The sequence below is a fragment of the Taibaiella soli genome, assembly GCF_003236175.1.
Taxonomy (GTDB): Bacteria; Bacteroidota; Bacteroidia; order Chitinophagales; family Chitinophagaceae; genus QKTW01.
The window spans coordinates 127489-185159 of sequence record NZ_QKTW01000019.1; the positions used below are offsets into that span (position 1 = coordinate 127489).

At 44.2% G+C, this 57671-nt stretch carries 47 protein-coding genes (2 of these 47 only partly in view); 19 read left to right on the plus strand and 28 right to left on the minus strand.

The genetic code is table 11. The features are described 5' to 3' along the window. Positions 1-220, plus strand: partial view of a leucine-rich repeat domain-containing protein gene (locus DN068_RS14605; RefSeq protein ID WP_110999673.1) — the 3' end only. 635 nt of this gene lie to the left of the window's left edge; only the last 220 of its 855 coding nucleotides appear in the window; its start codon lies beyond the left edge, outside the window; it ends in the stop codon at positions 218-220. A gap of 3 nt (positions 221-223) precedes the next feature. Here the strand turns inward: DN068_RS14605 and DN068_RS14610 are convergent, their stop codons facing one another. Both DN068_RS14610 and DN068_RS14615 read right to left on the minus strand, forming a co-directional pair. After that, the gene (locus tag DN068_RS14610; protein WP_110999674.1) at positions 224-784 is read right to left on the minus strand and encodes a cob(I)yrinic acid a,c-diamide adenosyltransferase; all 561 of its coding nucleotides are present in this window, start codon (positions 782-784) and stop codon (positions 224-226) included. A 27-nt stretch (positions 785-811) separates the two neighbouring features. Beyond that, on the minus strand, positions 812-1534 hold the full coding sequence (locus DN068_RS14615; RefSeq protein WP_110999675.1) for an ABC transporter ATP-binding protein: 723 nt from the start codon (positions 1532-1534) through the stop codon (positions 812-814). Positions 1535-1584: 50 nt separating this feature from the next. On the opposite strand from DN068_RS14615, the gene ispE reads away from it, so the two are divergent. Next, positions 1585-2421, plus strand: a complete 837-nt coding sequence (gene ispE, locus DN068_RS14620) for a 4-(cytidine 5'-diphospho)-2-C-methyl-D-erythritol kinase (RefSeq protein ID WP_243630259.1) — start codon at positions 1585-1587, stop codon at positions 2419-2421. A gap of 211 nt (positions 2422-2632) precedes the next feature. After that, on the plus strand, positions 2633-3283 hold the full coding sequence (locus DN068_RS14625) for a hypothetical protein (protein WP_110999676.1): 651 nt from the start codon (positions 2633-2635) through the stop codon (positions 3281-3283). A 223-nt stretch (positions 3284-3506) separates the two neighbouring features. Here DN068_RS14625 and rplT read toward each other — a convergent pair whose 3' ends face one another. Both rplT and rpmI read right to left on the minus strand, forming a co-directional pair. Next, positions 3507-3851 carry a 50S ribosomal protein L20 gene (rplT, locus tag DN068_RS14630; protein ID WP_110999677.1) on the minus strand — a complete coding sequence of 115 codons (345 nt, stop codon included), beginning with the start codon at positions 3849-3851 and terminating at the stop codon, positions 3507-3509. A 52-nt stretch (positions 3852-3903) separates the two neighbouring features. Further along, positions 3904-4101: a 50S ribosomal protein L35 gene (rpmI, locus tag DN068_RS14635; protein ID WP_110999678.1), complete on the minus strand. Its 198-nt coding sequence runs from the start codon at positions 4099-4101 to the stop codon at positions 3904-3906. 276 nt (positions 4102-4377) lie between these two features. Between rpmI and DN068_RS14640 the strand changes: the two genes are divergently transcribed. Then, entirely contained in the window at positions 4378-4953 is a 576-nt protein-coding gene (locus tag DN068_RS14640; RefSeq protein ID WP_110999679.1) for an IS1096 element passenger TnpR family protein, read from the plus strand. A gap of 24 nt (positions 4954-4977) precedes the next feature. Continuing rightward, positions 4978-5868 carry a tRNA (adenosine(37)-N6)-dimethylallyltransferase MiaA gene (miaA, locus tag DN068_RS14645; RefSeq protein WP_110999774.1) on the plus strand — a complete coding sequence of 297 codons (891 nt, stop codon included), beginning with the start codon at positions 4978-4980 and terminating at the stop codon, positions 5866-5868. Positions 5869-6112: 244 nt separating this feature from the next. On the opposite strand, the gene DN068_RS14650 is transcribed toward miaA, so the two are convergent. From DN068_RS14650 to DN068_RS14665, 4 genes are read right to left on the minus strand one after another with little or no spacing between them, the layout of a single operon-like run. After that, the gene (locus DN068_RS14650) at positions 6113-6310 is read right to left on the minus strand and encodes a hypothetical protein (RefSeq protein ID WP_110999680.1); all 198 of its coding nucleotides are present in this window, start codon (positions 6308-6310) and stop codon (positions 6113-6115) included. Positions 6311-6358: 48 nt separating this feature from the next. Further along, entirely contained in the window at positions 6359-7015 is a 657-nt protein-coding gene (locus DN068_RS14655) for a phosphatidylserine decarboxylase family protein (RefSeq protein ID WP_110999681.1), read from the minus strand. 55 nt (positions 7016-7070) lie between these two features. Continuing rightward, the gene (locus DN068_RS14660) at positions 7071-7910 is read right to left on the minus strand and encodes a phosphatidate cytidylyltransferase (protein WP_110999682.1); all 840 of its coding nucleotides are present in this window, start codon (positions 7908-7910) and stop codon (positions 7071-7073) included. A 24-nt stretch (positions 7911-7934) separates the two neighbouring features. Beyond that, positions 7935-8945, minus strand: coding sequence for a CPBP family intramembrane glutamic endopeptidase (locus DN068_RS14665; protein ID WP_110999683.1), 1011 nt, complete (start codon positions 8943-8945; stop codon positions 7935-7937). 244 nt (positions 8946-9189) lie between these two features. Here DN068_RS14665 and dxs point away from each other — a divergent pair, with 244 nt between their 5' ends. The 6 genes from dxs to DN068_RS14695 all read left to right on the plus strand — a co-directional run bounded on the left by dxs (position 9190) and on the right by DN068_RS14695 (position 16729). Then, positions 9190-11124, plus strand: coding sequence for a 1-deoxy-D-xylulose-5-phosphate synthase (dxs, locus tag DN068_RS14670; RefSeq protein WP_110999684.1), 1935 nt, complete (start codon positions 9190-9192; stop codon positions 11122-11124). A gap of 196 nt (positions 11125-11320) precedes the next feature. Next, positions 11321-11875, plus strand: coding sequence for an RNA polymerase sigma factor (locus DN068_RS14675; RefSeq protein ID WP_110999685.1), 555 nt, complete (start codon positions 11321-11323; stop codon positions 11873-11875). Beyond that, the gene (locus tag DN068_RS14680) at positions 11853-12332 is read left to right on the plus strand and encodes a hypothetical protein (protein WP_110999686.1); all 480 of its coding nucleotides are present in this window, start codon (positions 11853-11855) and stop codon (positions 12330-12332) included. Before DN068_RS14675 ends, DN068_RS14680 begins: the two co-directional genes overlap by 23 nt. A 33-nt stretch (positions 12333-12365) precedes the next feature. Then, on the plus strand, positions 12366-12947 hold the full coding sequence (locus tag DN068_RS14685; protein WP_123985359.1) for a hypothetical protein: 582 nt from the start codon (positions 12366-12368) through the stop codon (positions 12945-12947). A gap of 232 nt (positions 12948-13179) precedes the next feature. Continuing rightward, positions 13180-14733, plus strand: a complete 1554-nt coding sequence (locus DN068_RS14690) for an esterase-like activity of phytase family protein (RefSeq protein ID WP_110999688.1) — start codon at positions 13180-13182, stop codon at positions 14731-14733. 217 nt (positions 14734-14950) lie between these two features. Continuing rightward, the gene (locus tag DN068_RS14695) at positions 14951-16729 is read left to right on the plus strand and encodes a glycoside hydrolase family 15 protein (RefSeq protein WP_110999689.1); all 1779 of its coding nucleotides are present in this window, start codon (positions 14951-14953) and stop codon (positions 16727-16729) included. Between the two features lie 260 nt (positions 16730-16989). Here the strand turns inward: DN068_RS14695 and DN068_RS14700 are convergent, their stop codons facing one another. The 3 genes from DN068_RS14700 to DN068_RS14710 all read right to left on the minus strand — a co-directional run bounded on the left by DN068_RS14700 (position 16990) and on the right by DN068_RS14710 (position 20974). Beyond that, a complete protein-coding gene (locus DN068_RS14700; protein WP_110999690.1) occupies positions 16990-19218 on the minus strand; it encodes a bifunctional alpha,alpha-trehalose-phosphate synthase (UDP-forming)/trehalose-phosphatase in 2229 nt (742 codons plus the stop codon). 68 nt (positions 19219-19286) lie between these two features. Then, entirely contained in the window at positions 19287-20000 is a 714-nt protein-coding gene (locus tag DN068_RS14705; RefSeq protein ID WP_110999691.1) for a ferredoxin--NADP reductase, read from the minus strand. A gap of 242 nt (positions 20001-20242) precedes the next feature. Further along, on the minus strand, positions 20243-20974 hold the full coding sequence (locus DN068_RS14710) for a carboxypeptidase-like regulatory domain-containing protein (protein ID WP_165836407.1): 732 nt from the start codon (positions 20972-20974) through the stop codon (positions 20243-20245). 192 nt (positions 20975-21166) lie between these two features. On the opposite strand from DN068_RS14710, the gene kbl reads away from it, so the two are divergent. The 3 genes from kbl to DN068_RS14725 all read left to right on the plus strand — a co-directional run bounded on the left by kbl (position 21167) and on the right by DN068_RS14725 (position 24620). After that, positions 21167-22357 (plus strand): glycine C-acetyltransferase, encoded by a 1191-nt coding sequence (gene kbl / locus DN068_RS14715; protein WP_110999693.1) that lies wholly within the window; start codon positions 21167-21169, stop codon positions 22355-22357. 203 nt (positions 22358-22560) lie between these two features. Then, entirely contained in the window at positions 22561-23559 is a 999-nt protein-coding gene (locus DN068_RS14720) for a sugar nucleotidyltransferase (protein ID WP_110999694.1), read from the plus strand. A 110-nt stretch (positions 23560-23669) separates the two neighbouring features. Then, the gene (locus DN068_RS14725; protein ID WP_110999695.1) at positions 23670-24620 is read left to right on the plus strand and encodes an NAD(P)H-dependent flavin oxidoreductase; all 951 of its coding nucleotides are present in this window, start codon (positions 23670-23672) and stop codon (positions 24618-24620) included. Positions 24621-24818: 198 nt separating this feature from the next. On the opposite strand, the gene DN068_RS14730 is transcribed toward DN068_RS14725, so the two are convergent. The 3 genes from DN068_RS14730 to DN068_RS14740 all read right to left on the minus strand — a co-directional run bounded on the left by DN068_RS14730 (position 24819) and on the right by DN068_RS14740 (position 27344). Further along, on the minus strand, positions 24819-26327 hold the full coding sequence (locus DN068_RS14730) for an FAD-binding protein (RefSeq protein WP_110999696.1): 1509 nt from the start codon (positions 26325-26327) through the stop codon (positions 24819-24821). Between the two features lie 33 nt (positions 26328-26360). Further along, positions 26361-26699, minus strand: a complete 339-nt coding sequence (locus DN068_RS14735; RefSeq protein ID WP_110999697.1) for a Bor/Iss family lipoprotein — start codon at positions 26697-26699, stop codon at positions 26361-26363. A 150-nt stretch (positions 26700-26849) separates the two neighbouring features. Beyond that, positions 26850-27344 (minus strand): DinB family protein, encoded by a 495-nt coding sequence (locus DN068_RS14740; protein WP_110999698.1) that lies wholly within the window; start codon positions 27342-27344, stop codon positions 26850-26852. Between the two features lie 385 nt (positions 27345-27729). Here DN068_RS14740 and DN068_RS14745 point away from each other — a divergent pair, with 385 nt between their 5' ends. Then, the gene (locus DN068_RS14745) at positions 27730-28419 is read left to right on the plus strand and encodes a DUF2461 domain-containing protein (RefSeq protein ID WP_110999699.1); all 690 of its coding nucleotides are present in this window, start codon (positions 27730-27732) and stop codon (positions 28417-28419) included. 176 nt (positions 28420-28595) lie between these two features. Here the strand turns inward: DN068_RS14745 and DN068_RS14750 are convergent, their stop codons facing one another. Then, on the minus strand, positions 28596-31043 hold the full coding sequence (locus DN068_RS14750) for a TonB-dependent receptor domain-containing protein (RefSeq protein ID WP_110999700.1): 2448 nt from the start codon (positions 31041-31043) through the stop codon (positions 28596-28598). A 145-nt stretch (positions 31044-31188) separates the two neighbouring features. Here DN068_RS14750 and DN068_RS14755 point away from each other — a divergent pair, with 145 nt between their 5' ends. Then, a complete protein-coding gene (locus DN068_RS14755) occupies positions 31189-32139 on the plus strand; it encodes a metallophosphoesterase (RefSeq protein WP_123985360.1) in 951 nt (316 codons plus the stop codon). A 162-nt stretch (positions 32140-32301) separates the two neighbouring features. Here the strand turns inward: DN068_RS14755 and DN068_RS14760 are convergent, their stop codons facing one another. From DN068_RS14760 to DN068_RS14790, 7 genes are all read right to left on the minus strand, one after another. After that, entirely contained in the window at positions 32302-35355 is a 3054-nt protein-coding gene (locus DN068_RS14760; RefSeq protein ID WP_123985361.1) for a S8/S53 family peptidase, read from the minus strand. A 131-nt stretch (positions 35356-35486) separates the two neighbouring features. Further along, the gene (locus DN068_RS14765; protein ID WP_165836408.1) at positions 35487-36953 is read right to left on the minus strand and encodes a T9SS type A sorting domain-containing protein; all 1467 of its coding nucleotides are present in this window, start codon (positions 36951-36953) and stop codon (positions 35487-35489) included. Positions 36954-37535: 582 nt separating this feature from the next. Continuing rightward, the gene (locus DN068_RS14770) at positions 37536-40415 is read right to left on the minus strand and encodes an NHL domain-containing protein (RefSeq protein WP_110999704.1); all 2880 of its coding nucleotides are present in this window, start codon (positions 40413-40415) and stop codon (positions 37536-37538) included. Between the two features lie 220 nt (positions 40416-40635). Continuing rightward, positions 40636-43473, minus strand: a complete 2838-nt coding sequence (locus tag DN068_RS14775; protein ID WP_110999705.1) for an NHL domain-containing protein — start codon at positions 43471-43473, stop codon at positions 40636-40638. Positions 43474-43684: 211 nt separating this feature from the next. After that, entirely contained in the window at positions 43685-46567 is a 2883-nt protein-coding gene (locus DN068_RS14780; RefSeq protein ID WP_110999706.1) for an NHL domain-containing protein, read from the minus strand. A gap of 138 nt (positions 46568-46705) precedes the next feature. Further along, a complete protein-coding gene (gene folE / locus DN068_RS14785; protein ID WP_449652498.1) occupies positions 46706-47341 on the minus strand; it encodes a GTP cyclohydrolase I FolE in 636 nt (211 codons plus the stop codon). A gap of 30 nt (positions 47342-47371) precedes the next feature. After that, positions 47372-47782: a 6-pyruvoyl trahydropterin synthase family protein gene (locus tag DN068_RS14790; protein ID WP_110999707.1), complete on the minus strand. Its 411-nt coding sequence runs from the start codon at positions 47780-47782 to the stop codon at positions 47372-47374. A gap of 68 nt (positions 47783-47850) precedes the next feature. Between DN068_RS14790 and mqnB the strand changes: the two genes are divergently transcribed. Together mqnB and DN068_RS14800 are read left to right on the plus strand one after the other, a co-directional pair. Next, entirely contained in the window at positions 47851-48525 is a 675-nt protein-coding gene (gene mqnB / locus DN068_RS14795) for a futalosine hydrolase (RefSeq protein ID WP_110999708.1), read from the plus strand. A gap of 115 nt (positions 48526-48640) precedes the next feature. Then, positions 48641-49468 (plus strand): 1,4-dihydroxy-6-naphthoate synthase, encoded by an 828-nt coding sequence (locus tag DN068_RS14800; protein ID WP_110999709.1) that lies wholly within the window; start codon positions 48641-48643, stop codon positions 49466-49468. A gap of 290 nt (positions 49469-49758) precedes the next feature. Here the strand turns inward: DN068_RS14800 and DN068_RS14805 are convergent, their stop codons facing one another. The 4 genes from DN068_RS14805 to DN068_RS14820 form a co-directional block, all read right to left on the minus strand. After that, the gene (locus tag DN068_RS14805; RefSeq protein ID WP_110999710.1) at positions 49759-50769 is read right to left on the minus strand and encodes a vWA domain-containing protein; all 1011 of its coding nucleotides are present in this window, start codon (positions 50767-50769) and stop codon (positions 49759-49761) included. A 3-nt stretch (positions 50770-50772) separates the two neighbouring features. Next, a complete protein-coding gene (locus DN068_RS14810) occupies positions 50773-51735 on the minus strand; it encodes a hypothetical protein (RefSeq protein WP_123985362.1) in 963 nt (320 codons plus the stop codon). Between the two features lie 8 nt (positions 51736-51743). After that, on the minus strand, positions 51744-52616 hold the full coding sequence (locus DN068_RS14815; protein ID WP_165836409.1) for a DUF58 domain-containing protein: 873 nt from the start codon (positions 52614-52616) through the stop codon (positions 51744-51746). A gap of 93 nt (positions 52617-52709) precedes the next feature. Next, positions 52710-53924: a DegT/DnrJ/EryC1/StrS family aminotransferase gene (locus DN068_RS14820; protein ID WP_110999712.1), complete on the minus strand. Its 1215-nt coding sequence runs from the start codon at positions 53922-53924 to the stop codon at positions 52710-52712. Between the two features lie 131 nt (positions 53925-54055). On the opposite strand from DN068_RS14820, the gene DN068_RS14825 reads away from it, so the two are divergent. Next, entirely contained in the window at positions 54056-54925 is an 870-nt protein-coding gene (locus DN068_RS14825; RefSeq protein ID WP_110999713.1) for a hypothetical protein, read from the plus strand. A 316-nt stretch (positions 54926-55241) separates the two neighbouring features. Here DN068_RS14825 and DN068_RS14830 read toward each other — a convergent pair whose 3' ends face one another. Both DN068_RS14830 and DN068_RS22390 read right to left on the minus strand, forming a co-directional pair. After that, on the minus strand, positions 55242-56399 hold the full coding sequence (locus DN068_RS14830; protein WP_110999714.1) for an amidohydrolase family protein: 1158 nt from the start codon (positions 56397-56399) through the stop codon (positions 55242-55244). A 66-nt stretch (positions 56400-56465) separates the two neighbouring features. Further along, positions 56466-57671, minus strand: the 3' portion of a protein-coding gene (locus tag DN068_RS22390; RefSeq protein ID WP_243630262.1) for a pseudouridine synthase. The gene runs 600 nt beyond the window's last position; only the last 1206 of its 1806 coding nucleotides appear in the window; the start codon falls outside the window, past its right edge — the gene reads right to left on this strand; its stop codon occupies positions 56466-56468.

The window sequence follows — 57671 nt, forward strand, 5'->3', positions numbered from 1 at the left end:
ACTGCCTGAATCGTTGGGCAATTGTACTTTATTGCAAGAGTTTGATGCCGTCTATTGCGGCGCTATCCGGCTGCCCTATTCCATGGCCGATCTTCGTCGCCTTGATATTGTCTGGATTGACGATCGCACGATTCCTTTCTACCAGGATATAACCATGGCAAGGAGACAAAAAATCATTGTCGTCAATCCAACTGCAGCGCCTTATCGTTCCACACAATAATACTTATATGCGCGGCCGCCATGGCAGTTCCGGCGCATTGTGAATATGACCGATATAGCGAGCCAGTACAAACAAAAAATCAGAAAGGCGATTCAGGTATTTTAAAATCAATTCCGGCACTACTTCTTCTTCATTGACCATACCTACGCACAGGCGCTCTGCGCGACGACACACGCAACGTGCCACATGACAGGTAGACGCCGCAAGGTTTCCACCAGGAATTATGAAAGAACGCATTTCCGGAAGAACTTCGTTCATTTTATCAATATGTTTTTCCAACCATTCTACATCGCTATCGTGCAGGTCAGGTAGTTTCATTTTTACTTCCTTCTCCGGATTAGTGGCCAACACGGCGCCTAATGTAAAAAGGCGGTCTTGTATTTCGCGCAACCATTCACCAATCTCAGCATTACCACACATATCATTTACCATCCCGAGATAGGAATTCAGTTCATCCACCGTTCCATAACTCTCGATGCGAATATGATTTTTAGGAACGCGCACGCCACCAATCAGACTCGTAGCGCCTTTATCACCCGTTTTGGTATATATCTTGAAAGCCATTGATTACTTCGTTGAAAATGAAAAATATTATCCTGCAGAAAGCATTTGTGGTTGAATCGGATCGGGATTGATGTGATCGGTCTCCACTACGCCATCACGCACGCGTACAATGCGATGCGTATGGTTTGCGATGTCTTCTTCGTGCGTTACCAACACAACAGTATTTCCGCTGTTATGTATCTGTCCGAAAAGATCCATGATCTCAATAGAGGTTTTTGTATCGAGGTTACCCGTAGGCTCATCGGCGAGGATAAGTGAAGGATTATTGATCAAAGCACGTGCAATTGCCACACGTTGACTCTGACCACCAGAAAGCTCATTTGGCTTGTGATGCGCCCGTTCGCCCAGACCTACTTTCTGGAGCATTTCCCGTGCACGTTCTTCTCTTTCTTTTTTGCCGACACCCGCGTAAATCAGTGGTACCCCAACATTTTCCCAGGCTGTAAGACGCGGCAATAAATTGAATTGCTGAAAAACGAAACCGATCTCTACATTACGTATACCAGCGAGTTCATCATCCCCCATGCTGCTCACATCTTTTCCGTTCAGGATGTAAGTGCCGCTGGTAGGCGTATCCAGACAACCGAGAATATTCATCAAGGTAGATTTACCAGAACCCGAAGGCCCCATCAGCGAGACGTATTCATTTCTGCCAATCGTCAGATTAATTCCTTTCAGAACAGGCACCGCCTGTTTCCCCATGAAATAGCTTTTTTGAATGTTTTCAAGATGAATAACGTCGTTCTTCATATACAATTTTGCGCACGCTATCGGCGTCCTCCAAAAATACACATAATTTTATGCCTTACTCACAGCGCATTAAAAACAGCATGATCCGTTTTCCCAATTGTAAGATCAATCTTGGCCTTTACATTACCAATCGCCGTGCCGACGGATATCACGATCTGGAGACTGTTTTTTATCCGGTACCATTGCAGGATGCCCTGGAAATGATTGCAGCCAAAGAATCGAGCATTCATCTTACCGGAAAAGCGGTTTCAGGAAACAATCAGGATAATCTCGTTTGGAAAGCTTTGCAATTGCTGAAGCAGGATTTCCCTGAAAAGACCGGCGACTTTGAAATCCATTTGCACAAAGCTATTCCGATGGGCGCAGGCATGGGTGGCGGTTCGGCCGATGGCGCGTTTGCATTGGCAATGCTCAATGATTTATGTTCGCTAAAATTGCCTAAAGAACAACTCGCCGTTTATGCCTTGCAGCTAGGCAGCGATTGTCCGTTTTTTATTTACAACACACCTCAATTTGCATCAGGCAGAGGAGAAAAGATGCAGCCGGTTACACTCGATTTATCTAAATATAGCTTGCAACTGGTTTGCCCCAATGTACATGTAGCCACGGGTAAGGCTTTTAGTATGATTACACCTCGTCCAGCACCATTTGATCTCCGCACGATTGGTGAATTGCCTGTTTCAAAATGGAAACATCATATCTCCAACGATTTTGAGACGCCAATTTTCGAACAACATCCGGTTTTAGCATCCATAAAACAACAACTGTATGCCGCTGGCGCTGTTTATGCCTCCATGAGCGGCAGCGGAAGTACTGTGTTTGGTATTTTCGAGAAAGGAAGGAAGGCGATTTTCGAGATCAGCTTAGAAACGTTCTACTTTGAATAAACTCGTGTAGCTTGAAAGGTTAATAGATTGATACGTCGCTACGACTTAGAACTCCCGCATATTAAATCTTAGTCAAATAAGCCTTGATCAAATTACTGCAGCGAAAAAAAATCGTATTTCTGCATGCTAAACCAAAGCCCTTGCTATCGGCATCATCTGCCTATTTACCACAGCCACATCATTTGCACAAAATACAGACGACCTTGAGCGTTTGTCACAAACGCCAAAAACCAACAAAACATTTCCTTTAGATTATAAGATTTCGCGGCCGTCATTGGAATTTGAAAACTGGGACCGGGACTTTGACCGTTTCTATGCTTACTTAACGCCCGCAATCAAAAAAACGCAGGCAACACTTACATCAAACGATCATGGAGTGGCGACCATGCTGAATCCAAATTCTGTTTTACCGCACGCACAACTTGACACGGCCACCATTGTAAAAGATGAAAAACAACTCAATGGCACCTGGCGCATGGTTGCATTCCGTTCCATGCGGTTCAACGATTCGGGTAGCTTATTGTCCAAACAATATTACCGGCTTCCAGATACTTTATTGGAAGACAAAAGTGCCGATGACGCGTTTGCGTTCATCAACAACGGGAAATATGAACTCTATGCGAAGGAGGAGGGAAAGTCTAAATTCAAGAAAAAAGCATCGGCAAAATACAGCATCGAAGGACAGCGATACCTGATGATGTACAAAGGTTTTAAAGCCAGCGGCGGGGTTTCGCAATTCGGTATCGATGAAAACGGTTATCTGATTATCAATTATCCCAGCGTCATCGAAAACGGAAAGAAAGGCTCTTACATTTCTTATTTCGCAGTCATCCAGCAATTCATCTTTGAGAAAGTACAGTAGTACGTTGAGAGGCTAAAAATATCAATCCCATCCTCACTGGCGCAAATGTTTCGGGGGATCATTTGTGTCTATAAAATTTCACCCGATTGTATCGGACCTAAGCTTCTCTGTTTGCGACAAAATAAAAACAGCCGGAGGACTCTAATCTTCCGACTGCTTAGAAGAAACTAAAAAACCTGCCGGTAAAACCGGCAGGTATATAAAATGTGTGTAGAGAAATCTCTTACTTTACTTTAGCAACAATAGCTTTGAAAGCTTCTGGCTCGTTCATTGCCAGATCAGCCAGAACTTTACGGTTCAGGGTGATGTTAGCTTGAGACAGTTTGTGCATGAAAACTGAATAGCTCAGACCTTCAGGACGAACTGCAGCGTTGATACGAGCAATCCACAGGCTGCGGTATTCGCGTTTTTTCAGTTTGCGGCCAACATATTTGTATTGAAGACCTTTCTCCAATACGTTTTTAGCAACGGTATAGACGTTTTTACGTTTACCGTAAAAACCTTTGGCCTGCTTCAGTATTTTCTTTCTTCTCGCGCGCGATGCAACAGCATTAACGGAACGTGGCATATCTTTACTTAATTAAGATCGTTAATAATTTAATAATTGATGCTTTACAGCATTAACGCATACCGAGCATGCGCTTAACCAGGTTCGCGTTCGAACGATGAACGTACGCGGCTTGACGCAAATGACGTTTGCGAGTTTTAGATTTTTTAGTCAGTAGGTGGCTTTTAAACGCTTTGTACCTACGGATCTTTCCGGTGCCTGTTACTTTAAATGTTTTTTTAGCACGGGAGTGAGTCTTCACCTTTGGCATGATCTCAATTTTGGGATGGCAAAAGTACGAGAAATTTTAGAATTCAGAAACTAAAAATCAAAATTATTCAGCCAAAATTCATTTATAAATTAATTTGAATATCTAACAATATGAAACCCTAGGTCTACTCTAGCTTTCCGAGCTAAAAATTTAATTCAAACAAATTTTAAAAATAACCGACTGTTGCAACAAATTAATTTTCAGTGGTAATTTCGCCCGGCTTGTAAACACAAAAAATAAACAACAAATCAGTCAAACTGTTATTTTTACACCATTATGGCACTACTGCGTTTCCGGATATATTGGGAAGAAGACGATCAGATCTACCGTGACATTGAGATTCAGCCCGGTCAGACTTTTCTGGCCTTTCATGAAGCAATTGTAAAAGCATTTGAGTTTGACGGCAAGCACGCTGCCTCTTTTTATGAGAGCAACGAACGCTGGACCAGAGGAAGAGAAATTTCTTCGGAAGTACTGATAAACAAGAAAGATGCACCGGCACTTTCTATGCTCAAAACACCTGTTTCTGCGCTGGTTTCGCAACCAGATCAGAAATTTATGTATGTGTATGACCGTGTTAAAAATTGGACGTTCCAAGTGGAACTGATTGGTGTGACCAAAGATGAAAATCCGAAGATCACTTACCCTTATTGCGTTCGCAAAGAAGGTGTTGCACCTGCCCAATACGGAATCAAAGGTGTTCATCCTGACAAGCTGATGGAGTTTGAAGAGAAATATGATCTCACTGGAGAGGATATGTCTGAAGGATTTGGAAATGAAGGTGAAGATGGTGAAGATAATGGCGAAGAAAGCGGCAGCGATGAATACGGCACAGACAGCTTCGAAGAATAGTTCTGAGATTTTTACATTTTGAATTTGCCTACAGCATACATTATTGCAGGTCCTACCGCGGTAGGAAAAACTGCTATTTCTATCCGTTTAGCGCAAATACTCGGCACGTCTGTTGTTTCAGCAGATTCCCGCCAGTGCTATAAGGGAATGGAAATTGGTACGGCACAGCCTACTGCAGTAGAAATGCAGGCTGTGCCGCACTATTTTATAGATGTTTTTCCTCCAGAAACAGCGCTTACAGCGGCAGATTACGAGCAGCTTTCCCTAGAGTACCTGCAAGAAATATTTAAGCAACGTAGCACTGCTGTCGTTTGTGGTGGCACAGGACTTTATATCAAAGCGCTCTGTGAAGGCCTAGATGAAATGCCAGAGATGAGCGAAGCTATTACTGCTGAGGTCAATCAGACATATCAGGAGAAAGGTACAAGCTGGCTGCAGGAAATGGTACAGGCAGAAGATCCCGCGTTTTTCGCAACAGGTGAAATACAAAATCCAGCGCGACTAATGCGCGCATTAATTTTTAAGCGTTCTACCGGAAAAAGCATTACTGAATTTCGCACCGGTGAAAGAAAAGCACGTCCGTTTAAAATCGTCAAAGCTGCGCTGGAATTGCCGCGTCCTGTACTTTACGACCGCATCAACCGGCGCGTGGATATTATGATGGAAGAAGGCTTACTTAAAGAAGCAGAAGCACTTTATCCAAAGCGCCATTTAAAAAACCTGCAGACTGTAGGCTACTCGGAACTCTTCGATTTTTTTGAAGGAAAATACAGCCTTGACGAAGCTGTTGACAAGATCAAACAACATACCCGCCATTACGCCAAACGTCAGATGACCTGGTTTAAGAAAGACCCGGAATTTAGGTGGTTTCAGGCGGATGATGAAGAGGTGGTGAAGAAGATTTGTGAATTGTGAGTGGTGAGTTGTCAGTCTTGTCAAACGTGAAAGGTGAAACGTCAACGATATAACCCACAGTTGCGCGAAGGATGTGAGGGGTAAGTAGTCAATTGTGAGTCCCGCAACACTGGCGCCGGAGTTCGCGTAGCGCTCCTGTGTCGAAGTTCCCTGTCAGTCTCTGACTGACTTTCGACCGCAGCACTAAAACACAAAAAAAGCGAACGTTTGAAACGTCCGCTTTTTATATAAGTTCAAATCCAGACTAGGATTTCTTTTCTGTAGTAGTGCTAGTTTTAGCGTCGTCTTTCTTTTCACCTTTCTTGCAACACTCTTTCTTTTCGCCTTTTTTGCAGCATTCTTTCTTCTCGCCTTTCTTGCAGCAATCTTTCTTAGCACCGTCTTGAGCGAATGTAGCACCAGCGATCATCAGGGCACCAATGAATAAAGTCAGTTTTTTCATGTCTTATTTATTTAATTGTTGAGTATTTACAAATTTGAAAATACAAAATTAGGACATACGAGCCAAAACTGTCATGCCACCTTGCACCGTATCCCCGATTTTAACATCAATTTTGGTACCTACCGGGAAATAAATATCAACGCGGGAACCGAAGCGAATAAAGCCGAATTCATCGTTCTGTTTCAGTTTATCGCCTTCTTTCACATACCAGCAGATACGGCGTGCCAATGCACCGGCAATCTGACGCATCAATAAGGTAGTTTTCTGATTACCAACCACAACGGTTGTACGCTCGTTTTCCGTAGAAGACTTCGGATGCCATGCTACGAGGTATTTACCCGGATGGTATTTAAAGTATTTTACCTCACCTTCAATCGGTGTACGGTTTACGTGTACATTCAACGGACTCATGAAAATCGAAACCTGGAGGCGTTGATCTTTAAAATATTCAGGCTCAAAAGTTTCTTCAATTACTACCACTTTACCATCCGCGGGCGCAATTACCAGATTATCTCCTTTGGTAAAAGTCCTGTTTGGAATACGGAAAAACCATACAATCCAGAACCATAAGGCGAAAAATACTACCTGAATCAGCCAATAAAGGATTGGAATTTCCATCAGGAATTTAGCATTTAACCATGCTACCAGGGCAAAAACGACGGTGGCTATGGCAATGTATTTATATCCTTCGCGATGAATTGTCATGTTATCTGAGCGTTTGATGTTCGTTTAAAAATGGAACTGAAGGCGCGAATTTAGCTTAAAATATGGTTATTGGTAAATCGTACATGAAAACATAGGCGTAAGCAAATGCAAATGGCGCCGCCACCAGCAACGAATCGAAGCGGTCAAGCGCACCGCCGTGGCCAGGCATCATGGTGCCCGAATCTTTTACTTCGGCCATTCTTTTCAGCTTTGACTCCAGCAGATCACCGGCTGTGCCCGCTACTGCTGCGCATAATGCAAGTGCCATCCAATCGATCATGTGATAGTAAGACGTGAAATGCCCCCAGATCGCGGCCCCCACAATCGTCAGAATAGCGCCCCCGGCAGTTCCTTCCCAGGTTTTCTTAGGAGAAATCGGCGAGAATGGCGTCTTCCCAATAAATGAACCTACGAGATAAGCCATCGTGTCATTCATCCAGATCATCAAGATCAACGCCAATGGAATGACCAGACTCATGGACCGCATTTCTATCAATAAAGAAATAGGCAACACGATGTAGAATAATCCGCCGAAAGCTGCAAACACGGCCATCAATGCGGTTTTCTTACGCAATGTACCAATCAGCAGCATTAATACTGGAATGAAGGCAATCACAAATGGGTAGGAGGTTTCCGAACGTGCAGCAAAAAAGAAACGTGCAGCAAACGCCAACAAACCTGCAATCTGTGTCACCCAGGGCATCCAGGACGGCCATTCCATATCCGGAAAAATCTTAGGAATCAGCCTTAAATATTCGCGCAGACAAAGCACCTGTATGATCAATGTCAGACCAAGAAAGCAATATATATTCCCGAGCAGGCCAAACATCATGATGATGCAAAAAACGATCGCGCTGCCAAGCCGCGTAAAAAAAGTGGGCCAGTTTAGAGCCATTTATAGAATGTTTTTGTGTATAGTTTATGATTTTTTCTCCGCCAGTTCTGCTACGGTAAAATCAGCTGACCAATTTTCCGGAAGCGGTGTACGGCTTCGCCAGAGCATGTAAAACCCGCCGACCATCACCAACCCACCCACAATCGGTACAAATGCAGGCAAAGAGCCGCCATCTACGATTGCCTTCCAGGTTGCGTTATCCCGGAAAACATACAGCAACACCACCTGCAATCCGTTATTCATCAAATGGGCGAGCATGCTGCACCAGATAGACCCTGTAAGATAATAGATCATTGCCAGCAAAACACCCGCCAGCAAGATCGATACAAACCCGTAAATATTAAAATGGATGAGTGCAAACAACAGAGATGTGACTGCTACAGAAAAGAACATGCCCGGTTTCTTATAAACCTTGCCCGCAGTGTTGTTCTCAAAATCCCAGTTCATCATCACCCCCTGATGAACGGTAAACTTGTGCGCGAAACGCATCAGGACACTTCTGAACAAAAGCTCTTCGCCAAATGCAGGTACGATCGCAAATACAAATAATGCCACCAGCATCTCGCCCAATGTTTTAAAGTTGAGATATGCACCCCAGAGCTGATCATTTTTTTCCTGCATTTCTTTCGCAAAATTGCCCAGCGGCAAAAAGCGCATCCATTGTTCAATGCCTACGAAAAAAGGAACAGCACCGAGCATTGTCAGAATCACCCAGAAATATTGAATGTTCTTGCCCGCTTTGCGAAAACCAAGATATGACGCCGGTTTCGGATGTGCGAGATAAGCGAAAATCAAACAAGGAACTGTAAATATGCCAATATGTGAAATACACTGTACCCATAAAGAAGCACGGACAACCAACGGAGAACTATGTTCATTGACACTAGCGGCTTCGTTAAGCGATACACCGAATCCTTTTTGCAGCACTATCGGCAAAAGCCCCGCTGTTACCAGCGAAAAGATCGCAGAAATCAAAACGATGAGAATCAATAACTGAAGGTACCAGGGGTAATTCCGCAAATATTGCTTGAGCATAAAACAGTTAGAAATTTTTTTCCGTGCAAAGGTAACAGAGTAAATGCCGTGATACGACAATTTCTACGAATGCCAGCAATGGTTGTTTGGATCCGAATGACCCAAAAAGCCTTTTAGGAAAAAGAAAGAACAATTATCAAAAGCAAACCAACCGCTTAGACATTAACATTGTTTTACTATTTTAAAAATGCGTCAACTAACAATCTTTAGTTAATTTTGACTGTTTTCCATAACCGTCTAGTGAATGCAAGAAATAGCCGCAGGCCCGCTTCTGAGCCAGATCGATACCCCAGCCGACCTGAAAAAACTAAATAAATCGCAGTTGCAGCAAGTCTGCAATGAACTGCGACAGTTTATCATTGACTGTGTCAGCGTACATGGCGGTCACTTTGGTGCGAGCCTTGGCGTAGTAGAATTGACGGTGGCTTTGCATTATATCATGAATACGCCAGACGACCAGCTGGTATGGGACGTAGGCCACCAGGCTTATGGACACAAAATCCTTACCGGTCGCCGCAAGGTATTTCATACCAACCGCAAATATGGCGGTATCAGCGGTTTTCCGAAACGCGACGAAAGCGACTATGATGCTTTCGGCGTCGGGCACTCTTCTACTTCTATCTCTGCTGCATTGGGCATGGCAATCGCCAGCAAATACAAAGGAGAACACCAACGTCAGCACGTAGCTGTAATCGGCGACGGCGCGATGACTGCGGGCTTGCCATTCGAAGCGCTCAACCATGCGGGTGTCAGCAATTCCAATATCCTCGTAATTCTGAACGACAATAACATGTCGATCGATCCGAACGTTGGTGCGCTGAAAGAATACCTTACAGATATTACCACTTCTCATACCTGGAATAAACTTCGCGACGATGTATGGAAACTGTTGGGCAAACTGCCTTACGGTGATCTGCAGCGCGAAATGGCTTCTAAAATGGAAGCCAGCCTGAAAGGAATGGTGTCTAAAAGCAGCAATCTTTTTGAAGCACTGGGCATGCGCTATTTTGGCCCGATTGACGGTCATAATATCCTGAAGCTGGTAGAAACATTAAAAGATCTCAAAGAAATTCCTGGTCCGAAGCTGTTGCACATTAAAACAGTAAAAGGGAAAGGCTACGAACTGGCAGAGAAAGATCAAACACTCTGGCATGCGCCGGGTACTTTTGACAAAATCACCGGGAAGATCAATAAAAAAGTAGCGGTGGTTCCTGAACCTCCGAAATACCAGGATGTTTTCGGTCATACAATTATTGAGCTGGCCGAAAAAAATCCGCTCATCATGGGTATCACGCCGGCAATGCCTTCCGGCTGCTCGCTGAAATTCATGATGGATAAAATGCCAGACCGCGCTATTGACGTTGGTATCGCAGAACAACACGCGGTAACACTCAGTGCGGGTATGGCTACGCAAGGGCTAAAGGTATTCTGTAATATCTACAGCTCGTTTATGCAGCGCGCTTATGATATGGTAATTCACGATGTTGCCATCCAGAAATTACCTGTTATTTTCTGCCTCGACCGTGCGGGCGTTGTAGGTGATGACGGTCCGACGCACCACGGCGCTTATGATATTGCCTTTATGCGCTGTGTACCGAATATGGTAGTAAGTGCACCGATGAACGAAGCTGAGCTGCGTAATCTGATGTACACTGCTCAACTTCCGGAAACAGACGTTCCATTTGTAATCCGCTACCCTCGCGGACAAGGTGTAATGCCTGAATGGCGCACACCAATGGAGAAAATTGAGATCGGTAAAGGTCGTAAGATTCAGGACGGACATGATATCGCTATTCTTACCATTGGCCATCCGGGAAATTTTGCGGTGAAAGCAGCAGCAACACTCGCGAAAGAAGGTATTGTACCGGGCATCTTTGATATGCGCTTTGCAAAACCTCTGGATGAAGCATTACTTCACGAGGTAGCTCAAAACTATAAACGTATTGTAACTGTCGAAGACGGAACTATTGTTGGCGGATTTGGCAGTGCGGTGCTTGAATTTATGGCTGCAAACAATTATGCACCTGAAATAAAAATGCTGGGTATTCCTGATCATATTGTGGAACACGGCAAACCTGAAGAACTGCATCGTGAATGTGGTTACGACGCGGAAGGCATTGTAGCAACGGTCCGTGAAATGCTGAATTCTGCGATTCTTGCGGAGGCTTTAGCTAAATAAGATTTTAAAGAGACAACGATAAAAGAACGGCTCGCCACTGGCGAGTCTTTTTTTTGCCCGTGCTATCGGGAGCCGTTGCATGCAACGGCTCCACAGAATACGCAAATCAGCGATAAAAATATTTTTCCTTCGCAGGCAACCTTCTCCTCCCATTAAGCATATATTTATTTACAACCACCATACAACCCAGTCTTTAATGGACGAATCCAAAGCCGTATTGAAGTGTAAACAAAACGACCGAAAGGCGCAGCGATTTCTGTTTGATGCTTATTCAAACGGGATGCTGATGATTTGTCTGCGTTATGTGAAGAATCAGGCGGATGCCGAAGAGGTGATGCTGAGTGGTTTTTATAAATTCTATGATAGCATAGACCGGTTTGTGTATGGTGGTACAGGAAGCATTGGCGGGTGGCTTAAGAAAATCATGATCAATGAAGCGTTGATGTTTCTGAGAAGGCAACAACAGTTTCATTTTGTTGAAGAAGGATATGCTGAAGAACTTCCAGTTGACAATCATACGTTGGATCATTTATCAGCGGGCGAGATCTTTAAGCTGATCAGGAATTTACCTTCGGGTTACCGCACTGTTTTCAATTTATTTGTGGTGGAAGGTTATAGCCACAAGGAAATTGCGGAAGCATTGTGCATTACAGAAGGAACATCAAAATCGCAATTGAATAAAGCACGCGGCATGCTGCAGAAAATGCTGCCTAAAGAATATTGTAGCTATGAAAGACAGACAGGAAGATAAGAGGATACGCGAAAAGCTGGCCTCGCTAGAGACCTTTCCTGAAAATATCCGACCCGGCAAGGAGGAGCTCTGGAATCGTCTGGACAAAGTTCTGGCACCGCCGAAAAAGAAAAACAAAACAGTTTTCTTATGGAGCGGCATAGCTGCCTGCATTGCCGGATTATTGTGTTTTTTTATGATGCATTCTTCAACTCCATCGCCGCAAGCTGAACCAGCAAAACGTCAGATGAGTGCTACCGTAAAACATCCATATATGCAGCCGGAAATGCAGGATTTGCAAACAATAAAAACACCACCATCTGCTAATCATAAAAAGAAGAAAATATTACAGCAACGTAATCCGATTCCACCAACACGAACTACTGCAAAGAAAAAATCCGTGAACGACTGTCTTATATCGATCGGCGGAACGCCACCCGGATTTGACGCAACTATCCAGGATTTAATTGCCTACTAACACTATCAGTTCATTCAGTCTAAAATGATTTTCATGACAACAAAATTCTTAAAGAGTATCGCAATTGCCAGTATCGCATTTGTTCTTTTCGCCTTTGAATTGCCGGATCATTGGCATGCAGCCGGAAGCGAACCTAAAAAATATGATATGGGAATAGAGAAAGGTGCGGGCCCCAACGGTAAAAATGCTGCAACCATCAAGTCGAAAGACAGACACCCGAACGGTTTTGGAACGCTGATGCAAACATCTGTCGCTGATAAATATCTTGGTAAAAGAGTACGCATGAGCGGCTATATGAAATCAGAAGATGTTGTAGACTGGGCTGGATTATGGTTGCGTGTGGATGGTGTAAACGGCACACGCGCAATGGCGTTTGACAACATGGCTAAACGCCCGGTAAAAGGCACTACAGACTGGCGCAAATATGAAATCGTACTCAACATACCGCTAACGGCCAGCAGCTTTTCTTATGGTGCGCTACTCTGCGAAACCGGCCAGATATGGTTTACTGATATAAATTTCGAAATAGTGGACAACACAGTTCCGACTACCGGAGAATGTGAAGTCTGTTCTTTACCAGAGCAACAGCCCGTAAACCTGAGCTTTGAAAACTAGATACGTTTATTAACCAAATGAACGCTATGAATGGCGAGCGGCGGCGCTCGCCATTTTTCTTCCAAACACTTCCGGCGCGAGTACATTGAAACGTTGACAAGTTGATACGTCGCGAAACCTAATTACGGACCACGAGCACTGTCAATTGTCCATTGTCAACTGTCAATTGTATAGGATAATAAGATTTAACGTATGGCTAATATTAGATCTCTTCTTTTGTCAAAACAATCAGATGAAGAAATTATACTTAGCACTTTCAGCCCTCGTAGCCGCTTTCTCGGCAAATGCCCAAATCACTTTATTGCAAACCTACACCAACAACACATCAGCACCAGTTGGTTCGTATCAAGGTATAACCATGCGTGAAGCGGGTTTCTCCAGCCTTTATTACATTCCGGGCACACAACTGGAATTTTTCACCATCTCAGACCGCGGGCCCAACATTGACGCAGGCAGCGCGAACTGTGCCACCACCGGCAATGAAAAAATTTTTCCGTTTCCTGGTTATGTACCAAAAATGCATCGCCTGAAACTGATGGGTGACAGCATCCAGATTTTACAGACCTGGAACATGCGCAAACCAGATAGCACAAACGTAAGCGGTTTACCAAACCCCGTGGGCTTCGGCAGCGCGGGTGAAGTGGCATGGTCTGACACATCAAATAATTGTCCGAACATGCACACCGTTGGCATTGACTCTCTGGGGCTCGATCCTGAAGGCGTTGTGATTGGTGCGAACAATACCTTTTGGGTTTCTGAAGAATACGGAACCAGCGTATTGCAAATGAGTAAAAATGGTGTAATCCTGAACAGACACACGCCATACGGCAGCGGCCCGAATAGAATCGGCATTGATACCGTACTGCGCAATCGTACGTCTAACCGCGGTTTTGAAGGTCTGGCTATTACACCAAATGGTAAGATCTACGCTTTTATGCAAAGCACCATGGATTTTCCGGTAAGCGCAAAAGATACAACACGCATCATGCGTATTCTGGAAATCAATCCAACAACGAATACGACACGCATGTTCGTGCATCTGAATCCCGGCACATCAAATGTGGGTGGTGATAAGATCAAACCAAAAGACTGGAAAATCGGTGACGCTTCTGCGATCAACGACAGTACTTTCCTGATTATTGAACATGGTGTAAAAAACGCAAACAATCAGAAAAGAATATACACACTGAGTTTGTCGGGGGCTACGCCAATTACACAAAACTGGATCAACGGCAAAACTGTTGAACAATATTATGACAGCACTGGCCTTGCGTCTGTAGGTATTACAGCTTGCAAAAAAACAGTGTTTTTGGATCTGATGGCAAATGGCTGGAATCCTGCGATGGACAAACCGGAAAACCTCGCCATCATCAATGATTCTACTATTGCTGTAGGTCAGGATAATGACTACGGCTTTGTTAGCGCCGATGCCGATGGCATCATTGCAGCAACCAATCTGAAATCGTCAATCTATGTTTACCGTCTTTCGGGAACGAATAAGATCACGAACTACGTAACACCGACGAATACGATTACGACCCCGATACCAACAGCGGTAACTTCAGTAAATGCACAACCGAAATCTGTAACTGTTTACCCGAATCCATTGCATCAGAGTGAAACACTTCATTTCTCTGCGCCTGTAACTGCGGTTGTATTCGACATCACAGGTCGTCAGATGGCTGCAATCAGCAACGCAACCGAATTGAACACAGCACATCTTTCTGCGGGTATGTACACCATTCGCACCAACGATGGAAACGCCACTCGCTTTGTAATTTATTAAGTTTAAAGCTTAAAGTCCAACGCTTAAAGCGCAAAGCTGATAACACAGCTTTGCGCTTTTTGTTTTCCCACGACGGACGCAAAAAACCAAACTCTACGGTTTTCTGACGTTTGACATTTGACGTTTCACCCGATTGACCATTGAAAAGCCTTCAGCTTTTTTGATGGCACTTTTTTTATCTAATTAGCGGTAACTTCATAGAGATAAACTCTGGCCTATGCAACGACACACGTATGAATCAGGGATTATAGGCAATTGTGCCTACCTGGCGCATGTTCATAAGGACACCAATATTTCATGGCTTTGCTGGCCGCGATTCGACAGTAGTTTTATTTTTGGCGGACTGCTTGACAAACAAAAAGGCGGTTCGTTTCAAATTCTTCCGCAAGGTGAATTCCATTCGAAACAGGCTTATGTAGAAAACACCAACATTCTTACCACAACCATAGAATGCAAGGAGGGTGCATACACCGTCACCGATTTTGCGCCGCGCTTTCCGCTCTACGACCGTTACTACCGGCCACTCATGCTGATACGGAAAATAGAACCGATTAAGAACAATCCAAAAATAAAAGTCTCCTGTAAACCAGTTGGCGATTATGGCGCAACACAACTCGTTCCTTACATGGGCAGCAATCATATTCAGTTTCATGGACTGGAGCGGCCGCTGCGACTTACAACGAATATCTCACTCAATAATATTCTCAACGAGGAGTATCTGGTACTTACAGAACCGAAGTATTTAGTGCTTACGTACGGTCTTCCACTGGAAGCGCCGCTCATCACAACTGCAGAAGATTTCTTAATGCAGACCCGTACGTACTGGCATCGCTGGATAAAGAATACAGGCATTGGCAATATGTACCAGGAACAGGTAATCCGTTCCTCACTTGCGTTAAAAATTCACCAGTACGAAGACACGGGTGCCATCATTGCAGCAAGCACTACGAGTCTGCCTGAATTTGACGGCAGTGGCCGTAATTGGGATTATCGCTTTTGCTGGCTGCGCGATGCTTATTATATCCTGAATGCATTCAATAACATTGGTCACTTCGAAGAAGCAGAACAATATTTTCACTTCATCGCTAATGTAACCGTGCAAGACAGCGGACGTTACAATCCGATGTACACGATTACGGGCAAAGCAGATTTTGTAGAAACAATTGTGGACCTGGATGGCTACATGGGCAACAAACCGGTGCGTATCGGCAATCAGGCAGTAGAGCATATTCAGAATGATATTTACGGCCAGGTGTTGCTTTCGTTACTGCCGCTTTATACTGACCGGCGATTTATTTATGAAGAGCGCCCCTACTCCGCCCGATGGATTAATAACATTCTCAAAAAAATCAACGATACCCTCGATGAGCCAGACGCGGGCATTTGGGAATTCAGAAACCTGACGCAAGAACATTGTTATACAAACTTGTTTCAGTGGGCGGGCTGCCGCGCTGCGATCAAAATGGCGAAGCATATAGGCGATCAGGAATTGCTGCAGACCGCACGTAAGCTCATGCAACGCGCAGCCAATAAAATCGAAGCCTGCTTTGACCCCGAACGTTATGTATATACACAGGCAATTGGCACCAAACATTTAGACGCCAGCACCCTGCAGTTGATTATGATGCATTATCTGGATCCCGAGTCTGAAAAAGCACGTGGGCATTTACGCGCATTGGAAAAAGAACTGAAAGCTGACAAAGGACTTTTCTATCGTTACCTGCATGCAGATGATTTTGGCAAACCACAAACGACCTTTCTCATTACTGCATTCTGGTATGTAGAAGCGCTGGCATGTGTTGGCAGAATCGAAGAAGCGATTGAGCAATTTAATCATCTGCTGCAATATTCAAACCATCTTGGATTATTTAGTGAAGATGTAGACGCAATCGATGGCAGTCAGTGGGGAAATTTCCCGCAGGCATATAGTCATGTGGGGTTAATGAACGCTGCGTATAGAATTTCGAAGAGACTGGATCGACCGAATTTTCTGTAGCGCGCTGATTTTTGTGAAACGTGAAAGGTCAATGGTCAATGGTGAATCGTCAATGCTCACGTCTTGTAAAACACTCTGCAGACGCACAAAATGAGGGTCATTGCGATGAGGAGGAACGACGAAGTGGCAATCTGATTTCCCGTTTAATGGTTACGAACAAATCAACAATCTCCAATTCTCCCATCAGCCATAAAAAAAATCCCTCTCAACAATATTGCCGGGAGGGATTTTTCATTCTTAGTTGTTGTGAACTTATTGGGTCAGCTTACTTCTTTGAGCGGCAGATTAAGCATCGTCTCCGAAGCAGTTGTATGGTACATTTCTGAAAGTAATCCTCTTACTTCTTTATACGAATTTAAGAAATAAGTTGCAGCTGAAACATTACTGCCCACTTTTATTGTAATCGCATCTTGCGGCATTGCTTTAAACATGTCTTCATCGGTATAATCATCGCCGATTGCCATGATAAAATCATAGAGCTCTTTTTCCAGCCAGCGCTTACTGGCGCGGCCTTTGTTGACGTTAAGATTTTTTATCTCAAGAACTTTATCTCCTTCCAATATCTGCAATCCGCGGTCTGCAACAAAATGACGAATATCATCTGCCAGTTCATGCGCGCGCAATTCGCCCAAACCCGCTTGCGCATTGCGATAGTGCCATGCAAGTGAATAACTCTTCTCTTCGATATACGCACCCGGTGTACGGTTTACATAAACTGAAAGAACGTTTTCAACTTCCTTCTTCCAATCAACGTTAAGATCACGACGATTCTTCCATGCCTTACCATGTTCTTTGTACCACGCACCATGTTCTGCAATAAAGTCAATCGGTAAATGACCCAGCCAGCCTTCTAATGTTTCGTAGTCTCTTCCGCTCACGATTACTACATGATTATGCGGATCGGCGCTGAGCGATTCTAAAATATGAATGAGCTGATCATCCGGCTTTGCATCTTTTGTTTGTTGCTGAAAAGGCACCAACGTACCATCATAATCCAACAGCAGCAAACGTTTCGCACTGTGCACATAGCTGATCGCGATTTTTTGCGCAATGGAAGGATTAATGACACGAGTAGCCAGAGACATCTGACGTAATTTTACCTCCGCCAGCTTATCAATAAAATTAGTTACCCAATTATTAATATCAAACCGGGAAACGGTTTGCTGCATTGCCGTCATCCGACGTTTCTGCTCATCTTCCGGCATATTCAGCGCCTGATAAATAGTTTCACAGAAATTCCAGATATCATTCGGATTTACCATCACCGCTTCAGAAAGCTCACGGGATGCGCCGGCCATTTCACTCAATACCAACACACCTTTTTGATCTGTTTTGCTTGCTACATATTCTTTACTTACAAGGTTCATACCATCACGCATCGGTGTTACCAATGCTACATCTGCTGCACGATACAATGCAGATAAAAGTGTTGGTGAGAAAGAACGGTAAAAATGCTGAATTGGTTGCCAGCCAAGCATTCCAAAGCGACCATTAATCTCGCTTACCATCCGGTTCATTTCTTCTTTAATCTCTTTGTACTTCGGCACATTATCACGGGAAGGCACGACTAATTGTATGTAAACAATTTTTCCGCGCAGCTCCGGATAACGTTCCAGCATCAGGCTGAATGCTTCGAGCCGGTGAATGATGCCTTTGCTGTAATCAAGTCGGTCAATGGAAATAATAAGTTTATTATTATTGGTGAGCTTGTGCAACTTTTTTTCATTCCTGCGCGTCATGCTCTGTTCGGCAAGCTGTCTGTATTTTTTATAATCGATACTTATCGGGAAAGCATCAACTGAAACGACTCTGTCTTTTACATTCAGTTCATTTACCGAACCGTTAATGCCAGCCAATCTGTTTGCTGCGCTGATAAAATGTCGCACATCGTCGTAAGTCTGAAAACCGATCACATCCGCACCTAATACACCACACAGCAATTCTTTGCGCCAGGGCAGCAAACGGAATATTTCGTACGACGGAAACGGAATGTGATTAAAGAAGCCAATGTTCACTTCCGGCAATTCATGACGCACCATTTGCGGCACCAGCATGAGTTGGTAATCATGCACCCATATAATGTCATCCTTGGTAGCAATCTTTAAAACCGCTTCCGCAAATTTTTTATTTACTGATTGATATACTTCCCACTGCTCGGGGTGATAACTGGCGTAAGTGGGGAAATAGTGAAACAGCGGCCAGAGTGTTTCGTTAGAAAAACCCTCATAAAAATCGTTAATCTCCTGCTGTGTAAGAAATATCGGGGAAAGATTCTGCAAGGCAAGGTCGGTCTTCACTTTACTCTGGTCTTCTTCTGCGACGGCACTTCCCGGCCATCCTATCCAAAGATTCTGATTCTGCTTGTAGATAGTAGACAGCCCTGTTGCAAGACCGCCTTCGCTGGTTTGATAAGTAATAGCTCCATCCTTCCACGTCAGTTTAACAGGTAAACGATTGGATACTATTATTATGCGTTTGTTCTGGTTCATATAAAGATCTCCTATCAGCCTATTCAGCTAAAAAAGTTGTGCCAACGCAGTAACGCATTATCAATCAATTATCCATAAAGCTCCAGATGTATATCCTTTTTATCGTATCCCATTCCTAAAATCCGCTCTTTTGCTTCGTCAATCATGGCGCGCCAGCCACATAACATAAACAACCCCGGATGCCGCTCTGATGCAAGTTCTTCGTAGATCGGGTGGACATATCCCTTTTTACCGTCCCAATCTTCGCGTGAAAGTGTAGGATGATATTGAAATCCAGGAATTAGTTTTTCCAGTTCTCTCATTTCGTGGGCATAAAGCAAGTCCTTGCGCGTACGGCAACCGAATATCAGATGCAATTTTTCATGCGGCACCTGATGCTTGTGAATATAATGGAGCATACTGCGAAACGGCGCAATACCTGTGCCAGTGCAGATTAGATAAAGATCACGGTCTAAGTGTTCCGGCAATACGAAAACACCCTGCGGACCGCGCATCGTAAAGTTACTGCCTTCTTGTATTTCTTTAAAAATATAATTGCTGCCGGCGCCGTCTTCTACCAGTGATATCAACAATTCAATTTCACTGCTGCCATCCGGCATTGAAGCGATACTGTAGCTGCGCCAGCGTTTGTTGCGCTGCTCATGTATCGGAAGATCAAGCGTTACAAACTGTCCGGCTTTAAACGGAAATGTTTCATCTTCTAAACGAATCCAATAACGACGTGTATTGTGCGTTTCCTGTTCGATACGAACGACGGTACCATTCTGCCATTGTGGGATCATAAGCGAAGATTTGGCTCAAAATTAAAAAGTCAAAAGTCAAAAGTCAAAACAAAAAAGCTGAATGCGTAAAGCCTAAAGCTGAAAGCTTGCTCGCTTTTGTCATCCTGAGCGGAGTCGAAGGATGTGAGTGGTGAAACGTCAATGATGAATAATCACAGGAAAGCGGCTTCGACTACGCTCAGCCTGACAAGAAAAGCCAAAATAACGGGGTCATTGACGTTTCACCACATTAACCATTGATGCTATTGTTTCACCGTCGGCATCATCTGCTTTCGTTGTGTCGAATCCTGCTGTTTGCGCATCCATTCTTTGAAATTGGTACGGATCCACATTTTAAACTCCAGCTCAGATGCAGTGCGGGCATAATCATACGGCACCGGATAGGCATTCATAAAATAGGCCAATGTATCACCGGTAAGATTTGTCAAAGCATTCACTAGCTCCGGCGTGTAACGGGAATCTATAAACCGCTGGTCTTCCCAGTAGCCGTAATTTTTCTGAAAACGGTAAATGTCTTTGCTTTTTTTGGAAAATTGTTCCGCAAGCAAAGTAAACGGACTAGTAACCGAACCGCCTTTTTCACGCGCCAGCGCCCGTGTGTAAGTAGACCGCCTTGTCAGAGAATCAATCTGATACTGTGTGTAATTTTTAGTACGGACTGTGTATTCTTTCAGCAAATAGCTGGTCACTTCCAGTTTAAATGATTCGTCAATTACGCCCACTGCGGGCGGCATTTTCCATTGCAATGTCTTATAACCTATAAACGTAAAAGCGATCTGATCTCCATTTTTTGCCGGCAGCGAAAATGTCCCATTATCTTCGGTATATACTGATTGCTGCGTCCGCACATTGATCACCACTACCGGTGCGAGAGGCTTACCTGTAGCGGCATCCGTCACAATACCTTTTAAAGTTTGCGCATCTGCTGTACCGAGGGTAAAAAGGGTAACAATTATGAGTAATAAGTATCTCAAATAAACGGGATTGAACGTGAAATTAAGTCGCCATAAATATTTCAGAAAATATAAGAATCGTTTTTGGGATTATTTTAACCGAATCTGCCTATTTGAACAGATTTTGCCCGTATTTTCCACAGAATCTGGTCATATTGCCGCGCATATTGCCCTTTTTTATACTTTTGACCCGTCAAAATTTCGATTCCAATCATGGCAAGTCCATCATTTTACAAACGTCTGCAAGATGAATTGCAGGATATCCAAAATGCAGGTTTATATAAATCAGAGCGCATCATCGAATCTGAGCAGGGCGCTGAAATCATTGTAGGTGGTAAAAAAGTATTGAACTTTTGTGCCAACAACTACCTTGGTCTTTCTTCTGCTCCGAGAGTGATTGAAGCTGCACATCAGACGATCGACAAACGCGGCTACGGTATGAGCTCCGTGCGTTTTATCTGCGGTACGCAAGACATCCACAAAGAACTTGAGGCAAAACTTTCTAAGTTTCTCGGTGCCGAAGATACTATTCTGTACGTGGCTTGTTTCGATGCAAACGGCGGTGTTTTCGAACCCTTGCTGGGCGAAAACGACATCATCATTTCCGATGAACTCAACCATGCGTCTATCATTGACGGTGTACGCCTGTGTAAATCACGTCGTGCACGTTACAAACACAATGATATGGCTGATCTGGAAGCACAGCTGCAAGCTTCTATGGATGCCCGCACACGCCTCATCGTTACCGATTCTGTATTCTCAATGGATGGCACGATCGCGCAACTGGATAAAATCTGTGATCTCGCAGATAAATACGATGCTATCATCATGATCGATGAAAGCCACTCTTCTGGTTTTATGGGTAAAACCGGCCGTGGCGTGCACGAACTGTGCAACGTAATGGACCGCATCGATATTATCACCGGTACATTGGGCAAAGCACTCGGTGGCGCATCTGGTGGTTTTACCAGCGGTAAAAAAGAAATCATTGAAATGCTGCGTCAGCGCAGTCGTCCATATCTGTTCTCCAACACTGTGGCACCTTCAGTAGTAGGCGCTTCTATCGCAGTACTGGACATGCTGAGCGAAACTACTGCCCTGCGTGACAAACTGGAAGATAACACATTGTATTTCCGCAATCAGATGACTGCTGCAGGTTTTGACATCAAGCCAGGCACGCACCCGATCTGTCCGGTAATGCTGTATGACGCAGTGCTGGCGCAAAAATTCGCTACACGCATGCTGGAAGAAGGCATTTACGTAGTTGGTTTCTTCTACCCTGTTGTGGCAAAAGGACAAGCTCGTATCCGCGTACAGATTTCTGCTGGTCACGAAAAACAACACCTGGATAAAGCAATTGAAGCATTTACCAAAGTAGGTAAAGAGCTGGGCGTAATTAAATAATCGCTCATCGCTGATTTTCTGTCGCTGATGTCTGATTTTTCAAGCATTGGTTTCGCCTGTATTATTTTTTATTGGTGAAATCAGGAAATCAGCCATCAGCGATCCAAACGCCATTCGATTTTAGTATTTTCACACATCAAAAAAAGTGATACGCGTTTTATAAGAAAACGCCGAAGAAGATTATCACACCAAAAAGAGATTTTGTGAAAGCAATTATACCGGTTGCCGGAGCAGGCACCAAATTAAGACCGCTCACATACACGCAGCCAAAAGCGCTGATTCCGATTGCAGGCAAAACTATTTTGAGTGTAATCGTAGACCAGTTGCTAGATGCAGGCGTTACTGAATTTGTATTTGTCATCGGTTATCTCGGTGAAAAGATTCAGCGCTATATCGCCAAAACTTATCCAAATCTTTCCTACACACTGGTCACTCAGAATGATCGTCGCGGAACGGGTCATGCCATTTGGCTGACGCGTGAAGCTATTGGCAATGATGAAGTACTCATCGTGCTGGGCGATACAATCTGTGACTACAATGTGCAGGAATTTTTAAATAAAGAAACATCTCAGATCGGCGTCCGTAAAGTAGATGACCCACGCAGTTTTGGTGTGGCAGAACTAGACGACAATGATCATGTACAGAAAGTGGTGGAAAAGCCATTGATCCCAAAATCAAACATGGCAATGGTGGGTATTTACTACATCAAAGAGACCAATGCAATGTTTGCCGCACTGGATAAACATCTGTACAAACGTGCTGATGACGATGGAGAATACCACCTCACCAATGCCTTACAGCAAATGATTGAAGTCGGCATCCGCTTTGATGCATACCGGGTAAACAACTGGTTTGACTGCGGTAAAAAAGAAACATTGCTTACCACCAATGCCACGCTGCTCAAGCAACTGGACGATGGCCGTAATGATTATACGCAGTACATTGAAAACGGAACGGTGATTATTCCGCCGGTAAATATTGCCGAAGGCTGCAACATTCAGCATTCCATCATCGGGCCGAATGTAACGATCGGTGAATACACGACGATTAACGCATCTATCATTAAAGATTCCATTATCGGCTCTTATGCGCAATTAGAAGAAGTGGTGCTCCACTCTTCAATTATCGGCAACGACGCCTTTGTGCGCGGTATGAGCCAAAGCCTCAATATCGGGGATAATACAGAGATCGATCTTGGATAAACTTCGAGCTCAATGTCTAAAGCAGAAAGCGTAAAGCAAAATAGCTTTGCACTTTCTGCTATTTTTTTACCGATCATTATTACCAATGATCAACTTCAACGAAAACTACAATGGACGGATTTAAAAACCGTATTACGGAATTATTCGGCATTCAATATCCGATTATACAAGCAGGCATGATCTGGGCTTCGGGCTGGAAGCTCGCATCTGCAGTAAGCAATGCCGGCGGACTCGGCATTATTGGTGCGGGCAGTATGTATCCTGAAATTTTACGGGAGCACATTCAGCAATGTAAACAAGCTACAGACAAGCCTTTTGCAGTAAATCTCCCGTTATTGTATCCAAACATTGAAGAACACGTTGGTATCATTCTCGAAGAAAAAGTTCCAATCGTTTTTACTTCTGCAGGCAATCCCAAAACATGGACTGCAAAGCTGAAAGAACACGGTATTGTAGTGGTACATGTAGTTTCCAGCGCAAAATTTGCACGTAAATGTGAAGAAGCCGGCGTTGATGCAGTTGTAGCAGAAGGTTTTGAAGCTGGTGGCCATAACGGCCGTGAAGAAACAACGACGCTTTGTTTGATTCCTGCTGTTCGCGAAGCGATTACAATTCCGCTGATTGCCGCGGGAGGTATTGCAACTGGTCGTGCGATGTTTGCCATGATGGCGTTAGGCGCTGAAGCTGTGCAAATGGGCAGTCGTTTTGTGTGTAGCCCGGAAGCATCAAGTCATCAGGCATTCAAAGAAACGATTGTTGCAGCGAATGAAGGAGATACGATGTTATCATTGAAAAGGCTCACGCCGGTTCGTCTCATCAAGAATGACTTTTTTAAACGTGTTCAGGAGGCTGAGGAACGTTGTGCTACTACAGATGAACTTCAGGAAATTCTAGGCCGTGCAAGAGCCAAGAAAGGCATGTTTGAAGGAGATCTGCATGAAGGCGAATTAGAAATCGGACAAGTAAGCAGCATCATTCACGATATTAAACCTGCCGGCCAGATTGTAGCGGATGTTTGGGAGGAATTTGTTGCGACGACGCAGCATCCCTTTAAGTATTAAGCCTAAAGCCTTTTTATCGCTGATGGCTGATTTGTGCGTCAAACGTGAAAGGTCAAACGTCAATGGTGAATGGTCAATCCAAAAATATTTTAAAGAAGGTTCGCAAGTTGCGAACCTTTTCTGTTTCATTTTTTATACACTGCACAAAAGAAACGAGCGCAGACAGCAAGAGCAATCACAAATCGCCAATATTCAATCTCAAATAGTATCGATTCCCCATTGCTTCATAGCATCATTGCTGAAAACCTTTATAGTAGCGGGATCCATGATTTTTGCGCGGGCTGCGAGGAAACGAGTAAGGTTATTGCCATACATTCTATTCATTCGTACGGGATTGAGCTCATTCATTTTTCCCCAGTGAAAAGTAAACGGAATATTGAGTTGCTCTAAACGATTCCAAACTGCTGTATAAAACTGTTGCGTGGCCTGCGATTGTACACCATCCAGCTCCAGCACGCAACTCACGGGATCGAAATGCGTGAATGCCATTGTTGCTTTGGAAGATTTCACAAAACGGAATGCAAACAATCCGGCAAATGGTCCGGCTGTTTTATTAATGTCAATAAGCACGGTCGCTACTGTCTGCACCTGCTGTACCGGAAGCCCAATCGCTGCACTGGACACCTTTCCCCAAATAGTAGTGTTATTGAAAATTTCGCCAAGGCGCCCAAATTGTTTTTCGTAAAGTGTCAGACTCAATGCCAATACTTTATTAGCAACAATTGGAATAGCACCTGGCAACATGTCGGAAATTTTGCCGATAAAAGCCGGCGCATCATCACCCGGCCCAATGCCTGCGCCATTTGGCTTTGGCGGTGTATAATCGCTGCGGTAAGGCCGTTTATACATGGTGGTTAAATAAGCACCTTTATCGAGATCATACGGATTCAGCATCGTCTGAAAATGGAAAGGCTTTTCGGTGGTATAAGGAAGCTTCGGATTTTTAAAATCTAGCGCGGTAACCATCTGCGTCCAGGAGGCGTCATAAGGCACACGACGTAAATACGCTTCCAGTAAATAATCGTCTTCTGTCTCCAACAACACGCCATGCACAAAACCAAATGAACCAAAACTTACTAAAGCTGCGTAGAAAACTTCATCATCACGTACGAGTGTTGCACCTAATTTATCGGCAAATGAATCAATCAAAACCGGGTAAGACGCGCGTTCCAACCAGATATGTTTATCTGGTCCTGTGATAATATGCAAACCAACTACCGCATCTTGCGTGGCGCCAAACCCAATGGCGGCGCCATGTGTACCCGTTGCAATCGCGCCTGCAATCGTCTGACCATTACTTGCACCACAAGCGGATAAAGACAATCCACGTTGATGCAAAAAATCATTCAGTTCCCAAATCCCGGTCCCACACTGCGCCAAACAAAGTTTTCGCGGATCTCCTTTATATGCCGGAGAAGCGCTGGCTGCCGTGATCGTAAAACGGATATTGAGCAGTTTTGTATTCAGCAGAATCCCTTTAGTTGCAGCAATAGGCGACAACGACCAGTTTCCTCCCAAAACACGCAGCGTTGTGTTTTTCGCAATCGCGTCTTTAATAATTTGTTGAATGCCTTTGGTGGTATCATTATAAATCTGCAATGGCGAGCCAACGGTTTCATTCGCGAGATCATAATAATCTGCAACGGGCTGTGTGATGTTTAAATGCTGGTTGCTCCAGGTAAGCGGACCGTGTTTCAGGATTTTCATAAACGGATGATGTGGCTTGTTGAAAAAATTGAATTACAGTGAATCAGTAATAGCGCAAGGTTTGGAGCACTTCCAATAAACGGTTGCAGGGCAATAAATACCTAATGTAACCACTGACAGCAGTGCGTTTCCGAAACCCACTTTAAATCGTACTTCCGAAACGCCTAATACACCCAGCGAGTCACAAACAGGCGTCTGTATAATCTGCGGGTTGTTGACATTCCCCCAAAACAGGCTATAGACTTTTTTATGGTTCGGATAAATATCGTCGGTGGATGGCTGTGCATGTGTTGCCACACGATAGGAATAGCAACTGCTCAGAAAAATACAACAGCCAAGGAACAATGTGGTGATGAGTCCGCGGGAATACATGGATTAATCTTTTATTAAATATAACAAAAGAATCGCTGATGTCTGCTTTTCTGATCGCTGATTTGGGTGTTATCCAAACGCGCGTAGAGACGTAGCATGCTACGTCTCTACAACATTCAATCAAAAACAAACAAATTATTGTGCTTTAAACTAAGAGCGATCCCAGAACATTGGTGGCTGAATACCCAATGCACGCAGATACACAAATGCCTGACCACGGTGATGGATTTCATTATCGATGAAGTACAGAATGGTTTTAAAGCCGGGATTTTCATACTGCCCAAATGCCATCTGTACCTCCTGGAAACGACCTTCAGGAATCTGTTCCCACAAATCATTGATCTGACGGGTGATTTCATCCCATTGTTTTAAAACTTCTTCTTTGGTAGTGCTTTTTGCTTGTCCTCCGAAGGTTTTCCATTCGTTTGTTACAATACCATAAATGCCAGGGCCACACATTTCCATCATTTCATTTACCAATTCTGAAAACGGACGCATACCACCGATGGAAAAGTTGAAGAATTCTTTTTCCGGAAATGCTTCAATGGTTTTACGTGTCAGTCTGCGGTGACCTTGCCATTGTTCCAGAAATTCAGCAGCAGTCATCACTGTTGTTGTTTGCGCAGTCATAGTCTTGTTTTCCATTTGTCTAAGCAATTTTTAGTTTTTATGAGATTTGATTTCTGATACAAAGTAAAAACCGGTTAGTGACAGCCTTATGTCAACAAGTTTTTCCCGGCAATAAATATTTTGCCTAAAGCCTAAAGTGCAAAACCTATAGCTTGAGCAGAACGATGCAGGTATTGATGACATTACACTGGAAACCTTATTTGCAGGGATGCCTCCTGCCGTCGAAATGACCATATTATTACATAACCCAACCGCTCACAACTGACCATTCACAACTCACAATTCGGATTTTAATTTTTGAGCGGAATCGAAGTCACACACGCCCTTTCGACCCCGATCAAACTGACAAAAGCGCGCAAGCTTTCAGCTTTAGGCTTTGAGCTTTAAGTTATCTTTGCTTATGGCCAAACAAAACACCATACAGATTGACCGCTCTGCTTTCGATTTTCTGAATACACTGAAAAAGAACAATAACAGGGAATGGTTTAATGAACATAAAGATCTTTATCTGCGCGAGACCGGAAAGATAGAAGCCTTTGCAGACGCCCTGTTACAAGCGTTAAGCAAGCATGATGAGATAGAAACTTTGTCTGGCAAAAAAGCATTACACCGTATTTACAGAGATACACGTTTTTCGAAGGATAAGACTCCGTATAAAACCAACTGGAGTGGCGGCTTTACACGTGCCACTAAATTCCGCCGCGGTGGTTACTATTTTCATATTGAGCCGGGCAACAGTATTATTGCAGGCGGTTTCTGGGCACCTAATAATGATGACCTGAAACGTGTTCGCGATGATATTGCTTTTGATCCGGCGCCGCTGCAAAAAATATTGAAGAGTAAATCTTTTGTGAACACATTCGGTGAATTAAAAGGGGAACAACTAAAAACAGCTCCTAAAGGTTTCGACAAACAACATGAAGCTGTTGATCTGCTGCGCTTCAAACAATACCTGCTCATTCGCCATTTCTCTGATAAAGAAGTAATGAGTCCGGATTTCCTGGAACAAGCGAATCAGACGTATAAAAATATGCGCCCGCTTTTTGATTACATGAGCATGGCTTTGACAACGGATGGAAATGGGGAGTAAGCCTCCTCTAACTCCTCCGAAGGAGGAGGACGCCCTGCACGATGATCTGGCTTAGACTGCCCTTTCTTGCCTACTTTTTTGGCATAAAAAAGTAGGGGCATGATGGTTCAAAGCCAGACTTGAAGGACTATTGCTAAATCAAGGTGTCATTGTCTTTTGATTAGCTCGGTCGCCCTTTACTGGTTAGGATCTTGCATTTGATAGTCTTCTTCTTTCGCTTTCTTCATTTCCAGTTTGCCGAATTTGTAGGTAAAGCTCAAGCCAAATGAACGATACGGTAATTCGCGTACACTGTAAGAAACATAATTGGCATCGGTAATTGTAGTAACCTGCCTGATGTATTTATTAAACGGATTGGTTGCGGTAATACCCAGACTTGCTTTGCGATTCCAGAATTGCTTGCGCAATGCAAATGTGTAAGTGAAAAATTGCGGTGTCTTTCCCTGAATATTATGCACCGATGAATTGTAATTTCCAAACGCCTCTGCCACGAAATCTTTATTGAACTGATAGCTCGCATTCAGATTAAAGCGACCATCGAAACCATTGGTGGTGGCGCCATCGGCAAACTGATTTATGATTCTCCGGTTGGATAAAAAGATATTGGCACGCAAGTTCAGTTTATTGATCGGTAGCGATCCCGAGATGCTGACACCCGCTCTGATTTCTTCACCAATATTCTGTCGATTGGTAACTGATACATTGTGGTACACAGAATCACCCACCGGATAATCGGTATAAAATGTAGTGTAAGGTTTGATGTCGTCTGTATTTTTACGATAAACTAATGCCACATAAATATTGCCTCCTTTCTTAAAACCACGACTGTAACCCAGTTCGAAATTATCCCCTATTTCCGGCTTCAGCTGCGGGTTGCCGGTCGTAATATTGTACGGATCACTCAGGTTTACAAACGGATTCAATTCACGATAATCTGGTCGTTCGATGCGATGCGAATAAGTAAGCTTTAATGTTTGTCCTTCACTCAGTGAATGCGCAAACATCAATGAAGGCACAAAAGTATTGTACGACGGAATGCTCGTATTTGCGAAATCAATTTTAGTATCTGTATGTTCGAAACGCGCACCTGCTTTTACATCCAGAAATTTCCACAACGTAAAATTTGAAGAAAGATACCCGGCATAAATATGACGATCGTATTTCATGCTGTAGGATTGTGTCGGATCCGACAGATATTCGTTAGACGATGGGTCCAGTGTTTCTACGCTGGCGTCACTGTTGATATGCTGCAGTACTGTTTTTACACCGCCTTCTAGTATCAGTGTCGTCCCGACCGGTTGTGTGTAGTCTATGGAGATATTTGTTTGATAATCTGTTCCCGGATTAATGCTCGATGAACCTGCAAAAGGGGTTTCCATTCCAGTATAAGTCTGCTCTTGCGAGTAGTTGGAATGGTTCGCTCCGAAACTGGCACTATACAATACATCCAGCTCTTGTTGTTTCCGCTCGAATGTCTTTTTATAACCGACGCTCCAGTCTGTAGAACCGGAATGAAATTTACTGGTAAAATTGCGCGAGCTATACGCATCAGAAAGAGAAGCACCGCTTGCGTCATAAGTTGTTTGCTCCTGCGATGTATAACCCGGGCTGCTGTTTGAAAAATAGTTGTAGCTCAAGGATGCTGTGATATTGTCTTTCGGCGTGATACTCCAATCCATGCCGAGTCCGGCTGCATAACCATGTCGTTGCAGATCGGTGTAGCCATTTTGTAAAAGACGCGAGGTAGTGTTATTGATTGTATCTGTCGATGTACGGTCCTGCGAATTCAATGTGCGGGAATTTAATTGGGCATTGCCATTTACATAAGCACTGATGCCCCAGTTACCATGACGAATATTCAGATTCACCGAACCATTTTGCAAGCGCGTACCACCCGATAAATTTACATTACCGTTAATGCCCTGCATTTTATTATCCTTCAGTACTATGTTGATAATGCCCCCGGTTCCCTCCGCATCATATTTCGCACCCGGACTGGTAATCACTTCTATACTTTTAATCTGACTCGCCGGAATCGCTGCCAGCGCGTCTGTAATGCTATTACCAAACACACTGGATGGTTTACCATTAATCAGGAAACGGATATTGGTATTACCGAGAATATCTACATTACCGTCCACATCCACATTTACCTGCGGCACTTTTTTCAGTACGTCTAATGCTACGCCACCTTGTGAGGTCACATCATTCGCAGCGTTAAAAATGATCTTATCAATTTTGTTTTCCACCACCGGCGTCTTCGCCACGATATTCACCGCTTTGAGCATATGCTGCGATGATTGCAGAAAGATAGTATTGAGCATTGCCACCTGATTCTGACTATTCAGAACCACGGCAAGCGTATCTCGTTTGTAACCCATAAAATCGATGTACACGGAATAATTACCATTGGGTAAGTCGGTCACAACAAACAATCCTTTGGTATCGGAAGTACCACCGTTCACCACTTTACCTGTTTTGGAATCTGCTACAGTTGCTGTTGCATATTCAATCGGCTGTTTGGTAGCCGCATCATAAATCTTACCTGTAATCTTGCCATTCCCCTGCGCAACTGCCTGCAAACAAAGCAATAACATCGTTACTGTACTCAATAAAATTTTCATCTTCGATCGCAATTTCTAAAACCAGTGCAATGCTAATGTTACATTCTGGAGAAATTTTGGTTTCCGTCCCCCATTCTACAGTTTTCGTACAGATTTGCCGGCAAGCTTGCGTCCGGTTTTAAACTGGTTTCGCAAAAAACAAAGCATGATACCCAAACAGATATTCCGTAATCTGCTCCCGGCATTGGCCGGCGCAGCATTTTTTACTGCCTGCCATTCCACGAATAAAACAGCACATCAATCAAAAGATGGTTTCTCATTTTTCGTGTTGGGTGACTGGGGCAATAAAGGCGGTGGCTCGCAGATTCCCGTGGCAAATGAAATGATTACACAAAGTGCTGCTTACAAACCATCGATGATTCTGACAGTAGGTGATAATTTCTACGAAGACGGCGTAAAAGATTTACAAGATGAGCACTGGCAGCTTTCTTATGAAAACGTTTACAAAGACCTTACGAAAAAATGCGCCTGGTATGTGGCGCTGGGTAATCATGATTATCGCGGTAATGTAGATGCAGAACTGCAATACCACACAGTAAATCCAAACTGGAACATGCCTGCGCGCTATTACACGTTTGTAAAAAATATCAGCGATAAGGTCAAAGTGCGCTTCATTGTTTTAGATACGGATCCATATGCAGATAGTTACTACACAGACCCAAAATATAAAGGTGTATTTGCCGGCCAGGATACCGCTGCACAAACGCGCTGGGTAAAGGAAACACTGGCTGCATCAAAAGAGCAATGGAAAATTGTGATCGGCCATCATCCTGTGTATTGCCTGAAACCAAAGGCTGGCGAAATAGAAAGTCTGAAAAAAGCGATGGAACCGCTTTTCAAAGAGTACGGCGTACAAGCCTATATCTGTGGACACGATCACATCATGCAGTATCATACACCGGCAGGCAAAACAGGTTATATCATTTCGGGCGCCGGTGCGAAACCAACACCTAAGGAAAAACAGAAAGAAAGTTTCACAGCTTTCACCGCAGGTGTACCGGCATTCACGGCTATTACCATGACAGAAAAAGAACTACAGTTCAACTTTATCGATACAACCGGAACGATTGTTTACCACAACTCCATTAAACAATAGCGATTCTGTATTAATTGGGGAAGTGTCCGGCGGGCGGCGTAAGTCGTCCGCTTTTTTTAATAGCAAAAAGGTTGTCTCAAATGCCGAGACAACCTTTTCCTATTCTGAGTGGTTATTTTGCGATAGCCTAACACTCAGATAAGTTTCACTCTTTCTTATTTATTACAATTTGGAAACCCGATATGATTCGTTAAGCCCCTTATTATTTTTCAGATGAACAATGTAGGTACCAGGTACTAATGATGCAATATTGATTCCGTAAGATTGTCCATTTTGGAATGATACCGCCGGAATACTATTGATGTGTCTACCGGTGATATCTGTTATTTCAATATCAGCGATTACATTATCCTTGCCTGTATAGTTGAGGTTGACAAAATCATTAGCGGGATTTGGGTAAACGATAAAACTCTGAGGAGCGGTTAAATTAGCTGTTCTCCATAAAGTAGGGAACAAACCATTGTCCGGATGATCAGTATCAATATGTACATCGTAAGAAACATTTCCATACACATGGTCGCCATCCGCATCTGTTGTTAATTGACGCAAATAAATGTGTTGGTCATCGATATTAGATGGCACATCGGCACCTCTGAACTGGAAAGTAATACCGACGGTGAATGCTTCACCCGGTGCTAACGAAATATTATCGAGACGAAGCGGCGTAGCCGGATCATAAGTAACTGATTTTTTCTCCGGATCAATGATCCCGTAGCTGCCCATAGCACCTGCTGCAACCCAGCGATCAAAAAGTACGGGATCAAGTGTCAGCGTGGCGTACATATAATCGGAAAGATTGCCTGCAAAATGCTTATTGATATCTTTGGAAGTCAACAATTGGAGGCTGAATATCTGACTACCTTTATCTGCGAACTCTGCATTAGAGAAAATAACCTCATGATAAATTCTTGCATGAGAGCGACCCAGGTTTACAATAGCAGTATTACGAGTAACAATGTTATTGTTGTTCTTCACATTGGTTGTAGTGTTAGCCACTTCTGCAGTAGCCATACCATAAGGAGCTATGTTTGATTCCTGAATTCTCGCCAGCAAACAAGCATCAACAGACTGAGGGCTTCCGGCGTAGTTGTTAGGATTAATCGGATTCCAGGACATCGCAATTGTAAGGTCTTGTCCGGCTGCGATAGATGGCAAGGCATATCCGGTGCTACTGTTGGTAATTTCACCGCCAGCAGCAGTAGTACCCGGAGGCGTTGTATTGCTTGGTGCAGTAGCGGTGGTCCATGCACTAGACCATGTTTCGCCAGTACTGGCTTTGGTCCAGTACACATGCAGGTTAGTACCTGTAGCTGGCGAAGCAGCACAACCGAGGTTGCGGATATGCACATACACATAGTTTGGATTGCCACCACTAAAATATTCGGGCTCTTGGTTAGCAGTAATACCATCCTGTATTTTACGATTCCAGATATCTGGACTGTGCCAGATTTCCCAATCGCGTGGATCAACGGCGTCCTGATTGTTTGGTTCTTGATACATATCGTAAGGAGAATCTTTCATTGCCAGGTCATAACCGCTTGTTTTCATCTGGAATTTCACCACTTTGGAAGCAACTTTAGGTACCGCGCTAGCATCTGTTACCTGCAGCACGTAATAGAATAAACCGGAGTTAGATGCCCCCCATCCTTGATCCTGATCAATATGCGGGCTGGCAGCAGAGGTATAATCGATATGCATGGCATTATTACTAACCGGCACCCAATTGTAACTAAAAGGAGGTGTGCCGTTAGCAATGGTAACAGAAAGTTGCGGGCCTTGTCCTGATTGGAGCTGCCATTGTCCGGGATTACACAACGAATTAATGTCTACGCTGCTTACATACATGGTCTGTGTGGCAGGGTCGTTACAATCAAACGTCTTTGCAGCACTTACGGCGCTGGCCGCATTCAATCTACCAGCACCCAACTTACCTGCAAATGGAATATTGTAAGATATCTGATCAATATGAGTTGCATTTTGTTTCAGGATATATTCTAACTGATAGGCCGATAAACAAGGATTAGGTTTATTAATCTTATTCGCAGCCAGCATCAAAGCTGCAGTACCCGTTACTAATGGCGCCGATAACGATGTTCCATAATACCCCTGACTGTATAGAGGGTTACCAGAAGTGGGACTGGGGTCATAATCCAATGTCTCAGAGTAATAACCTGGTGCACTTAGATCTACGCGGTTATTATGAACGGTAGACAGTGGCGTAGTCCCTAACGGATTTAAATAATGTACGTCTTTAACAGATGCACTGCTGCTGCTGGCAGCCGCAACATCAATCTTCTGGCCTACAGCTGTCACGGAAAAGTTATGATCATATGAAGCTGGAAAATAATAGCCATCAGAGCCGCAGGCATTTGCGGCGGCAGCGTTAGGACCTGACAAGTCGCCATTACCGGCCCCAAATACTGTAAACGTATTGTTTTCATAAATTTCATCGTAGACCGCTTGGCCCAAACCATGGCCCCAGAGATCAAACTGTCCTGCATTTTCGCAGTTAGACAAACCGCTTTGTATCCAGCTGCCATTCAAAACTTGCATCCCGGCATTAGACAAAGTCAACATACCATTATCGGTCATATCCGTACTGATATTTACCATGGTTTTGTAACCAATACTTGCCAGACCTATACTGTTGCCTGTTTCCCCTCCGATAAGACCCGCCACTACAGTTCCATGATCTGCTACACTGCCCGCATTTGGGTTATTACTGTAAACATTACTGATTTTGTTTTGCAGCTCTGGATGGTTGGTATTCACAAACCCATCGGTCATGCCCACTAGAATGGAAGGGTCACCGAGAGTCACATCCCACGCTTGCTGTGCGCCTATAAGATCTAACGCATATTGATTACCTCCAAATACCAGCCCATAATCGTTGGGCGTAAAACACTGCACAGCTGTTGGCGCAGGCATCGGATTCACAAAAATGCCGGGATAATTCTGATGAAGGGAAGACAGAAAATTAGGGTCGTCGATATACACAGAATAAACCTGTCGCAGAAACTCAAATCTGGAACTTGGAAAGGCTTGGGAAAAGCCAGTGATATTGTATAACGACGCCCCAAAATTAAGATCGGATTGATTAAAACGATAACCATGTTGGGTAGGATCATAGTGCGGCACATAATTTACATCAGTAACCGTAATGTAGTAATGTGTCTGCTCCGCTCTGAGCTGGGAACTGCCCAAAAGCAGTAACAAGGATAGGAATTTTCTTCTGACTTGTTTAGTCACGGGTTTTGAATTTTTAAAAATGAAAGAATAAAAGAATCCTATAGCGCCGCGAAACGGCACTTCAATTAGGTAGGTATGTTAATATGTTATGTTAGCTGCTATTTCTTCAAAAAACGGGCATAAAATATTTGCCCATCAGAAGCTTTAATAGTGATCAAATAAAAGCCGGGAGCATACTCTGAAAGATTAAGAACACGTGGTTGTCCGTTTACCTTCATTTGAGTGATAAGATGCCCCTGTATATCCACTATAGTCAACGCTCCATTCGTAGGGGGAGAAATTATGGTAACTGACTCATCTGCGGGATTCGGATAAACATGCAACTGATGTACTATAGTATTTGCAGGTTGTTTGATGACTGATGGATGAGATTTAAAAAGATAACGCATTAAAAATGGCTCGCTGCGAATATAGCCACCAACCAGAATACGTCCGTCATTATAAAGATGCAAAAGATTAACTCTATACGGATTTGCAACAGCTATAGTATCCAGCAACGTAAGTATACGACCATTGATACCGAACGTACTGTCTGTACTTCCGTCCGTTTTGATACGGCGAAGCGAACATTGATTACTATCTGTAATACCTGCCGTGACGATATTGCCGGATAAGTCTAACGCGACGCAATGTGCTTCATGTAAGTCTCCATTCACCGAACAGATACCAGTGTGATCAAATGTCGTATCCAAACTGCCATCTGTATTATATCTTACTAGTGCTATTCCCAAACCGCCAGCGCCGCATTGCAGTATTTTACCATCAGGTTGCAGTTTGGCATCTCTCCCAAATTGGGCCCAGCCGCCGCCCACATAGGTATAGGCTTTGCCGGTACGATTAAAGCTCGTATCTAAGCTGCCGTCGTTGTTATAACGTACCAGTATAAACGCTGTTGACTGAATAGCTGTGACAAAACTCTCTCCTGAAACAATAACTTTTCCATCGGGCTGCAATAGCAACGACCGCATCATAATATTGTTATAATTACCAGCTCCCGGGCCATTAAAATTTGTAGTGACGGTACCATTAATACCAAAAGAGCTATCGGGGCTACCATCTATGTTATACTGGTACAGCACGATCTCGTTTTGATAGGTACCGCCGGCTATAATTTTATTTCCCGTTAATGCAATCTGAATATTAATATCGAGAAGAGGCGAAACTCTGCCATTACTACCAAATGCAGCGTCAGTTTGCCCATTTTGCAGGCAGCGCTCCAGGTATTTACCTCCAGTAAGGATTTTCCCATCAGGTTGAACAACCATACTGGTCGCACCATTCATCTGAAAAGAATCAATACGTTTGCCAAAAGCGCCAAAACTGCTATCGACAACACCGCTATCTGAATACTTTATTATTAAACGGCCACCAGCGCCCCAACCGGATGCTATTATTTTACCATCCGGAAAAACAGTCATTGCATCAAATTCTGCGTTACTGTAAACAGAATCAATAATTGTGACCACTTTTCCACCATTGCCGAAGGAAGAATCAAGTTGTGCCTGTACCGGCGTACAGACAAAAAAGAAAATTGTAAAACTGACTAGAGATAAAAATGTTTTCAAGGTCATTGATAGTTTTGGTATGGCTGTAGGGTTAACGAAGAGCTAAAGTAAACCGACATAACGACAAGAACGACACCCCGAAAGAATTTCAAGAAAATCAGAAATCAGGACAGCTAAATATCCCAGAGAATTCGAAAAAATATCCCATAATGATAAACCATAAAAGACTCCTAGCTATTGGACTTACCATTTGACGTTTCCATATAAAACTATCCCTCGTCCCGAACCAGGCTATCGCTCAATTGGACCGGGTCAGAGGTGGTTATTTTAACAGTATAATATGGTTTTAAACGCCCAGTTATTGGTTACCAGACACAGTGCAAGGTGGTTGAAGAGCAGATGGTACCCGGTTAATTTGATGATCCTACCCGGTTGGGAACGGAATCCTTTTGGGTTAATAACCGCATAAGGGGCGGTTCTATCAAAGCTGTTACCCGGTTAAATTAAGGGTGCAGACTATTTCCGGACGGTATTGAATGCAGTTCGTCACTGGGTACAACCCTATAAAATACAGAAAGGAGACCTCTTCTGGTCTCCTTTCCTGCTATTACTTTATTAGTATTTTCGGCGCTCAGCACCAGACTATTTTATCTCCACCACCAGATTGCGCGGTTTGTCTCCATCAACTATCCGTACAAAATAAAGTCCGGGAGCTGCTTGCTTTTGCAGGTCAATTTTCTGATTGATGGTACCGTTGGCAACCGCTACATTCTGCCTGTAAATCTGTTGCCCTACGCTGTTGCAAACTTCCAGGGTGATGGTGCGCGAACGATTGTCAGCCAATTGGCCTGTCACCGTAAAACTACCATTGTTTGGATTCGGATAAATTGCAACACCAGCATTGCCATTTATTGCATTCACACCAGTTGAACCCAACACTACAACCGTCCAGTTATTGCTCACAGTATCCGCACCACAAGAGTCTGTATTCTTTACCCACACGCTGATCTGGTCATTATTTACAACATCAAAATTTGCTGTAGCAACATACGTTGCTGCAGTAGCACCAGTGATATTCACCGCGTTTTTCCGCCATTGATACAAAGGATTGGCGCCTATACCGGTACTGCTGATCGAGAAAGTGATCGGCTGGCCCGAAGTCGCATTGGATGCGGGATTGGCTAAAACAATTGCTGTTGGTTTTACTACCGGCATTACGTTCATCACAACTGTTGCACTCACTGCTGTATCCGGAAATGCAGCAGGATCGGTACTAATCAATACACAGCTGATGATGTCTCCGTTAGCAGGCGCATACGTATAGGTTACACTATTCGTACCAACGCTGTTGCCATTCTTTTTCCAATGATAAACCGGCGCTGTGCCACCATTCGCAGCCGTTGCAGTAAACTGAACAGAAGTCCCTGCACAGATACCATTCTGCGACGCTGCGATACTGATCGCCGGCGAAACTGCATAATCTATCTTACGTATTCTGTCGTTGGTGCAATCCGTAACATAAATGGCGCCTAACGGTCCCATCGTAACAGATGATGGATGGTTCAGGTGCGCTAAGCCCACCGGCACGCCATCACCATAAAAATCGGCGGAATCGACTCCCGAAAATGTGGAAATAATACCGTTGGCGTCTATTTTTCTAATTCGCGAAACGTTATCTGTCATGTACAAATTTGCTGCACTGTCGACCGTAAGTCCTGCGGGAAAAATTGCAGCAGCGGTTGCCGGGCCGGTTGCACCACCCCAACTTGCAGTCCCGTTTCCAGCGACGGTAGTAATAATACCGGCAGCGTTGATCTTACGGATCCGGTAATTGCCCATGTCTGAAAAATATAAATTACCGCTCGTATCAAATGTGATCGTTTGTGGTTGCACCAGGAATGCTGCTGTTGCAGCCGAGCCGTCGCCACCGAAAGTAGGAATACCGGTACCAGCGATTGTTGTAATAATGCCCGAAGCATCTATTTTACGAATCCGGTTGTTGAGGTAATCAGCGATATACAGGTTTCCGGCAGCATCCAGCTTTACATCGTACGGACTATTAAGTTGTGCAAGGTTTGCAGCAGCACCATCTCCGCTAAATCCCGCAACACCGGTACCAGCAATGGTGGTAATAACTCCATTAGCAGCGACTTTGCGAATTCTGTGCTGGTTGGCATCTGCTATGTATACATTTCCCGACGCATCGACCGCCATGCCGAGTGGATTATTTAACGAAGATGTCGTCGCCGGTATATTATCCCCTACCCAGGCTGTAGCTCCGTTTCCTGCAATGGTAGAAACGATACCTGCTGTGGTTATTTTACGAACCCTGTGATTCCAGGGATCGGAAACATACATATTTCCGGACGCATCAAAACAGGTGGCGTACGGATGATCAAACTGCGCATTCAGCGCGGGGCCACCATCGCCGGAGAATGAAGCAGCTCCATTACCAACTACTGTACTGATAATACCCGCGGTATTTACCTTGCGCACTCTGTTATTATTCCGGTCTGCTAAGTACATATTGCCGGCCGGATCGAATGCAATTCCCACAGAATAGGACAACTGAGCCGATGTAGCCGGGCCGCCATCACCGGAAAAGCCATTCGTTCCGGTACCTGCAACCGTGGAAATAACGCCCGCGGCGTTTACTTTACGAATGCGGAAATTATAATCATCGCAGATATAAAGGTTCCCAGCCGCATCTAGTGCAATACCGAAACAATAGTAGAGAGACGCTAGTGTGGCTTGCATGCCTTCACCATTGTAACCCGCTGTCCCATTTCCGGCAACAGTACTGATGATGCCGGCGGTATTTACTTTACGGATTTTTTCGTCCTGGAGATCGGAAATGTACATATTGCCCGACGCGTCCACTTTAACGTCGATCGGGAAACTAAGAGCTGCCGCGGTAGCAGCTGCACCGTCCCCGCCAGATCCTCCGCCAGCAACGGTTGTGATGATACCAGAAGTACTTACTTTCCTGATTCTGCCGTTGTACTCATCGCAGATATAAAGATTTCCGGACGCATCCAGTGCAAGACCATGCGGCGAATTTAACTGTGCAGCAGTAGCCGGGCCTCCATCTCCCGTGTAGCCATAGGCGCCGGTACCAGCAATTGTTGTGATAATTCCCGAAGTACTTACTTTTCGAACCCGGTTGTTGTCGAGGTCACTTACATAGATGTTGCCTGATGCATCAACCACAATGCCATAAGAAGATCCTATTTGTGCAGCGGTCGCCGGGCCGCCGTCTCCACGGAAACCATTAGTCCCAGATCCGGCAACGACTGTTATGTTACCAGAAGCATCCATTTTTTGAATGGTAAAATGCCTTGCATCAGCTATATATAAATTCCCGGATGCGTCTGTAGCTACAGTATAAGGATTAGTAGAAAGACTGGTAGCAGCTCCGGAACCCGGTCCGCCGACTACAGTTCTGATGATTTGCTGGCTGGTTTGCGCCGAAGAAATCATAGGGCCAATTGCTGATAGGGCTATTGCGAGCAATTTTTTCATGTAGGTAAAAATTTTGTCCGCAAATCTAAGGAACTCTGTCTTGCTTTTTTGTCATATTCATTTAACCAAAAGTCGCCCATACAGGGTACTTACAGAGAAAGCCAAATAACAAAAGCCTTCTGTGAAGAAGGCTTTCATTTATGCGACTCATTCTTTTCAATTATTTAATGCAAGTCTGCCTAATCAACTTTAAGATTGGCCACTGAATGTTTTAAACTCTTTATTTTATCTCCACCACCAGATTGCGCGGTTTGTCTCCATCAACTATCCGTACAAAATAAAGTCCGGGAGCTGCTTGCTTTTGCAGGTCAATTTTCTGATTGATGGTACCGTTGGCAACCGCCACATTCTGTCTGTAGATCTGTTGCCCTACGCTGTTGCAAACTTCAAGCGTGATGGTGCGCGGGTGATTGTCTGTCAATTGGCCTGTCACCGTAAAACTACCATTGTTTGGATTCGGATAAATTGCAACACCAGCATTGCCATTTATTGCATTCACACCAGTTGAACCCAACACTACAACCGTCCAGTTATTGCTCACAGTATCCGCACCACAAGAGTCTGTATTCTTTACCCACACGCTGATCTGGTCGTTATTTGCTACGTCGATGTTTGCTGTAGCAACATAAGTTGCTGCAGTAGCACCAGTGATATTCACTGCGTTTTTCCGCCATTGATACAAAGGATTGGCACCTATACCGGTACTGCTGATCGAGAAAGTGATCGGCTGGCCCGAAGTCGCATTGGATGCGGGATTGGCTAAAACAATTGCTGTTGGTTTTACTACCGGTATTACGTTCATCACAACTGTTGCACTCACTGCTGTATCCGGAAATGCAGCAGGATCGGTACTAGTCAGCACACAACTGATAATGTCGCCATTGGCAGGCGTGTAAGTATAAGTTGCACTGTTCGTACCTACATTATTACCATTCTTCTTCCAATGGTAAATTGGCGTTGTGCCACCATGTGCAGCTGTTGCAGTAAACTGAACGGAAGAACCTGCACAAATACTATTCTGCGAAGCTGCGATATTGATTGCCGGCGAAACTGAGTTATCTATTTTACGAATTCTGCCATTGGTAGCATCTGCAACATAGAGCGCTCCTGATGGCCCGAATGTAAGTCCGAAAGGCTGATTCAGATGTGCTAACCCAACTGGTCCGCCATCTCCCTGAAAATCGGCTGTATCAGTCCCCGAAAATGTAGACATAATGCCGTTGATGTCGATCTTTCTAATCCGAGAGGCACCATCAGTCATGTAAATATTTCCTGTACTGTCTACCGCAAGTCCGGCAGGATAAATTGGCAGGGATGTTGCGATACCTGAGCTATTGTTGTTGTAACCACTGGTACCATTTCCGGCAACAGTAGTTATGATGCCGGCGGTACTGATTTTCCGAATCCGGTAATTTCCCCCATCAGATACGTACAAATTTCCGCTCACATCGAAACTGATCATCTTTGGCTGGTTCAGCAACGCTGCCGTTGCTGCGGAACCGTCACCACCGAAACCGGCAACACCCGTACCCGCTATGGTAGTAATAATCCCGGAAGCATCAATTTTACGAATCCTGTTATTGCTGCAATCTGAGAAGTATATATTTCCTGCAGCATCCAGTTTGATATCGCCAGGATTATTAAGTTGCGCAAGGGTTGCAGCACCACCATCACCACCAAATCCAGCCACGCCAGTCCCTGCAATAGTGGTAATGATACCGTTTGTTGCTATTTTACGAATTCTATTAAAGCCGGCATCTGTCACATATATATTTCCCGAAGGATCTGCTACCATGCTAAATGCCCGTACAGCAGACGATGTAGCCGGAATACTATCTCCAACCCACACGGTAGACCCTGTACCGGCAAAAGTGGAAACAATACCCGCAGGCGTTACTTTCCGGATGCGATTATTCCAGGAATCACTGACGTAAATATTTCCTGCTGCATCCAAACAAGCAGTATATGGATATTCGAACTGAGCGTCCAGCGCCGAGCCACCATCACCACAGAAGGAAACTTGCCCATTGCCAACCACGGTACTAATGATACCTGAAGTATTTACTTTACGAACTCTGGAATTATCGCGGTCTCCGATATAAACATTTCCGGAAGGATCAACGGCAACCCCATTTACATAGGCCATCTGCGCAGAGATAGCGGCACCGCCGTCACCGGAAAATCCGCTGGTTCCATTACCTGCAATAGTAGTAATAACACCTGCTGTATTTACTTTACGGATACGATAATTGAACTCATCGTTGATATAAAGATTTCCTGCCGCATCCAGCGCAATGCCGAAAGGGTTATTAAGCAATGCCAAAGTTGCCTGACCGCCATCACCAGTTGAACCCGGATAGCCGGTACCGGCTACAATTGTAACCGCACCTGCCGTATTTATTTTACTGATCGTATTTGCAGCAACGTCAGAGAAATAAACATTGCCAGCGGCATCAGCTTTTATATCCAGCGGATAATTCGCACTGGCGATAGTTGTAATAACACCCGACGTACTTATTTTCCGGATACAGTGATTGCCTTGATCAACGATGTAAATATTTCCTGGCAGATCTACAGCAACACCCCGCAGTTGATTAAATTGTGCGGCAGTTGCAGGGCCGCCATCTCCACTATAACCGATACCTCCGGTACCAGCTATTGTGGTAATAATTCCCGATTGACTTATTTTTCGCACACGACCATTTTGAATATCGGTTGTGTATACATTGCCTGCAGTATCGATAGCTATTCCGCCAATTCCCTTAAATTCTGCCTTAGTTGCAATTCCGCCGTCACCACAAAATCCAAATGCCCCATTTCCTGCCACAACTGTTACGTTGCCTGCAACATCCATTTTTTGAACCGTGTTATGCACCCCGTCCGCTATATATAAATTTCCGGAAACATCCGTGGCTACGGCTTGCGGTCTGGTAGAAAGGCTGGTGGCTATACCCGCTCCCGGTCCTCCGACTACGGTGCGGATAATTTGTTGCGGCGCTTGCGCAAAACTGATCATAGGGCCAATTGCTGATAGGGCAATTGCGAGCAATTTTTTCATGTAGGTAAATTTTTGCAGGCAAATTTAGGGAACTCCAGATTACCTTTTTGTCATATTTATTTCTTGAAAACAATCCATTCTGGCCATTTTACAAGAAAAGGCAAATAAGAAAAGCCTTCTCCAGGAGAAGGTTTTCATTTATATAAACTAACTCTTTTTATTTTTTTAAAATATAGATCGACAGCAAATCACTAAATCCTAATTAAACCAGTTATTTTATTTCCACCACAAGATTGCGCGGTTTATCCCCATCAATAATCCGGACGAAATAAACTCCCGGCGCTACCTGCTTTTGCAGATCAATTTTTTGATTAATAGTATTGTTTGTTATCGCGACGTTCTGTCTGTAAATCTGCTGACCAACACTATTGCATACTTCCAGCGTTATGGTGCGCTGATGATTGTCTGCGAGCTGACCTGTTACCATAAAACTGCCGTTGCTTGGGTTTGGGTACACGGCAACATCACCAGCAGCATTTACGGTGTTTATTCCCGTTGAGCCCAAAACAGCAACACTCCAATAGTTGCTGAGAGCAGCAACGCCACAAGAGTCTGTGTTTTTTACCACCACGCAGATCAGATCATTATTCATGACATCAACGCCGGCTGTTGCAATGTAAGTGCTGTTTGTTGCCCCGGGAATATTCATGTAATTTTTCCGCCATTGATAGGCAGGGTTCGCGCCTGTATTGCTGGTATTGGCTGTAAAAACAATTTGCTGTCCGGAAGTTGCAGACGATGCGGGATTCGCCGCAACGACAGCTGTTGGATTTACCCAAGGCACCACATTCATCGCAATCGTATTGCTGATGACTGTGTCAGGATAGGCCCCCGGATCGCTGCTGGTCAACATGCAACTAACGGTATCTCCATTAATAAATGCATAAGTAAATGTTTGGCTATTGACTCCCACATTATTCCCATTCAACCTCCAGTGGTAAACAGGGTATAACCCTTCATGGGCAACCGTTGCGGTAAAATGGACCAACGTCAATGGGCATACAGTATCCTGCGACGCCGCGATACTGATAACGGGCGTTACAGGATTTCCTATTCTACGTATCCTGTAATTCCCTCTATCTGCGACATAAATAGCATCTGACGGGCCAATAGTAATGCCAACAGGGGCAGAGAGATGGGCCAGAGTTGCCGGACCGCCATCACCTTGAAAATCTGCGGTATCTACTCCCGCAATTGTAGAAATAATGCCGTTGACATCAATTTTCCGGATCCGATACCAATCATCAGTTATGTACAAACTTCCTTTATTAAACGCCACTCCCATCGGAGCTATTTGTGCTGCAATTGCAGGCCCACCGTCGCCGTTATTTGAGCTTGAAAGACCGGTACCTGCTATGGTAGTAATAATGCCAGACGGGCTGATTTTACGAATTCTGGCATTCCCATGATCTGCAAAGTATAAATTCCCCGCGGGATCCAATGCAAGTCCACAGGGGGTTGATATCTGCGCTGCAGTCGCGGCGCCACCATCTCCGCTAAACCCCTGCACACCTGTTCCCGCAATTGTGGTAATAATACCCGTGGAATCTATCTTACGAATCCGGTGATTCCAATAGTCCGAGAAATAAACAGTTCTTGCGCGGTCTACTTTCAAATCTCTCGGAAAATAAATCTGAGCAAGAGTTGCCGGGCCGCCGTCTCCGCTGTACCCCGAGCTACCCGTTCCGGCGATTTTAATCATGATTCCGTTAGTATCGATTTTCAAAATCCTGTCCGACAACGCATCGGCTATATAAATATTTCCATAAACATCTGCGGTAACGGCGGTTGGATGATTTAGCATAAATATATTAGCTGGTATACTATCCAGCATCCATGTTCCACCGCTTATGCCGGCAATATGAGAAATAACACCCGACGGTGTTACTTTACGTATCCTGTTATTGCCAGCGTCTGCGATATACATATTCCCGGAGGTATCAAAGCATACACCCTCAGGCTCACCCAATTGGGCTTTGAGCGCAAGACCGCCATCCCCGCTCCATGAACTAAACCCATTTCCAGCCACCGTACTGATGACATTAAGGGTATTCACTTTACGAATTCGTGTGCCATCTCCTATGTAAATATTTCCCGAAGGAGTGACTGCAATACCCTCTGTCGCAGATATTTGTGCTGACGGCGCCGCTCCGCCATCACCCGAAAAGCCGTCTAGTCCATTGCCTGCAATCGTTGAAATAATGCCTGCAGCAGTTACTTTACGCGTCCGGAGATTCATTCTGTCATTGATGTACAGATTTCCTGCGGTATCTATGGCAATACAGGAAGGATTATTAATCGTTGCTAATGTAGCCGGTCCTCCATCTCCGCTAAAAATGGGCAAGCCTGTGCCCACAAGAGTTGTTATGGTACCTGATGCATCTACTTTGCGGATTCTGTTGTTGACGGCATCAGATATGTACAGATTATCATGCGCATCGACTTTTACATCTAAAGGGCCATTGAGATTTGCCGCAACTGCGGCGCCGCCATCACCACCGAAAGCGGCAGTACCGGAACCGGCAACTGTAGTAATTATTCCCGAGGCATTGATCTTCCGGATTCTGTTATTGCTTTTGTCTGCAACGTAGACGTTCCCGCTCAGGTCAACTGCAATGCCACTCGGGGTATTTAATTCAGCTGAGGTCGCAGGGCCACCGTCACCACTGTAACCGCCGGTACCTGTACCGGCTATTGTTGTAATAATTCCTGATGAACTGATTTTACGTACCCGATTATTTCCGGCATCACCAATGTAGATATTGCCTGCAGCATCGATCGCTATCCCGTAAACGAGTTTCAGTTCTGCCTTTGTTGCCGGGCCGCCGTCTCCATAAAAAGCCATAGCGCCATTCCCTGCTATAATCGTTATATTACCTGCAGCATTGAGCTTCAGAATCGTTTGATGAGCACCATCAACGATAAATAAATTCCCCGAAGCATCTGTCGCTATCCCACGTGGAATAACGGAGATGCTGGTTGCGGCACCCGCACCCGGGTCTCCGGCTACCGTACGGATAATTTGCAATGGGTTTTGCGCGAAGCTGAAAATAGAGCAAATTGCTGATAGGGCAATTGCGAGCAATTTTTTCATTTAGGCAGGTTTAGTATATAAATTTAATTAAACCTGACAAAAAAAAGCATTTTGAGGTAAGTGAAAAACGTGGCAACAAAAAAACCTCTGAAAATATTTCCAGAGGTTTTTCAAATATCTGAGTGATCTGATTCGATCTTAATACAAATCTGCTGTAATCAGTTTCAAAAACTCTGACCTTGTTTCATTCTTTTCGAACTGACCGCTGAATGCAGAAGTAGTGGTAACGCTGTTTTGTTTTTGTACACCACGCATCATCATACACAAATGTTTTGCTTCGATGACTACGGCAACACCTTGCGGATTCAACGTTTCCTGAATGGCATCGAGAATCTGATGTGTCATACGCTCCTGCACTTGCAGGCGACGCGCGAAACAATCTACTACACGGGCAATTTTACTCAGACCGGTAATCCAGCCGTTTGGAATGTACGCGATATGTGCTTTACCAAAAAACGGCAACATATGATGTTCGCACAATGAATACAACTCAATGTCTTTTACGATCACCATTTCACTGTATGATTCGTGAAACTTCGCTGAATTAAGCACTTCACGCGCATCCATATTGTAGCCTGCGGTGATATACTGCATTGCTTTTGCCACGCGCTCTGGTGTTTTGAGCAAGCCTTCTCTATTTGCATCTTCACCTAATAACTCGATAGATGAACGGTAGTTCTCCATCAGTTTATTAGTGATGTCTTCGTCGTACTGTTCTATTTTTTTATATGCCACGGGATTGTTCTGATTAAAAATGAAAAACCGGTTATCCACTTACGACTGTTTTAAAGTCGTGGTTTGCGATTAACCAAAATATTCAACATAAATGCGCGGGGTTTCATACAGCTTGATACAATGCAGCTGCGCTCCTTTTTCTGCTACATGCGGTTGTAGTTCGTTCCAGATACCGATGGCAAAATTTTCTGCGCTGGTAAATTTACCTTTCATAAAATCAACGTCCATATTCAGGTTGCGGTGATCTACGCGCTCTACAATTATATCTTTAATGAGATCACCCAGTGTTTTTGCATTGAATACAAAACCAGTTTCCGGATGCGGTTCACCTTTAATCGTCACATGCAGCTCGTAATTATGACCATGCCAGTTGGCATTGCTGCATTTACCAAACACTTCCAGATTTTGAGCATCAGACCAGCTTTCGTTATATAGTCTGTGTGCCGCATTAAAATGCTCCACACGCGTCAGATATACCATTTTTTAATTTTATCCTGCAAAATTACTGTTAGTAGCCCGTTTGTCAAAAAAGTGCTTAATTCGCAACCATGAAACTGTTGTTAGTTGCTGCCACTGAGCCCGAAATCAGTCCTTTTATCCGTCATATCGCACAAAACTGGAAATCTCCGGTTGCCAATATCTATACAAATGGAAACAGTGAAATTCATATTTGTCTGACGGGGGTAGGTCTGGTCGCGACTACTTATGCCGTAACAAAAGCATTAAAAATCGGGCAATATGATTTTGTGTTGCAGGCTGGCGTTGGCGGCAGTTTTGACCGCTCAATCGAACTCGGCCAATTGGTGATGGTACAATCGGAGGAATTTGGAGATCTTGGTGCAGAAGACCGGAATAATTATCTCGACATCTTCGATATGGGACTGTTGCAGCCGAATGAACATCCGTTTACCGATGGAAAACTGGATACGCCATTGCATGAAATTCCTTTTCCTTTTAAACTACTGACGGTCAGTGGTCTTTCAATCAATACGGTCAGCGGACGTGAATCTACCATTGCTTTACGCAATCAAAGATTTGGTGCCCAGGTAGAGAGCATGGAAGGAGCAGCGCTGCATTATGTATGTCTTCAGGAAAATATTCCATTTGCGCAGATCCGGGCAATTTCTAACTATGTGGAGCCTCGCGATAAAAGCAAATGGAAAATGAAGGAAGCAATCATAGCTTTAAACAAATGGCTGATAGATTTTTCTTCGACGCTGTAAAGACAGCAAAGCTGTTACTTTGCGTCACTCAAGAACTATAAAATTGTAAAGTTGTAAAGCCTCAGAAAATTCCGGCAAACGATTTTACCAATAATCAACTTTACAATAAACGATAATGAAACTAACGCTTGGCTTTAGTCCCTGCCCGAACGATACTTTTATTTTTGATGCAATGGTAAATGGGAAGATCGATACACGAGGTCTGTCATTTGAATATGTGCTGGAAGATGTAGAAACGCTGAACCGCTACGCGGAACAAGGCAAACTGGATGTAACAAAACTGAGCTATAATGCCTTTTTGAAAACAGTTAGCCAATATGCATTGCTACACAGCGGCAGTGCATTGGGCAAAGGTGTTGGACCAATGCTGATTGCGAAACAACCACTGGACTTAAACAATATTGCTGATTTTAAAATCGCGATTCCGGGTGTAAATACTACCGCAAATCTATTGCTGACACTGGCTTTCCCGCAGGCAAAAAATAAAACCGAAGTTGTCTTCAGTGAAATTGAATCTGGCGTACTGGATGGCAATTATGATGCAGGATTGATTATTCACGAAAGTCGTTTTACATACGCACAGAAAGGTTTGCACAAATTGATCGATCTCGGTGACTGGTGGGAACGCACCATGCAGGCAGCGATTCCGCTGGGTGGCATTGTGATCAGGCGCAGCTTCGACAAAGAATTATCTGCAACAGTTGATGCGGTGATCAAAGATAGCCTTGCTTATTCCTGGAAACATTATCCGCAGCTCAGCGAATTTGTAACCGCACACGCACAGGAAATGGAGGAGAAAGTAATGCGTCAGCATATTGAATTATACGTAAATGATTTCACCACTGATCTCGGAACGGTAGGTCGTCAATCAATTGAAACTTTATTTGACGCGGCACACAAAGCGAATTTACTGGAAGGCGGAATACCGCAAATATTCTACTAAGCGTAAAGCATAAGGCTAAAAGCATAAAAAGAAGTAGAGACGTATCATGCTACGTCTCTACTTCTTTTTTACTGGCGTGAGTCTTCCGAAGGGCGACTCGTGTCTACAACGGTTGCAGTCTCAGACTGCCATCGACGCCAGTCAGGAGATCGGCCACCGGACAAAGTCAGAGACTTTGCCGAACATAGATTGTTTTTTACACTCATTATACGCTGCTTCGACTCCGCTCAGCATGACAAACGCGAGTGATAATTATCATTATACACTCGCGCTTTTTGACTATTGACTTTCTACGTAATCGTCCGGAAGAACGTATATCGCAATAGCATTTCCAGCACCAGCGAAATAATCGCGATCAACGCAAACGGGAAGAACAGCTCTGCATAATGCTTGTAGCTGCTAATCTCCACTTTTGTTTTTTCCAACTTATCAATGTCCTTGTAAATCGCCGCCAGCGAAGCATTGTTCGTTGCACGATAAAATTTACCACCGGTTTCTACGGCTATTTTCTTCAGCGTCGGCTCGTCCACATCTACTTTCATCATTTGCTTAGTAGTTGTTCCATCAGGCATTTTCACCGGCATTGGCGCTTCACCGATTGTACCTACACCAATTGTGTATACCCGGACTTTATACGCTTTCGCAATATCCAATGCTGTTTCCGGACCAATGATACCCGTATTATTTACACCATCTGTCAGAAGAATCACCACTTTAGTTTTACCATCTGTCTTACGGATACGATCCACTGCAGTTGCAAGGCCATTGCCCAAAGCCGTACCATCTACCAGCACCCCACTTTGCACCTGGCTGATTTGTTCTTTCAGCACATTGTGATCAATTGTAATCGGGCACTGCGTAAAACTTTCACCCGAAAAAATTACCAAACCAATTCGATCTGTAGGACGTTGGTCCACGAAATCCATCGCTACTTTTTTCGCTGCTTCAATACGATTCGGTTTCAGGTCTTCCGCCAGCATACTGCCCGACACGTCGAGCGACAGGACGATATCAATACCTTCACTATCTATTGACTCTGTGACATTACTAGATTGCGGGCGCGCCAGCGCGATGATCAGACCAATTAGCGTAATTACACGCAATACATTCAACACCGGGCGAAAACGCACTTTCGCAGAAGGTCTGATGTTTCCCAAACCTTTTAAAGTAGTAAGTCGCAGGGACGGTGTATCTTTTTTACTCCGGTTCTGCCACCAGATCATCAGCGGAATGAGCAACAACAACGCAAAAAACCAAGGATGCGCAAAGCTCATATGTTTCCAGTCTAAGAGTGCTTTCATATCCTATTTCGTTGTTGTTTCGGTGATGACCAATTTCGTTGCATTCACAAATTCACGAACAGATTCCATTGCCTGCATATGTTCTTGTGGTAATGGCTGTGCTTTTGCAAACTTCGCCAGATCCGCCATACGCAAGGTATTTGACAACATGCCCTGATACGGCTGCATATCACTGCGCAATGCTGCTTTACTCAATATTTCATCGGTAGTCAGTTCCATTGCAGGTGTCTGGAAACGTTTTTCAATATAGTCACGGAGAATATCTGTAAGCTGTACATAGTATTCTTTCACCTGATTATTTTGCCAGAGCTGCTTTTGATCCAGTTCTGAAAGTAACCGGTTGTATTTTTCCTGGAGTGATTCTACAGGCGCCGCAGGTTTCACCTCTGGCGCAGCCACTTTTCTGTTTCGGATAAAATACTGGATTACGAAAACGATCAGCACAACAAAAACAAGGCAACCTATAATCAGCCAGATATAATCTTTCCAGCTTGATTTAACCATGATAATACCCTTGATCCCCTTATAGCCTTTCGTAGTATCTACCGCTACCGTTTGCACCAGTAACTGAAATGAATCAGTACCTACCGTATAGCTACTTCCATTGTTAGGAATAGCTGAAAACAGAAAGGAAGGAACCGTAAAACTCCCCGAATCAAAACCGGTTACAGAGATACGTTGTTTGAGCGTAATCAGATCGCCTTGCTTTAATGTATCGATCTTGCCTTTTTCTACTACCTCCAGATGATTGAACGTATCCGGGATCTCTGCCCATTGCAGCTTTCCCTTCATCTGGTTGTATTGCGCTTCAATAAAGACATGCGCCTGGTCGCCGACAGAAATGTTAGCGGCATCAATTTTGGCATTCAGTTTTACATCATCGCTTTGCGCGAAACTGAAATAGCTGCAAAAAATGAGGGAAATAAAAAGAAAAAATCGGGAGACAGAAGTGACATTCCGGGCCATGATCATAGTTATCTTCCTTTAAAAAATCCTTGTAACACTTTTACATAATCCTCGTCGGTACGCACGCGCACCAGCGAAGCGCCGCTCTTACGAAACGACGTTTGACAATACTTTTTCTGTTCTTCGAATGCAGCACCATATTGGTAACGCACTTGTTTATCATCGGTATCCAGCCAGCGCATTTCACCTGTTTCCGCGTCTTTCACCTGAATCAAACCCGCAGCAGGCAATTCCTGATCGTGACGATCGTAGGTCTGTATTCCCACTATGTCATGCCGGCGAGCGGCCAATTGTAATGCAGCGTCATACGGCTCACTCACGAAATCACTGAGCACAAAAGTGATGGTTCTTTTTTTCAGCGCATTGGTCAGATACTCCAAAGCAGCATTGACATTGGTACCCTTGCTGTTTTGCGAAGGTTCTAATGCAATCAATTCACGGATGATGCGCAGGATATGACTGCGGCCTTTTTTCGGCGGAATAAATTTTTCTACTTTATCAGAGAAAAAGATCACGCCTACTTTATCATTATTGGTTGAGGCCGAAAAAGAAATCACCGCGCTTATTTCGGTGATCAGATCACGCTTTAAACGTTGCTGTGTTCCGAACAAAGAACTGCTGGAAACATCAACAAGCAACATAACAGTGAGCTCACGCTCTTCTTCAAACACTTTTATAAATGGATGGGAGAAACGGGCCGTTACGTTCCAGTCGATCGCTTTCACGTCATCGCCCGGCGCATATTCGCGCACTTCGCTAAAGGACATCCCACGACCTTTAAATGCCGAATGGTATTCCCCGGCAAAAATATGGTTGGAGAGTCCTCTTGTTTTGATCTCAATCCGTCTTACGCGCTTCAGTATTTCCGCTGTTGTCATCATTGCTGTACAGTCTTTTAAAGCCTGAATCAGAAAACCGTCATTCCCACAAAAGATAGAACACTTTTATGAAAATGACGGTCTTTATAAGAAACGTTATGCTGTTACGTTGTTTTTAGCAATTACATTTTTAAGGATCGCTGCCATTTTATCGGCACGTTCCTGTGCTTGTTCTGGCGTCCACAGCAGGCTGATAGAAGAAGAGATACAACGGCTGATGATTTTGTCGCTGATCGGGAATGGCTGATTTGCATAATGCATAATGCCTTTCTTCTGCTCTTCGGAGAAGCGATGGAGCCATGCACCGTTTTTCAGATGCTCCCATTTACGGATATAATGCCAGTTATTATCGTACCAGTAGAAATTACCCATGATACCGGCTGCTACAAATTCAGTTACTGCCTGGCGTGCCATATCTTCCATAGGCAGGAAGAAAGAAAGGTGTGTGCCAGTATCGCCATCTGCATCAGGAATTACACGAAACGTCAGACCTTCTACATTTTTCAGTGTGTTGAAAATGATACCGTGGTTACGTTTCTGAATTTCCAGAAATTCTCCCAGACGACGTACCTGAGCCAAACCTACCGCAGCATGCAGTTCAGAAATACGGAAATTGTAACCAAGGAAAGGATGCAAATCTGCGCCACGATCTTTACCTGCGTGATCATGACCATGATCGCTGTAATGATCTGCTTTTTTATAAATGTCTTCGCTGTTAGTCAAAACCACACCACCTTCTGCACAAGTAATGATTTTTACGAAGTCGAAAGAGAAAGTACCGGCGTGACCGATTGTACCGAGATATTTTCCTTTGTATTTGCCACCGATTGCCTGACAAGCATCTTCGAGCAAAATGAGATCATGTTTTTCGCAAATTGCTTTCAATTCATCGAGACGAGCCATGCTGCCGCACATATGCACCGGCATGATCGCTTTGGTCTTTTCTGTCACCGCTTTTTCTACAGCTTCAGGATCCAGTGTCAGCGTTTCATCAATATCCACCAATACCGGAATAGCACCTACAGAGATCACCGCTTCGAAACTGGCTACAAACGTAAAAGAAGGCATGATCACTTCGTCGCCTGCGCCTACGCCGAGTGCAGCCAGTGCTGTGGTGAGTGCTGCTGTACCGCTGCTTACAAGCTGGGCATATTGACTGCCAAATGTTTTATTGATTTCGGCTTCTAGCTCTTTAGCTTTCCAGATGCCGTTACGCATACCGTCAAAACCATAGCGCATCAGGATTCCTGTTTCTAATACATCGTTTACCTCTTTGCGCTCTGCTGCGCCAAACAGTTCATATCCGGGCATGATATTATTATTTTAGACCACAAAAGTAGTAGATATGCCCGGAGTAGCCCATCCTTATTACTTAAAATTTTCTGAAAATAACTAGCTGCACATTAGTCATTTGCCTTAGATTTGATAAAATTTCCGTTACTATGCAATACATGCCAAAACTGATTACCATAGCATTGGGTTCATCTTTGCTGTTTGCCGCGTCTTGTCAGCAGAGCGGCCCGAACAAGGATAAAGGCACCGGTGATACTACCGCTGCGGCTGAAACCCCTGCTACTGTCGTTGCTCCCATCAGCATTGCACCAGTGAGCGCTTCTCCGGAATTCCCGAATGCATCACTGGCTATTGCCAAAGTAAGCGCCACGCCGCAAGGCACTGACTCTTCTAAGGTGAGCTTTGACTTTAACGTGAAAAATTATGAACTGAAATCACAAACAGCTGATGGCGGTTCGAAACAGTGCAACAACTCCGCGCAGGGTCAGCACATCCATTTTATTCTTGACAACCAACCATATAAGGCGCTGTACGAGCCTAAAAACGAGATAACGCTCGCTAATAATACGGAGCACTTCCTGATGGCTTTCTTGTCGCGCTCTTACCACGAATCGATAAAAAGCAAAGGTGCCGCAGTCGTTTATCACTTTAAGATTGATGAAAAAGGTAATCTGAAAAAGCTGGATGATCCAAAACAGCCAATGGTATTCTACAGCCGCCCGAAAGGTGACTACCTGGGCGACGATACCAAAAACCTGCTGCTCGATTTCTATGTATGGAATGCAAACCTGTCTCCCGATGGTTATAAAGTAAAGGCAGATATCAAAAATAATGACATTGTAGGCCACGATACATCGATTATAATTACAGACTGGAAACCAAGTTTCATCCAGAACCTTGGTATGGGTAAATCTTCTGTAACACTAACGCTGGTGGACAAAGACGGCAAACAAGTGGAAAGCCCGATGCCAAATGTTACACGCAATTTCCAGCTGGCTGAAAAGGAGCCGCTGAAATAAGTTTTGAAAATTCTTTGGATATGAAGAAGCCCGCTTGATGCGGGCTTTTTTTATTTCTCGCAGCGTGCGTTTTTTCTCACGGCGGCGCAACGGCGCGGCTGCAATTTTTTATTACTCGCGTCATCGCGAGGAACGAAGCGACCTGCACAAAGGCGGGTGAAACACACATTACGCGCAGCCTGCTTCGTCTCTCGCAGTGACGCGATACACAACACTTATCATCTAGAGACGTTGCGTGCAACGTCTCTACAATGACCGTGGCGTTTGACCTATGTTTTAAAACACCCGCAGTAACTCCGTGCCGCCGTGAGAAAAATTAAACCACCCGTTTCGCCAATGGCGTGCTATCCAGATCTAAAATCTGTACAATACTCGGCTTTTTGCCAATAGCAATGCTGCCGATTTCGTCTTGCATGTTCAATACCATCGCACCGTTGCTCGTTGCCCATTGCAATAATGTTTCCCATTCAATCTGTGGGAAATGTTTTTTCAACGTGGCGATTTCCGCCAATACAGACAACTGGTGATTCGAGGATAAACTATCCGTACCAATACAAATATCCGCGCCTTCAGCCATCAACATCGGCACATCCGGCAGACGGTTTTCGATATACAAGTTGGCATTTGGACAAAGACACCAGTAACTGTTGTATTGATGTGCCTGTACTTTATGCAGATCTTCTATACCCGTGCAGGTATTGTGAATAAACACCACAGGGCGATGTGGATTCAGCCACTCGATATATGTTTTCAACGAAGATTTGCCGGAAGGCTCAAAGAAAGAAGCGTCAATCTTCAGGCTGTCTAATAAATCATTTACGGCGCCGGTTTTGTCGATATAAAATTGATCCTCCGCCGGCGTTTCCTGATTATGAATGGAAATAATTTCACTTGGCTCGTGCCTGTCAATCAGCTTGAACAAAGCCTTAGAAACAGAATAAGGCGCATGCGGTACAATGGATTGTTTGAGCTTTACATGAGTGCTGTGCTGCGCGGCAAACTGATCGTACACCCCACGACTATACTCAAAACGCTGCGGTGCTGTGGTATCTGAAAAGCCAATACATTCAACAAACGTGTGCACATGCATTTTCTCTTTGCTGCGCAGATCCAATGTATCGGTACCATTAGCGATATCACCGACTGCAACAATTCCGTTTTGCCACATGGTTTCATAAGCTTCGTGGCGGGCATTTATCTTTTGTTCTTCTGTAAAATCATTACGGCGAAACATTACACCCTGCAAAAAAGGAATCAGTCCGGTATGCTCGGGAATCACGCCTTTCATGTGCGAGAGTTCCATATGGCAATGCACGTTTACAAAACCCGGCGTCAATACACCTGTGATATATTCTGCTTCAGGATGACCGTTGTGGTAAATATTGGTAATGGTGCCGTCGTCGGCAATTTCAATAGCAGTTTGTAGCGGCAACCATTTCTCTCCGTCATGAATACGGTCGGCAGTGATAATCATGTAATGTGGTATTTGGCTTTGTGATGACTATATAAAAGAAAAACCCCTGAGCGGGGTTTTTCAAAATTAGTTTTTAAAATGTTTCAGCAGAATGATTTCTCTATCACTTAAGAAGCGCCATTTGCCGCGGTTTACGTTTTTCTTGGTTAGACCGGCATACATCACACGATCCAGTTTTTCTACTTCATAACCGAGTGATTCGAAGATGCGGCGTACGATGCGGTTTTTACCGCTGTGAATTTCCAGACCTACTTCATTTTTAGATTCGAGGTAAGCAATGGAATCAACTTTTACTTCACCATCTTCCAGTTCCAGACCTGCAGCGATTTTATCGAAATCAGGCTTAGAGAGCGATTTATCCAGTGTTACCTGATAGATCTTTTTGATCTCGTGGCTTGGATGAGAAAGTTTCTGCGCCAGATCACCATCGTTGGTCAGCAACAGCAAACCAGTTGTATTGCGATCCAAACGGCCCACAGGGAACAATCTTTCAGCGCCTGAGTTTTCTACCAGTTCCATTACGGTTTTGCGACCTTCCGGATCTTCGGTAGTGGTGATAAATCCTTTCGGCTTATTGAGCAGGATGTACACCATATTTTTCTGCGGTGTCAGTTTTTTACCACCAAGAATTACCAGATCACCTGGTTTTACACGGTAGCCCGGATCCAGCATCATTTCACCGTTCACTTTCACTTTACCTTTCTTCACCAGTTCCGCTGCATCACGACGACTGCATTGGCCGCTGTGTGCAATGTATTTATTGAGTGTCATCGGGCCTTCCAGCTCTACTTCACCCCATTTAGACGCGTTGCGTTTTACTTCGCGTTCATCTACATAATCATCTTCATCATCGTCAAATTCAACTTCCACATTCTTCTTGCGCTTGATATTTGTCGGCTTTTTCTCCGCAGCATATTTATCAGGAAGTTCTTTGCTGAAGCCTTCGTTTTCGTTGGCTACATAGTTCTCGTCTTCTTCTTTGTTGTACTTACGTTTTTTCTCGAAGATATCCTGATCGCCAAATTTGTTGGAATCGTCTTTATCTCCGAATTTGCCCTTCTTGCCGCCTTTTCCTCCGTCTTTCTTACCAAACTTTCCGTCTTTTTTCTCGAAGCGTTTCTTATCGTCACCTTCAAATTTCTTTTTGAAGCCGCCTTCTCTTTTCTCGAAACGTTTCTCTCCGCCTTCGCCATCTTCACGTTTTTTGCGGAATGGTCTTTCTTCACCGCCGGTAGCTTCTTCAAAACTTTTACGGCCGCCGGCTTTTCTATC

Bases quoted from the DNA above. Each gene is read 5' to 3' on its own strand.
- DN068_RS14700 (WP_110999690.1), bottom strand. From the start codon at position 19,218: ATGAACCAGAACAAACGCATAATAATAGTATCCAATCGTTTACCTGTT.
- mqnB (WP_110999708.1), top strand. From the start codon at position 47,851: ATGAAACTGTTGTTAGTTGCTGCCACTGAGCCCGAAATCAGTCCTTTT.
- DN068_RS14810 (WP_123985362.1), bottom strand. From the start codon at position 51,735: ATGGCCCGGAATGTCACTTCTGTCTCCCGATTTTTTCTTTTTATTTCC.
- DN068_RS14655 (WP_110999681.1), bottom strand. From the start codon at position 7,015: ATGACAATTCATCGCGAAGGATATAAATACATTGCCATAGCCACCGTC.
- DN068_RS14825 (WP_110999713.1), top strand. From the start codon at position 54,056: ATGCAATACATGCCAAAACTGATTACCATAGCATTGGGTTCATCTTTG.
- ispE (WP_243630259.1), top strand. From the start codon at position 1,585: ATGCCTTACTCACAGCGCATTAAAAACAGCATGATCCGTTTTCCCAAT.
- DN068_RS14740 (WP_110999698.1), bottom strand. From the start codon at position 27,344: ATGGAAAACAAGACTATGACTGCGCAAACAACAACAGTGATGACTGCT.
- DN068_RS14735 (WP_110999697.1), bottom strand. From the start codon at position 26,699: ATGTATTCCCGCGGACTCATCACCACATTGTTCCTTGGCTGTTGTATT.
- DN068_RS14705 (WP_110999691.1), bottom strand. From the start codon at position 20,000: ATGATCCCACAATGGCAGAATGGTACCGTCGTTCGTATCGAACAGGAA.
- DN068_RS14815 (WP_165836409.1), bottom strand. From the start codon at position 52,616: ATGATGACAACAGCGGAAATACTGAAGCGCGTAAGACGGATTGAGATC.
- DN068_RS14800 (WP_110999709.1), top strand. From the start codon at position 48,641: ATGAAACTAACGCTTGGCTTTAGTCCCTGCCCGAACGATACTTTTATT.
- DN068_RS14725 (WP_110999695.1), top strand. From the start codon at position 23,670: ATGGACGGATTTAAAAACCGTATTACGGAATTATTCGGCATTCAATAT.
- DN068_RS14730 (WP_110999696.1), bottom strand. From the start codon at position 26,327: ATGAAAATCCTGAAACACGGTCCGCTTACCTGGAGCAACCAGCATTTA.
- dxs (WP_110999684.1), top strand. From the start codon at position 9,190: ATGCAAGAAATAGCCGCAGGCCCGCTTCTGAGCCAGATCGATACCCCA.
- DN068_RS14640 (WP_110999679.1), top strand. From the start codon at position 4,378: ATGGCACTACTGCGTTTCCGGATATATTGGGAAGAAGACGATCAGATC.
- kbl (WP_110999693.1), top strand. From the start codon at position 21,167: ATGGCAAGTCCATCATTTTACAAACGTCTGCAAGATGAATTGCAGGAT.
- DN068_RS14775 (WP_110999705.1), bottom strand. From the start codon at position 43,473: ATGAAAAAATTGCTCGCAATTGCCCTATCAGCAATTGGCCCTATGATC.
- DN068_RS14820 (WP_110999712.1), bottom strand. From the start codon at position 53,924: ATGCCCGGATATGAACTGTTTGGCGCAGCAGAGCGCAAAGAGGTAAAC.
- DN068_RS14695 (WP_110999689.1), top strand. From the start codon at position 14,951: ATGCAACGACACACGTATGAATCAGGGATTATAGGCAATTGTGCCTAC.
- DN068_RS14685 (WP_123985359.1), top strand. From the start codon at position 12,366: ATGACAACAAAATTCTTAAAGAGTATCGCAATTGCCAGTATCGCATTT.
- DN068_RS14690 (WP_110999688.1), top strand. From the start codon at position 13,180: ATGAAGAAATTATACTTAGCACTTTCAGCCCTCGTAGCCGCTTTCTCG.
- DN068_RS14650 (WP_110999680.1), bottom strand. From the start codon at position 6,310: ATGAAAAAACTGACTTTATTCATTGGTGCCCTGATGATCGCTGGTGCT.
- DN068_RS14680 (WP_110999686.1), top strand. From the start codon at position 11,853: ATGAAAGACAGACAGGAAGATAAGAGGATACGCGAAAAGCTGGCCTCG.
- DN068_RS14790 (WP_110999707.1), bottom strand. From the start codon at position 47,782: ATGGTATATCTGACGCGTGTGGAGCATTTTAATGCGGCACACAGACTA.
- DN068_RS14830 (WP_110999714.1), bottom strand. From the start codon at position 56,399: ATGATTATCACTGCCGACCGTATTCATGACGGAGAGAAATGGTTGCCG.
- DN068_RS14755 (WP_123985360.1), top strand. From the start codon at position 31,189: ATGATACCCAAACAGATATTCCGTAATCTGCTCCCGGCATTGGCCGGC.
- DN068_RS14610 (WP_110999674.1), bottom strand. From the start codon at position 784: ATGGCTTTCAAGATATATACCAAAACGGGTGATAAAGGCGCTACGAGT.
- DN068_RS14675 (WP_110999685.1), top strand. From the start codon at position 11,321: ATGGACGAATCCAAAGCCGTATTGAAGTGTAAACAAAACGACCGAAAG.
- rpmI (WP_110999678.1), bottom strand. From the start codon at position 4,101: ATGCCAAAGGTGAAGACTCACTCCCGTGCTAAAAAAACATTTAAAGTA.
- rplT (WP_110999677.1), bottom strand. From the start codon at position 3,851: ATGCCACGTTCCGTTAATGCTGTTGCATCGCGCGCGAGAAGAAAGAAA.
- DN068_RS14770 (WP_110999704.1), bottom strand. From the start codon at position 40,415: ATGAAAAAATTGCTCGCAATAGCCCTATCAGCAATTGGCCCTATGATT.
- DN068_RS14805 (WP_110999710.1), bottom strand. From the start codon at position 50,769: ATGAAAGCACTCTTAGACTGGAAACATATGAGCTTTGCGCATCCTTGG.
- DN068_RS14750 (WP_110999700.1), bottom strand. From the start codon at position 31,043: ATGAAAATTTTATTGAGTACAGTAACGATGTTATTGCTTTGTTTGCAG.
- DN068_RS14780 (WP_110999706.1), bottom strand. From the start codon at position 46,567: ATGAAAAAATTGCTCGCAATTGCCCTATCAGCAATTTGCTCTATTTTC.
- DN068_RS14665 (WP_110999683.1), bottom strand. From the start codon at position 8,945: ATGCTCAAGCAATATTTGCGGAATTACCCCTGGTACCTTCAGTTATTG.
- DN068_RS14660 (WP_110999682.1), bottom strand. From the start codon at position 7,910: ATGGCTCTAAACTGGCCCACTTTTTTTACGCGGCTTGGCAGCGCGATC.
- DN068_RS14745 (WP_110999699.1), top strand. From the start codon at position 27,730: ATGGCCAAACAAAACACCATACAGATTGACCGCTCTGCTTTCGATTTT.
- DN068_RS14615 (WP_110999675.1), bottom strand. From the start codon at position 1,534: ATGAAGAACGACGTTATTCATCTTGAAAACATTCAAAAAAGCTATTTC.